This is a genomic window from Rhizobium chutanense (assembly GCF_002531935.1).
Lineage (GTDB): Bacteria > Pseudomonadota > Alphaproteobacteria > Rhizobiales > Rhizobiaceae > Rhizobium > Rhizobium chutanense.
In genome coordinates, this window is sequence record NZ_NWSV01000002.1 from 226,169 (window position 1) to 278,395 (window position 52,227).

Sequence of the window (52,227 nt, forward strand, 5' to 3'; positions counted from 1 at the left end):
CTGCCAGCCTTTAGGTTGACGACAGTGACAAGGCCGGGAACGTGGACGCGGAAGACGAATTGGCAACCCTCCGCCCGCACCGGCCGGCCGGCTCTCATGCTGCCAGCGCGCGACGGCCAGAATTCCTCGATCGTGATCGAGACCCCGAGATTGGCAGCGAGCTGGACAAAGTACGGGATCGACTGCCCGCCTCTTGCGGTCCAGCGCCGATGCGCAAGTCGCTGGCGTTCGGCAACCGGCAGTCCGCCGAGATCCCGACCGCACGGATCGGGACCGAGGCAGCGCTCAAAATCGGCAAGGAAGTTGTTGGCGGCGCGCGGGTCGACCTCGACCATCATAGCCTCGGCGTCGGCCTCGATGTCGGCGACCGGCGTGGCGGCCGCCTCAAGAAGCGCGTCGAGATTGCCGCCTCTGAAGCCAAGCCCGAGACCGGTTGGAAGCTTCGAAATCAAGCTTTGAAGGATCGTTGAAACCAGTCGGGCCATCAAGGAACCTCGAAGGTGATGGGGCCGGCGACCGGATATTCCGTCCGTTCAAGAGAAAACGGCGCCGCCGGCAGATCCAGGTCATGGGCATATTCGCCAGCTGCGGCCGAGATCGCCTCGGAGATCCGCGACGGTTCAATCAGGGCGCCGATCGGGCTGGCGTTCTCGGCGTCATCCTCATCGCCGATCGTCGCGACGAAGCGCTGCCAGGCGTCGGTCACGGCGGCGCGGGTAGCGACCGTGTCGGGCCGCAGGCGAACGGTGGTTGTCAGGGTGCGAAGAACGCCGGCGACGACGATGACACGTGCCGTCACCGGCCGAGTGCCGGTCTGACTGCCGACGCCGCCGAGATAGTCCTGGATAACCTCGATCTCGGCCGAGGACGGCACGCGGGCGGTCCCGTCGTCGTTCTTCATCAAAACGACGACGCCGACCGAACCGCGGCCGATCCAGCCTTCAATGACGCCGACCGCTTTGACCGACGCGACCTTGGAAACCCAAGTCGGATAGTCGGGGGCAGCGCCCCCGTGTGGCGGCTCCCTAATGCGCTGCAAATACGCCGCTTGAAGCTCGGCCGGAGTCTGTTCATCGGCGCCGCCGACAAAGGCTGCTGCAACCGTCGCCTTCGAGATCTCCGGAAACGGCGTGACGACGGTGAGTTGAACGCCGCTTTCGAGATTGCCTGCCGTGCCGGCCGCGACTGCAGCGGCCGGCACGGTCACCGTTCCGCCGACGCCGATCGCGGCGACAGCCGTCGTTTCATAGATGACCGCGTTCGATGCGGAGAACTGCAGGCCGGATGGCAAAGCCGTCCCTGCCAACCCTTCGACCAGGATGCTGCCAACGGCCTTGATGGCGCTACGCTGATCGACACCCCAGATGCCGGCATGCCGAAAAATGAACTCGTCTTCGGCCGTGTCGGGAAAATACTGCCGGCCCCACCAAGCCAGATGGTCATGCGCTTCGCGAAGCTCCAGCGAGAACGCGCGGCTGATCTGTGCGAAGACGCCGCGCGCCGAGCGGACGGCGCGGGAAACGTCAACCGGGTTAGCATCCGGTCGGATGCGCAAGATGGCGGCCTCAAGTGAGCCGGCGATCTTGGCGGCGATAGCCTTTGCTGTCGGGATCGGCCAAACCATTTCAGGCCTCCACACGACGGGAAAGCATTACGCTCGTATCCTGGACCTGGACGCGATAGCCGAGGATCCCGGCGCCCAGCCATGCGACTTCGATTTGGGCAGGCTCGCCGGTCTCGGCCTTGGCCCAGGCGAGGCTCTCCGCCAGCCAGAATTCGCAGAGCTGCCGCGTCGTCTCGGTCTGCTTGGCACGGTCAAGCAACCAGGTGCGCACACCGGTCATATCGCCGTAAGGGTCGAGCGCATCGCCAGCACAGCCGCGACGTTCGGAATAGGACGCCGGCGCTAGAAACTGTGAGCGCCCTTCCGGCAGGGGATCGTCGGACGCTGCGCGCCGATCGAGCCCGACAGACATGAGGATGGCGGGGATGGGGGTTTCGTCGAGCACCAAATCGAAGTCGTCGCCAAGGACCAGGTCACAGCGGCGCGCATCACTGTCATATCTAAGAGCGAGATCGAGAAACATGGCGCGAAGCTATCGCGCGCGCGCGGCTTAGATCATGCCCGCCTCGGCGGGCTGGCATCAGTTCGACGGAACGGCTGTATCGTCTCCACCAGCGATAACGCCGCCATGAACGTGCGTATCGCCGATGTTTTTGCCGTTGTGCTTGACGTGACCGCCGGTGATATCGACGCCCTCGGCCGAGACTACGAAGGTCACGCCTCCGATCTTGACCGAAAGGGATTCGCCGGCCTGCAGCTCAATCGTCCCGTCGTCGTTGATGATCATCCGGTCGTTGTGCTGATTATAGAGCCCGACGTCGCCGGCGCCGAGCTTTCCAAGCCGCTTCGAAGGATTGGCAACGGGCAACACGACGATATCGCCTTCGTCGGAACCGACCGCCAGAACAACAGCCAGGGCGCCGTCCTCGGGAACATGTGAGGCAAATCCGTAAGGCTGCAGGATCTCGACGTCATCACGCCAGACGCCCTCGGCAACCTCTACCGAAGCCGTTTGCGCCTGGCCTTCATCCTTGATGTTTTTCAGCGTAGCGCGCCGGATCATGCCGCGCATCTTGCCTGCTGTCTCGTTGTCCATCAAAGACCCCGCGCCGTGCTGTCGAGATTGGCGGACGCCTTCTTGCGGCGTGTGCGGTTGGTGCGGCGCTTAGCCGTGGGCTCGGCGTCAAAGGCCTCCGGGCTCATCACCGTCAGCATGGTCACATCGCCGCTTTCGTCAGAACGGTTGGACACCCTGACAATGAGCATATCGCGTTCGATGTCCTGGAAGGCATCCGAAACAAAGGTGATCTCGTTGACGCGCCACAGCTGACCATTGACGTCAAAACCCTTGACGGTCTCAGTCACTTCCTCACTCGCCCCACGTGCCGTGCGCATCCGCCAGTCGGCCTCGTCTTGAGCTGCCGTCACATCGGCCTTGCTGCGCGCCAGATACACGACCGGACGATAACGCGTGATCTCGCCATCTGTTGCGATACCCGTCGCGGCAGTGCCCTTGCGCTCGATCTCAGTCGCACCGCTGGAGGCCTCCCGATCGCCGGGAGAGATAGGCTCGGCCGTCTTGTCGAGTGCTGCAGATCCGGAGCGGGTCTTGCCGGCCTTCTCGCCTTGCCCACGCACATAGGTCTTGGAATGTCGCGCCTCGTGGCTATAACTGCCGGACGATCCGAGGACGTTGCCCGGCAGGCTGAGATCAGCCGGCGCCCGCGTCTTGCCGGTCCGGGTGATGACAATATTGCCGACGCCATCGGACAAGATCAAAGCATGACGGGAGCGAGCCCCCTTCTCGATTGCGGAGTGAGCCGTCTCGGCGAGATCCAGCCCATAGCGCGTAAAGGGCTCACCCGTATCGATCTCGCTGCGGACGCCAAGGCCGAACGGCTCAGCGATACGCTTGACCGCCTCTTCAAGCTTGACGTTGCGAAACTCCGAAGGCCCATCGGTCAGGGCTGCGCTGTCGACCAGGTCGCCGGTCTTGTCGCGTCCGGAAATAGTGACGCCGGCGGACTTCTCGCTAATATCCGGGTTCACGACCTCAATGAATCCCTTCAGCACGACTGTGCCATTGATCAGAACTTCGCATTCCGGCCCTGGGCGAATATCGGTGATCGCACCGCCGGTCGCATAGTCGAAGGACTTGAGCGAACGCTTGGTGTCGCGCAGCACGAAATTGAACGAGCCGGAAAAATCCTTCAGGTCGCGAGTGACCTCGGCCGAGGTCCATTGGTCATAGACGACGCCGGCAACACGCAGCGAAATGCCAGACTTCCTCATCAGCGCAGCACCTCGACGCCGCCGGCCGGCAAGGCCGAAGGATGGCGCGGCCGGTTCCTCGCGACGATCTCGCGATAGCCGGCCTCGATCAGTTGCGGCGTATCGCCGAAGACGTGCTGGGCGAGAAGCCAGGCGTCAAGCGGCCGATCGTTCTTGAAGATCACGACTGCCGGCAGCCGGCCGATCGTCTCGTTGATATCGGCGATCAATGCGGCCTGCAGATCGCGCGCCGCGCGCCGCAGCGTGGCGCTCTGGACGTCGAAAGCCGAGCCGGAAAATGTCTCCAGCGTATCGGTCAGCGTGTCGATCGCCACCACCACCCGCGTGCGGAAGGTCTGGGCTTCCTGTCGTGAGGCATAGTCAGCAAACGTCGACTGGCTGGCGGTTGCTGCAAGGAAGTGCGAGGCGGACGAAAGCAAGAGCGCGCGATCGGCGTCTGCAGGCGCATCGGCGACAGCGCCGGCGAGCTGCTCGGCAATGCCGATGCCGAGTTCCATCAAGGCGAGCGAGCTTGTCTCCTCGGTTGCCGCAGCACTTGCGGCCGGCGCGACTGCCGGCGTCTCGGCATATTCGCCTACGACCGAGGCAACGGTTTGCACCAGGCTGTTCAGGGCGCTCGGGTCTGCAGGCGTGGTCGCGGCGATCGTGGCCTTGATGCGCGGCAGCGCCCTGGCCGATCCGGCCGGCGCCGTGATGGCAGCGGCAGTCGAAGTCAGGACGCGATAGGAGCGCGCAACCGCCTTGCTTCGGGTTGCCGACAGGATCGAGGAGACGCCGGCGGCCAAAGCCGTCGCGGCGGCCGAGACCGAGGCGATGGAATCCGACAGGCCGCTGATGCCGGCAAGGATCGAGGAGGCCGAGCCTTCAATGCGCTTGACGGTCGCGGAGAAGCGAAGAACGCGCAGCTCCCGATCGGAGAAGTAGATCTGCGCCGGCTCCTCGGCAATGACAGTCATCGGGCCGAGCCACGGATGAATGAGCGTGGCGGGACCGGCCGTCTCGAAAGCCGCCTGCAGTGCGACGGCCTGAGCGCGGTAGTCATCGCCGACAATCAGGCCGCTGAAGGAGATCACGCCGGGTGCCCGGCCGAAGTCGTCGTAGGCCGCAGCATCGACGCCGGGGAAGAGATATTCGACGACGCGGCGACCAGCATCACTCGACGCGTCCGGAACGTGAAAGGTGATGCCGCGAAAGCTGCCCGGCAGCAGGCCAGGAAGAACCCACGGGATGCTATCGAGCTGCATTAATTTCTCCCGACAGAACGGCCGGTGTTGGCTTTCAGCGGCACGGCTGGATTGTCACTGGTGATACCCGTCACCTGTCCGGGGCCGTCAATCTTGACGGTGACCGTTCCGCCGACGACAGCCTTTGCCTGCGCGGGAGCAACGGCGCCGGCGGGACGATTGCTGTTGGCGGGGACCGGCCCGTTCAAGAAGTCATCCAGCGCCGCGCCACGGCCGCCGTCCGGATCGGTGGCCGAGCCTGCAGCCGTGCCATTCGGCAGAGCTTCGCCCGGCTTAACGACGCCGCCCTGGAAATAGGACATGGCGGATTTCACGGCATTGATCGCGCCGGCCAGCGCGTTCCAGGCATCTGTCACGCCCTGTGGCATCAGCTTCTGCCAGTCGACGCCGGCGTTGACCTGCTCAACCAGGCTAGCGAGGCGATTGACGAGCGTCTCGATATCCTTGCCGATCTGCGCCAGAACGCGGAGGAACTCCCCCGTAATGCTTCCGGCGAGATTGCCAAGCCATTTCGGCAGCCAGTCAAGCTTGCCCGCGTCGAAGCCGATCATCTTGCCGATCGCCGTGCCAAGGCGGTCGAACGCGGAGGCTATGCCTGCGATGGAATTGACCGTGCTGCCGAGCTGCTTACCGATCTCGCCGAGATGCGGTGCAAAGCCGGAGCCGAAATCGCGCAACGCTTCCCAGCCAGCCTTGATCCGTTCAAGCGTGGCATCCAGCAGCCTGAACGCCTGAAGCTTGGCGTCGTCGATCGTCAGGCCGGACAGATCGAGTTTGAAATCGAGGCTCTTGCCGAAGTTCTCAAAGAAGGGCTGAAGGTTCTTCAAGCCGGCCTGGACATCGATCCAGGCGCTTTCGAAACCGCGCCGGACCATCGGTGCATATCGCGTGTAGATCTCGCGGCCGGCATCCATGATCCGGCGGCTGCGATCTCGGACGCCATCGGCGAGCCGGAAAAACCCATCCTTGGCCCGATCCCAAAGCTGGGTCAGCCGTGGCCCGTAGCTCGACCAGTTGCGGTAGATATAGACCGCGCCGGCGGCGATTGCCGCGAGCGCCAAGCCGACAGGCGAGATCAGTGCGGCGACGGCCGACAGACCGGCTGCGATGACCGGCAGGACAACGCCGAGCGCGCCAAGGCCAGCCACCACAAGCACGGCTGCGCCGGCCCAAGCGAGGCTCTGTTTCACCATGCCGCCCGTCGACGCGTCGAGATCTCGAAGCCACTTCAAAGCGGCTTGGAGGCCGCTGTTAATGGGCGGCAACCAAGTGCCGAACGCCAGGCCGACTTCGCGCCATGCCTGCGTTCCGATCTCCCCGAAAATGGTGAGCTGCGTATTCAGGCTCTGCATCTGCGTTGCGAAGTCCGCATCGCTCATTGCGCCCGTCGCCTCGGCCACCCGATCGCGGATGCGCTTGTATTCGTCGATGTTGCCAAGCATCGGGATCAGGAAGCCCATCACCTGCATATCGGAAAAGAGACCGCCGAGCGCGCCGGCGCCGTGAATCGCCTCGAGCTGCGTTCGCACCTGTTCGAGCGCGTCGGCGCCCTTGAGGCCGCCGGCCTCGGCCTTCTTCATCAAGCCGTCGATTTCCTTGCCGGAGATCCCCGTCAGCGTCGAGATCTTCTGGATGACGGCCTCGATCGGATTGATGCCTTTCGTGACCGCGTCCTGCATGACGCCCTGGATATCGACGCCCATCTTCTCGAAGTTGCGAACCGTCTCGGGTGCGGTAATCTTCGACAGGAAATTGTTGAGGTTGTTGGCCGCCTCGGCCGGGTCGGCGGTTCCCTTCTTGGCGATCTGCAGCATGGCGGCAAGCTGTGTCGCCGCCGTTCGGCCGGTGATGCCGAGCTTTGCCATCTGCCCTGTCAGGCCTGGGAAGCTTTTCGCCATGTCCTTTAGTTCGAAGGAACCTTCTTTGCCGGCGACGATGAGGCCGGCCATGGTGGCGTCGAGCTGATCGGCCGGAAGCTTCAGCGTCTGCAGCAGCGAGACTGCGACGCCGGCCATGTCGTCGAATTCGGCATTCGCAGCCTTGGTGGCGCGGCCGATGCTTTTCAGGGAATTGTTGACGAGCTGCTCACCGAGGCCGGCGGCGATCATCTGGCCGGCGCCCTTGGCGACCGTGTCGGACGTCTGTCCGACCGTCAGCGCCAGATCCTCGAATCGTCCCTTCAACTGATCGACCATCAGGAAGGCTTGCGCGCCTGTCTTGTTCGATGTTCCGGCAATGTCGAGGAGCTGCTGTTGGAATGCAGCCGCCTCCTTCATCGGCTGCATGAAGGAGATGGTGGCGATAGCCGTGCCGACCAGGCCGATTTTCTTGGCCGTGTCGACGACGCCCTGGATGCTGCGGCGTAGGCCACGCAATGGCGAAGAAAGCAGATCCTTCAGTCGGACCAGAACGTCCAGCGCCATCGACCTTGCCATGTCAGTCTCCCAGGGTCTTGGCGTAGTTTCGCCACTCCATCACGCCGTTCCACCAGAACAGGAGGGTTTCAAAATCGAAACCATCTATGTCCGACGCCGACAGCGATGTGCTGTCGGCGAGAGCGCCCATCATCAGCCGCCAGTTTTGGGGCCATTGCTGACGAAAAAATTGATCACGCGGCCCGCCCGCGAAATGTCGGAGAGGTCCATTTGGTCGTAGAGCCCGTTCATGGTCGCCTGGTTGAGGCGGGTCGATCGAGCAAAGGTGACGGCGACTTCATGTTCCTTGCTTGCCGCCGAGATGGCCCGCTGGTCCGCGCCATTGAGACGGTGAAAGATCAGCTCTGAGAATTTGCGTTCCCTGATTTCTCCGCCCTTCCTGATGCGCAGGGTGACCGGCACATACAGGGGAAGCGTGACCGAACCATTCGTATTGCGGACGACGTCCTCGGGGAGCTGGTCGAGCGGATTGACGTCTTCGTCGACAACATCCTTGTCGCGCTTACCGTCAAGCGCCAGCGGCCGGTCCTCATCAACGAAGGAGTTCGCCTCGACCCTCTCTTCATCGAGATCGATGACGACGGTGCTTTCCTTCGAAAGTGCGTTGCTCATGCCAGTATCTCCTCGGGCTCTCCGCCGCCCCATTTGAGAGTGATCTTCCCGCCCTCGCCGCCGGTGATATCCGGGCGCTCGGTTAGAAAGGCGTCGTTCCAGACGAAGGTTTGGCCGGTATCGCAAACGGCCTGCAGTTCGCCCTCACCGGTGTCCCAAAGATTGCCGTAGCGCTGCCCCTTTTCGAGGGCAGTGACGGCCTCGATTTCGGATGCCACAAACTCCTCCGCGCGACCGGCCTTTCGGCCATAGGTGACGACAACGTTCTGCATGCCGCCGATCTTGGCCTTGGCGCCTTTTTCGACAGGGATATTTCGTCCGCGCCAGACGATATCCACGACGCCCAATACTTGAGCCATGGTTGGGTTTTCTCCTTACACCTGGAATTCAAGGGAGCCGGCGAGCACCATCAGGTTGCCGACGATCTTGATCTGTTGGCGGCTTTCCAGCCGATTTCTGTCGTCACTGGAGCGCTGGAACACGCTGGCCTTGACGGTTGCCTGGACATTCTCGATCCAGACTTTCTCGCCGTAGAGCTTGCAGCGCGCGCCCCAGGAAGCATGCATGCGGCGTGGCGTGACGACGGCGCTGCCGGCATCCTCGTCATCATCGAAGCGGCTGGCGAAGGCAGCGCTGCTTTCATCATCGACCAGCTTCGAACGGGGATACTGCAGCGAGACGTAGGCCGACCAGTCGTAGCGAATGCGCGACAGGGTCTTCGGCGTCATGATATCCAGCCAGGCGCGATCGAGAATGCCAAGACTCGAGGTCTTGTATGTCGTGATGATGCGCGAGATCACCGTCGAGCCGTCCGACAGATGGTCGAAGGTGCAGATGCCCTTGTTCAAGAGCAGGTTCTGTTCGGAATCGGTGAACTGGTCGGCCGGCGCCGGCGCCTCGACGCCCGGCACGACAAGCGAGCGCAGCTGGCGAGCCGGATCGTTCGTCAGATGGAAAGCGCAGAGACCGGCGACAGCGGCCGACAGAACCCAAGGGCTGGTCGGCGAGCGGTTGAGACCCATGGCGGTCAGGTTCGGCGAATTGGTCAGCATGCCGAAGGTTCCGAGGCCTCCATAGGAACCACGCTTGGCGACATAGCCATGGACATCGAGCTTCGACGTTGCCTGGTACCGGACGCGCAGCCACTCCGCGAGGGCCGCCATGTTAGTGGCATCCGCCCAGGGAGAGATGACATCGGTGAACCACGTATTCGCCAGGACATCGAGGACCGTCTGCAGTACCGGGTTGCCAGCACCACCAGCCATGTCGATGACGGTGACCGTCAGGCCGGACGGGACCGGAGAGGCTGCTGCGTCGACACGCAGATCGATGCCGTTGCCGAGTTCGCCGCCATTGCGGGCGGTGCAGGTGACAACGCCAAGCGCAGACGTCGCTGTGACCACGTTGGCCGTATCGGCTGTGATAGCGGCTGCAAGCGCTGCCGCCATCACCGACACGGTATCGGCCGGATTCGCGGTGAAGCGGATCGGCCGGCCGGCGATCTTGAAATACAGCAAGGTCGCCTGAGGCACGGCGCCGACGAAAGTGATCGTGCCGCTCGCCTTGACCGCGCCGGCGGCGTCGGCCGCTGCCGTCACATAGAGCGGCGACGTCCCGTTGGCCTTGCGGAAGGCAGCGACCTGTTCGGCGCCGATCGAGCCGAGGCCGAAGAGCGCGATGCCTTCCTCTGCGCGGGTGACCTCGACGATATTGCCGGGCTGCAGCGAGCCGGTGGCAAGCTTGTGGCCGACAAGCAGCGCCTTGGTCGGATACGGCAGGATGCCGGTATTGGAATAGTTCGGCTTGACCTCCAAAAGGGTCGCTGGCTCAAGCCAATCATAGGGGATTTCATTGAAGTCCATGGCTTACTTCTCTCCTTTGGACCGGCGCGGGCGCGGCGGTGTTTCGGTTTCGGTGGCGCCGGCGGCCGGATCAATCTCGGGCGTTTCGTCTTCCGGGACGATCGGCGGCTCTACCTCCGGTTCGGGATCCGCCGGTACCACGACGGGGCGCTCGGCCTCGACCAGGTCGCCGCAGGCGATGCGGCGGCGGACGAACAGGGTGTTAGGTGCGTCCATGCCGTTAGCGGGCCAGGGCCTGCCGTCCTCCTGGTCGACCGTCATGCCCTCGGCGGGCTTTAAAAATCCAAGCATGTCCTACTCCTCGGGTAGTTCGGTTTCGTCGGTGGCGACGATGGCTTCCGGATCTTCGTCAAAAGCCCAGGACACGCCGATCCGCTTGAGATCGTCGAGGGTCACCAGGGCGAAGTTTGCAGGGCTGGTGACGAAGGCGACGCTGAAGTCGATCTGAGAAATCACGACGTTATCGTCGGTCCACCCATCGGCGATCAGGCTGTTGGCTCCGGTGACCGTGGCAACGCCGACGTCGGGGATCTCGGCCGCCTGCAGGAGTGCGACAGCAACGTCGAACATGGCATCAAGGCCGATACCGCGCTTGTCGCCTTTGAAGCGGGTTTCAAGACCATTTGAAGCCCTGAAGACGAGCACTAGACGCCACAGCATCTGACCTTTCAAAGCGCGACCGCTGGCGGCGTCGGGCTTCATGCCAGTCCAGGCCAGGCCAATGAAAGGCGCCTGCTTAACGAGGCGCTCGAATTCCTTGATCGTCAGCGTCTGCGGGATGCGCTCGATCGTGAAATCTTTCGCAGGAAAGGCGAGCCGCAACCGCTCGACGATCGCCGGTTCCATCTTGCGGATCGGTGCGTAAGCGAGATCCATTACCAGCCCCGCAACGTGTCTGAGGTCATGGTGCGCGGCCGATCGGACATGCGCGGACCTGAGTTGACGGCCGGGCCGGCAGGCTCTGCAGCGGGCACGTCGAGATTGACCAGCTCCTTGGCGATGTTCTCAAGCCAGGTGATGATATCCTTGCGACCCTTGCCCATCTCTTCGCTCGGGTCGGTGTGCTCGCCCTGGGCGAGATCGTAGCGGGCAAGGATGCAGGTGGCGCGAACGATCTCCGCCGGCGGCGCCGCGATCGGCGCGAAATACCGGCCACGGATATAGCCGTCGATCAGCGCTCCAGCGTCAGCGAGCGCGATATTGACCTTGTCTTCGTCAACCGTTTCGGCCGTGCGGTCTTCCGGCCGGGAAAGCCGGATGATCTGCGTTTCACCGAAGCGGGCGATCATGTCGGAAACGGTTGCGTACATAAGGGCGTCTCTCAGTTCGGTTGGGGAAGAGGCCGGCCGCGAAGCCGGCCTCCATGTCAGTCAGTGTCGAGAAGTCCGGCTAGCATCGCCGTCGCACGTCGATGAAGTTGAGGCCGTGGGTCTGGTAGCTCTCGGCATATTCCGGCTTCAGCGGATGAAGTGCGGCAAAGGCTGTCAGCGATTGGGCGCCGGGATGATCGGCGAGCCTATTGACCTCCTCGACCTGCAGCACGTCGAACACAACGGTGGCGAAATCACTGCTGGTCATATTGACCTTGAGGTAAATGCCCGCATCGAGCGGAACCACCTCGGCCGACGCCGGGACGCTCACCAGGAACAAGCTTGAGAGGCTTGCAATGATGATGGCGGCGCCGACGCCGATACTTCGAAAACTGTAGAACGAACGCATCTAAGTCCTTTCTGGGTTGCAGGCTTCACGTTTGCCGCTGTTCCGCTCGCGTCCGTGCGAGCCAGGGCTTCGACGCCGAGTGCAGGATCAAGCCCGCATGTGCGTCTTCGCGGCGCTCCCGCTCTGGATGGGATGCCCGGACGGCAGGTTCTCGCTTCCCCGCCGCCCGGTCGGCCCGCCTTGGGATTACTTGTCGCCGCCGTCGTCGCCGGCCTTGGCTGCCTTCTTGCCGTCTGCGATCTGCTTTTCGAGCTTGGCGACCTTGTCATTGGCCGCTGCCAGCTCCTTGCCAGCCTTGTCCATTGCGTTGTCGTGGTCGGCCTTCAGCTCCGCCGTCTTGTCCTCGACTGCGTTCTTCACAGCCTGGTCGAACTTGGCCTGCAGCTCCTCAGCCTTGGCCTTCATCTGGCGGCCGACTTCGGCATCGACGCGGAGCTGGAAATCCGTTTCCGTCAGCGTGTTCTCAGCTTTTTCATCGACCTCGCGGACGGTGAAGGCCGGGTCGGCGCGGAAGCGCTCAAGCTCCTTTTCGCTCCACCGATCGGCCGGGTAGAATTCGCTCGCCGGGTGCTGGACGCCATTCCGCCACATGCCGGGCGAGCTGCAGATGATCTGGATCTTCAAGAGGTTTCTCCTTCGGGTTTCGGGCAAACGGCCCGCATCGGCCGCTTGTCGAAAACCCGTCGCCGGCGGGAGGAGGTGCCGGCGACGGTTTGGCGGGCGAGAGTGCCCGCCGCCCGGATTACGCGAGGTAAGGAATGTCGATGACCTCGATGCTCTTCGCGAGCACGTTGCTCTCACCGCCGTTCACCAGCTCAGCTTCGAGCAGCTTCTTGGCGGTCATCCGAAGCGCCGGCGGCACGAGGATCTTCTTCGGCCGGATGTTGAGAACCGAGCCATCACGACGACGGATCGTCGTCATGGCCGTGTACGCGGCAGTGAAATTCGCCTCGTTCAGCGTTGCCTTGGACTTGTAGGCGAGCTGCCAGAGGCCGAGGCCGGCATTGCAGCGACCGTCGACGCCCCAGACGAACTTGCCCTGGTAGAAGACGTTCGGATCGTCCGGGTTCTGCATCGGCGTCAGCGTGAACTTCTTCCGCGGCTGATAGACGAACGGCTTCATGAACTGGCTGTCGTCGATCAGGTACCAAGCCGGGCCGGCGCCATCGGCGAAGTTCGAAGCGATATTGGCGCCGCCGTTCTCGTCATAGCCGGGATGGTCGCCGTCGAAGAAATACTGACCGTCGTAGCACTTCACCGTCTCCGCCTTCTTCATCAGCGGGAAGACGAGCTGGTCGGGGAACTCGGCTGCATCCTGCCCCATCTGGGCCGCAACCGGCGCGAAGATGCCGATCTGATCGTCTTCGATCTGCGACCGCTTGATCGAGATCGTTTTTTCGAACTCGCGGTTGCGGATGATGTAGGTCTGGGCCGAAAGGTCATGAACGACACGATCGCCGAACCATTCGCGGAAGCCCGGCAGATCGTCCAGGCGCGGATATTCGTTCATCGCCGTGGTCGAAGGCACCGTCATGGCGACGGTGGAATAGTAGGTCTGCACTGAATCGAACCGGCCGTTATAAGCCGTCGAAAGGCCGGTATAGATGCCGCGCAGTGTGTTGGCATTGATATCCAAGGCTTGCTCCTTAAAGGGTTTTCAGCCAGACGCCGTCCGCGTCGATGGCGTCGATGGTGCCGATCTGAAGCAGCGCGCCGGCTGTCAGGGTGAAGGTGTCGTCGGCGCTGGCGTAGACAGCCGCACCGATGTTGGCGACGGTGGCGCCGGCAAGCGGAATGATGCGCACATCCTTCTCGATCTTGACGTACTGGTCGCCGGTGGCCCCGGTGGTGTTGTCGATCCGCTCTTCGGCAAAACCGATGAGCTTGACGGCGCTGACGTGCCCGGCCGGGACCGCTTCCTTGTTGGCGGTGATACCAACGGCCGCGCCGCCATAGATCACGACGCCGGCAAGAACCGGGTAGCCATAGGCGCGGCCGAGGCCGGGTTTCTTCTTTGCGCGAATATCATTCGTCGCCGTCATGTCAGTTGCCCTTTCCGTGCAGGGCCTTGGCCGTGTCGGCGTAGGCCTTGGGGTCGATGCCCATCATCGCCATGACGTTATTGTCTTCGGCGGTGAGCGCGCTGTCGTCGGCGCCGGGCTGTTTGCGATTGCCGAGGCCGCCGGCGTTCAGCGACGGCAGCAGCTTGATTTCGGCTTCGACCTCGGCCGGGTTCTTCATGTGCCGGGAGATCATGTGATCGCGCAGCGCCGGCACGATCTTGCCGGCCTGAATGGCGCCGTCGATCGCGGTCTCGGCCTTATCCTTGGCCGTCGTGGTCGCAATCGCCGTGAGCTGCTTCTGCATCGAGGCAAGCTGCGTTTTCAGATCGGCGTTTTCCGCCTCGGTGGCGGTAACCTTGCCGCGCGACTGGATCGCGGTAACAAGAGCGTCAGGCGCCGTGTCCGTGGCGAGGCCGGCGGCCTCGGCAACGCGGGACATCAGAGCGGCGGCGCCGGCCTGGGCGGTATGAGCTGCCGCGACAGCCGCCAGAATGGTGGCCTCATCGGCAGTCTCGGGAAGGCCGAGCGCCTTCCGCAACTGTTCAAGCATTGCATTCTCCTCTTGAGAGTGAAGTGATTTCAGATCGGCAAGATTGGGGTCGTTGGTCAGCGAGACGCGCAGCAGCTTCGCGACCTTGAACGGCTTGGCGGCGCTGTGCAGGAAGACCGGCGAAAGGAAACCGTATTCCTTCGCGGCGACCATGCGCTCTCCCTCGGGCGTCCACTCGACGCGGCCATAGAGACCATCGTCACGCTTCTGCAGCTCAACAATCCAGCCACGCGCCGGCGCGGCGTGACCCTGCTTGGCAGCAAGATCGGTGGAATGGTTTTCGTCGACGGCGAGCTTGTGACCTTCCTGATTGAAGGTGGCGATCAGCGCATCCATGTCAGGCGCGGCATAGGGGCCGCGTCCGTCGACGCCTTTGAACTCGGCTGCCGGAAGCAGATGGAGCCATTCCGGCGCGGTGGCGTCGGCCTGGTTCAAGGCGCGGATGATTGAGTTGATCGCTTTTTCCATGGCACGGATATGCCATGGCGCCAAACGGCACATCATGCCCGCCGAGGCGGGCGGGTAGGAGTGTCAGAAAATCTGAGGGGGAGTTAAAGCCGGGACGAATAGCGGTCGACGAAATCGAAGACGATCTCCGCGATCGACGTCTCGTCTTCGTCCGATATACCGAGGAAGGGACGCGCGGGCAAGGTCACGCTGTCGACCATGATCATGTTGCCTCCGATCCGGAAAAAAAGATGGCTTGCTGTCTTCGGCTTGATCTCGGCGCCGAACTGGTGAGCGGCGGCATAGATCGTGTTCGTCCCGACGCGAACTTCATCATTCGAAGCCTGGGAGTTGATGCTGTCGCGCAGCCGGCCGCTCTCGGTCAAGATTCGGGAATTGCGCTTGGTGGCGGCATATCCGGTGTTCAACGTCTGCCATGCCTGCCCCTCCGGATCGGCTTGCGTGACGAAGCGCATGTGCGTCGATCCTACAAGCTCGACGCCGATCGCGGCCATGACCGGCCGCGTATTGTCCATCAGATGCTCCAGGCGCTCGAAGGCGCGGCGCACCTGCTTGTCCATCACTTCAGTCGTGATCGAGAGAGCTGCGCCCGCCATGTTTGCCTTTCCGCCCGACCGGGCCTATATTGTGGATGACGCGCCGAGCAGGAAGCGCACCCTTCAGGGTGAGTGGGATTGGCATTTCCGGCCCCCCGGCGCGTCAAAGATCCCCAAATCGCCGCTTGATCTCATTCGCATTCGCCCGCCTGAGCGAGACGAGATAGATTTCTTCGCGATCGGCCTTTTTCACAACCTTGACCGCCGCCTGGTAGAGTTGCCCGTCATATTCGCCGACGAACGCCCAGCGGCCGTTCGCGTCCTTCACCAGCCGGCCGGCCGAAGCGAGCTGGCGCGGGATCACGCCATACGCCGCCGGCGTGGCGATCGTGTGCTTGACGTGGCTGCGGATCGTGTCGGCCGAGAGGCGAATTTCAGTTCCTGCCTTGATCTCAAGCGTGGTGGCAACTTCCTTCGACGCGATACCGACCGGCGTCCAGGAACCATCGGGCCATTTGCCACGCAAAGCCGAGAAGACGAACGCGGCAACATTCGCCTCGTCTGCAGAGACCGCCTTCGGACCAGGTGCAGTCTGTTCTAACCAGGCGCGGCCGGGATTGTACGCAAAGGATGGATCGACGCCGAGCGGCTGATCGGTGCCGAGTTGGTCGAGATCCGGAGCGCGATCGGGACCGGCCTTGCCGAGCCGACGAAGACCAGGACGCGAAACCGGCGTGACGAAGCAGCCGCAGCCAAAGCCGTTCGGCGGATAGGCCGTTTTCCAGAACGGATCGTCTGCGGCAAGGCAGAGCCCGTTCCAGTTCTTGTGCTGCAGGCGCGGATGCACGGCGCCCGAATGGTGGTATTGCCAGTAAGGAAACGTGGCCAGGGTATCCGGCTCGCTCATCTGGGCATAGCGGCCGGCGGCATAGGCCGTGCGCAGATTGGTTTCGAAGATCGTCTTCGTTCGCCAGCCGCGCTCGCCCCTGTAGCTCCAGCCGTGCTTCTTTACGATCTGGTCGAAATCCTTGCGGAAGTCATCGAGCGTGGTGCCCTGTTCAAGCGCCTTGCCGATCGCTTGCTTGAAGTCGTCGACGATCGCCGTGGTGTTGGCGCCGGCGACCATGAACATCTTCGAATGCGCCGCATCCCAGACGTCGCGCCAGCTTTCGGTCGGGGTGCTGACCTTTTGCCGGAAAAAGGCTATTGCTTCGTCAAATGGCAGATCGATGGCCGAGAGCGTCGAAGCCATCCTGGCAATGACACTCCGCATCGTTTTCAAAGGGTTTTCAAAGCCCGTAGACGCGTTTCCAAGGTTTTTTCGGATGACGGCAGCGCCAAGGCCGTCCACGCGCGTCTGTGGGCCTCTAATCATGATTAGCCCTTTAGGTCGTCTAACAGGCTTGCTTGCCCGGCCAATTGGGCTAGTGCCATACCTCTTGCCATAGCCTCCGCCAATTCGTCTGGCGCCAGCTCAAGCCGCGACAGGCGCTCGGCCGCATCCCTCAAATCGGAAGCCTGCATAAGCGCCGCCTTCACCTCGTCAACCATACCGGCCATGGCGCCGGCCGCGTCACGCTCCAGCCGATCAGCAAGCCGGTCGACCACGTCGTCACCCTCCGATTGAGCATGGGCCGACCGTTGGAAGAGATGTTTGAAACTGCTGTGAACGGGCTTTGCCGGCTGGTCTTTTGCAACCGCTGGCGTGGCCGGATCGCCACCAGGAGCAGGCTCGGGTTTGCGGCCGCCTATCAGCACGGCGCCCTTTTTTGGCGCAGGTATGCCCATGCGGTCCTGAAGGAAGCTTTCGTCAGCCGTCAGCCCGTGTTTCGCCAGCTTATCGAAAGCCTCGGCGAAATCCTTGATCGGCAGTTCGTCCGGACGTCCGATCTTCACCTGCGGATAATGATCCTGCGGCCCGAAGTTGAAGGCGATGATATTTGGGATGAGCTGCAGGTTGACCGTGCCGCTGAGGCACATGGCATCCGATCGCTCAATGTCCTCCTGTACCAGCCGGTGCTCCTGGCTGACGGCATGTCCACCCGATATCGCGTCGGTTGTCGTCGTTTGCCCAAGAACCAGCTTTGAGATCTGGCGATCGAGCCAGTCTGCTCGCCGCTCATACATGTCGGTTGAACTCGCCTTCGAACCGACGTCGATGAACTCGATCAGCATGTCGCGCGGAATGATCGCCGCGCAATCGCCGGCAATGCTGCTAACCGCGCGCCAGAGAACATCCTTCTGCGCCTCAGTAGCTCCGGGACCGTAGCGACCGACGCGGATCGGCTGGCCGTAGTTCTGGGCAAAGATTGCCCAATCCTTGATCGTGAAGCTTTTGAACATCCACGCCCAGCAGGCGACGCGGGCAATTCCGGAACGGATCGTCAGGCCAGATTTCGTCTTGTGGCGATGGACGATGAACTTATGCGGTGCGAGCGGGGCGCCGGCGACGCCCTCACGAAGCAAGACGGTCTCGCCATCTGCCTGGTCGAATGTGAACCAGCGCTGGGTTCGCCACGTCAGATCACGAGGCAGCATGCTCCCGAGCCGATACTGCCAATCGATCTCGGTAATGGACAAGCCCTTGCCCACGGCGTCGAGCATATCGAAAAGCGAACTCTGCAAAACGCCGTCGTCGATCCAGGACTGAACCAGGGCGGCATGCTTCTTGTGCTCGGCGGAATCTGATGCGGCCTTGACGGTGATCGGTAGCTGCGAGACCGATCGCTTCCGGGTGGCGAGCACGGCCGCGTAATGCAGGTCGCGCTCTTCGATGTCCTCGGCCAGCTCAAAATAGGCCTCAGGTTCACCGTTGGCGGCCGAGCGAAGAATACTGGCGAGCCGCTGCGGCGTCATCCCGTCTGCGGGATGGCCGGAGAATGGATTGCGCATGCTGCCGACGCGCGCGTCGGCCACTTGGTCCATCAGCTCTTTCCCGAGGACGATCCGGCCCAGCCAGTCCCGAAACGATGCCATTACAGTGATCCCCTCAAATGAACGTTGACGCTTCTGCGACGATCGTCATCAAGCGGCGGGCCGCCGTTGTGACCGACCTGAGAGGCGGCTGTTTTCCGGTTGGTCTCATACTCGTACGAGATCGACTCCTGCCGGCTTGCGAAGAACGCCAGCGCGCCCGCCGGCGCCGTGTCGCCGTGGCGCTCGTATCCGTCCGCGCCCTTGCTCGTGTGATTGTCCGGAACCTTGATGATGCCGTTGACATAGGCGAGCGCCTGGTGGTCGGCGAGCACATCAGCATCGCGCGGAAGCAGGATCGTCTTGTCCGAGAAGGCCTCGATATAAGGAAGCATGTTCGTGCTGTACCAGGATTGGTTCAGCTTCACCTCGACGATGGTGTCGCCGTATCGCTGCCGGGCCTTTTCGGCGAGGTATTCACCGTTGCCGGTCGCGTCCAAGGCGCCGCCCATCAATCGCGGCAACGCGTCGACGACATAGAAGAGAATGTCGCGCTGCTGGTCATACGGGATGTTCTTCAGCTCCAGGACGAAGGGGGCACGCCGAACCAGGTCCTGCCCGATCTCGATCGGAATGATGGCAGTCTTGTCGCCGCTGCGGGCGAAGTCCTCGCCGAACGCATGTTCCCGATCGGGATTGAGGCGACTTAAAAGCGGCTTCAATTGCGTCTTGCAGAACGCGTCGGCCTGGCGTGCTCGCTCTTCGTCCGAAAGGTTTTTGAAGTCGTCATTGCGATCCCAGCGGATGACGGGGATATCTGCCGACATGCAGCTCTCAATGAGAACACGCGTCAGTGCCGCCCCTTCGCCCTCGGCCGGGATGGCGTCCAGCTCCTGTTTCATCTTGGCGGTGCGCGAACCATAGGCACCGCGGATCTGCTTTTCCCAAGCGTCCTGCTTCTCCTGGGTCCACTCCTCGCCCTTCTGCTCGCAGACCTTGCGAAACAGCCCGTTGTCGATTGCGGCCTGAAACGGAATGTAGTGATAGCTGAAGGGAATTTTCTTGGCCTGCGCATCCAGGCAGAGCTGGTTGAACGCATTGAGAAAACCGTTGTGCGAGGAGATGACGCGGATCTTGCCGCCCCAGATCAGCAGCGCGTTAACGGCATCGAGCACTTCGTGGACGTTCTTGTGGAATGCCGCCTCGTCAATGACGACGGTGCCCTGCAGACCGCGAATGTTCTCCGGTCGGGACGACAGAGCCTCGACGCGGAAGCCCGAGGCAAAGGAAATCCGATAGCCCGAGATGAAGGCGGTTGTGCCGTCTGCGCGCTCGTCAACGAAGATACTGTCCTCGATCGCGGCAACTTCCTTGGCGACGGTATAGGCGAAGTGTTTCACATAGCCGATGAATTCGCGGCCCTTGTCCTTCGTGTCGCCGATATAGAACACGTTCTGCCCGCCGGCCGATCGGGCGGCCGAGGCGATCAGCGTATCGTCCAGCGCCTCGGCAAAGGTGATCCCGGTACGGCGGCCCTTGGCGCAGACCTTCAGGTCACTATCGTCCTCAAGCCACTCGGCCTGGTGGCGCATCAAGACGCCATCGGCGAGCGGATCGAGATCCTCGGGAATGTTGGCGCCGCGCAGCAGCTCCTCCGGCAACTTCGCCGGATCACGCGTCAGGACAACGTCTTCCGAGACGGCCTCGGTCATTTCGTCCTCTTCATCAGCATGAAGGTGACGGCGACGGACCAGATCGCAGCGCCTCCGATCAGGAAGCAGGCGAACACCAGCAGCGGCGAGACGAACAGCGCTGCGGCCAGGCCAGTGACTAGAAGCAGCAAGAGGATGGCCAGAACATTGGACAGGACCGCGAAAGCAACGAACAGCGCCATCGCGATCGCGATGCCCTTGGCGATTTTCAGGGCTGATGAAGGAACGAAGATCTGCACGTCGTCACCTACACGATCTGCACGTGGGCGATGACGAACCAGATAGCGAAGCCAAGGCCGCCCAGGACGGCAAGCACCCCGCAGATCATGCCGAAGATGACGAAATAATAGAGCGCCGTGAGATCAGGAATCATTGCTGTCTCCTTTGCGTTCACCGGGAGCATTCACACCCGAGCCGCGGCAAAGATCGCACCCTGCCTTGGTGTCGTAGACGATGCTGGAAACGGTCCCGTTCGGCCGATAGGTCACCCGCTTGACCTTCTGGCCGATGCCTTTGCAATGCGGGCAGATCGTGGCCTCGCTCATGCGGCATCCTTTTTCTTCGGTTTGACGCCGAGGAAATCACGGCGCAACTGCGCGATTGTCTCGGCCGACATGCCCTTTTCCTTCGACACCTTCTCGATCGCCTTCTCGGCCTGGGCCTTGAACTTGGCTTCGATCTTGTCGCGGCGGGCCGTCGATACCGACTGCGCATGCGTCGCCGATCGGAGCGCGTCGGCGAGCTGCTTGGCATCCTTCGAATCGATCTTGCCGCGCCCTGTCCGCAGAAGCGTAAAGATCAGCGCCTTGATCGCCTCGGCCGCGACCAGCGTGAGATCGTCGCTTTCCTCGGGATCGAAGGTGTCGGAGATCGCCGCTGCCATCTCGCGCGTCTCATTGAGGTCACGCGTCATGGCGTCGAGGTTGATCGAATAGCGATTGAAGGCCGAGAAGCTCGGGATCTTGAACTCCAGCTCGCCACGGCTTTCACGCTGCAGCTCTTCGAGCTTGTCGGAAAACTCCTGGTAGATTTCGAGCTGGGTACGGCTGCTGTCCTGCAGCTCGGCCGCCGCCCACATGACGATCTGGTTAGCCTCCTGCGGCAGGAGCTGGATCGACGATAACCGGCCGCGACCTTTTCTCGCCATGGTCAGGCTCCTGGCCTGGACGGCCGCTTCACGCCCTCAATGGCGACATGCCGATCGACGTGCCGCTTGCCGAGCGCCGTGAGGGTGATGATCTTCACCGAACCGGCCGGCAGGACCGTCACGGCGCCCATGTTGCGGAGATACTCGACCTCGCCGTGGATCCACGGCCGCTCCTGGTGAATGGCGAAGCGGGCAAGCACCGGCTCCAGCATCGAGCTGCTCAAGCTTTCGTTGGTTTGCTCGGCAAGCGCCTTCAGGATAATGAGGCGCGCTTCCTCGCGCATGATCTTGTCGAAGTCGACGCCGATATCGTCTGTCACTTAGCTCTCTCCAAAAGCAGTTCCTGCAGGCGCTCGCCGATCGCTTCGACCGGCTTTAGCCTTTCCGTCATTGTGTTGAGTTGTCCGGTCAGCTCCGTCATCCTCATCTCCAGACGATGGAAGCCCTCGCGATCGGGGAGATGCCGAAGCTCGCCCTCGATGCTCAAGATGCGCGTTGCATGCGACTCGAGCCGATCTTCCACCGCCTTGATCCTGCCTTCGGTGGCCTTGACCTTGTCCGCCAGGCTCTTCTCGCCGGAATTGATCCAGCCCTTCAGATGGCCGAGGAGCGCAATGACGCCGAGCGCCAACGAGATCCAGATGGCGTATTCTTTCGGGTCCATCAGCGGGCTCCGGCGTTGTGTGCATCGACAGCGGCGACACAGGCGGCACGGCGGTACTCGCCGACATTCCGGGCGATACGATCTGAGGACCAGTCAATAAGGACTTGGTCCGGCAACCGATCCCGATCGACGGGCGCCGTAAGCTTCGGCGCTTCCTTGCGGGCTTCGGGCGGCAGGGAAACCGGTACGGTCTTGCTGATCACCACAGGCAAGGCCGGCTTGTCGTCACTTTGGCAAGAGGCGACTACGAGCGGCATCAAGGCCAACGCCAGTAGCCGGAGGCAGTTTCTCATTCCGTTTCCTCACTTCTTCGAGCTGTTGAGACGCGGCGTTGACGCGGTCGGTGGCATCGGCCTGGATATCGATGACGGCACGGGCCTGCGCCGCCTCGGCTTGCGCGACCTTCGTGTTGGCCTTCTGGATTTCGAGCTGCCAATACGCGTCACGCTCCTGGCGCTCCTGCTGGACCGCCCGGATGATCATCGTGTCGATCTTGTCGAGCGCGAGATAGGCGACGATCGCAGCCGCGAGCATAAGAGCCGCAGCAGCTATCGCGGCCAGTGCCGCGCCCCCGATCTTGAAGCCGAACAGGTTCATTGCGAATCCTCCGGGCGTTGGTCGCGCTGCATCAGCTCCATGTCGCGTGAGCCATAGTGGCGATGAATGCCGAGTGTCCCGGCGATCAGAAGGACGAGCGAAGGAACGGCGACAGTCGCGAACCCGAGGGCCTGGCCCTGCATGATGGAACCGACGGCGAGGATCAGAATGACCAACCAGGCCATGAACGAATTCAGCCAGAGCGAGCGCTTCGACGTGGAATAGGCGGGCTTTTGCATGGTCAGCCCTTCAGGTATGGCGCAAGCGCGGCGGAGGTCTCTCGGCCGGCAATGCCGTCGACAGTCAGGCCGCGTTCGCGTTGGAAGACTTTCAGGGCGCCTTCGGTGGCAGCGCCGAACTGGCCGTCGATCGCCTGCAGATAGAAACCGGCTGCGGCGAGAGCCCGCTGAAGATCCTCGACGGCCTTGCCAGACATGCCGCGATTGATGACGGGAAAGACCTGCCGGCCGGACATCCCGTCGCCCTGGAGACCGGCGATGACGGTCTTTGCCTTGGCGAGCAGCTCCGCACGGTGGTCGAGGCCGTTCCGGCCGCCATTGATAACCCTCGTTTCGCCCACTAGGTCATCGCGGTCGGCATAGGCATTGAGCTTCTTCTCCGACCAAAAATAGAAGACGGCCCAGCCCGCCCAAGGGAAGAGTTCGACCAAATCGGGGTTCGCTTCGAAATCCGGGCAATCCGGATTGATCTTGCGCAGCCAGGCGGTGAAGAGCCTGTAATTGGCCCGTCCGGTCAACTGGATCGGGCCGCGCCCCTTGTAGCGCTTGCCGTCACCCGGCTGCGTATTGCCGAGGTCGGTGCGGGCCTCATAAGCGGCGCCGCTCGCATATTCTTCGGTCGTGACGAACAGATCGCTTTCGTGGGCGGTTTGCGCCAGAAGATGCGCGATACGCAGCGGCGTATCGACCTCGAAGCGATCGAGCAGCGGCGGCAACATGTCGCCGAATTGCTCGATGATGGAGCGCTGCTGCGCCAGCTTGTTGGAAACGGGAGGAACGATCGCCTTAAGCGTGCTGGCGTCGATACGCGCGGTCAAGCGCTGCTGAAGAGATGACATGAAAAAGCCCCAAGGTCGAAACGTTGGGGCGACAATACGCGCGCAGGCGGGTGGTCGTTCATGCCCGCCTTGGCGGGCGGGCTAGAACATTTCGATCTGTCGAGGATCTTTTTTAGCCGCCACCCGCTCTTTTGGGGCGCGGCGGAAGAGCTTTTCCACACCGGTCTCGGTCAAGCCGAGGCGTCTGGCAATCATAGCATTGCTCTCGCCATGGGCACGATAGTGGTGAGCGCGAAACTCACGGGCAACCGGCACTCGTATATAGCCGCCAGAAAACATTTTGGAAAGCCGGGCCGTATTGTCAACGCCGATCTCGCTCGCCAGTGCGGAACCCTGGGCGACCTTCGGGACATAGACGCGGATACCACCATGAATATCCGTCAGCTTGAGAAAGCCCTCGTCACCTAGCAGCTCGTGCAGTTCAGCAGTCAGATCGCTCACTGGCGTGCTCCAAGCCCGAGCTGCACCTCAAGCCGCATCTGCTCGGCCCGCAACTGGCGGAGCCGCTGCTCGCGACGGAGGCGCGTCTGGGCGTCAACGCCGCCCCTTTGAAGCTTCTTCAAAAGCTCTTCACACTGAGCGGTAACGGACGCCAACTCGGAACTTTCGAACAGGGGCATGGCATTGCGCATGATCATGTTCCTTCCAGGAGGGACAGCTGAGATTGTTTAGCTGCGTCCGCTGTGGCCTTTTTAGCCAGTCGGCGGCGCTCGGCCTCGCCTGGTGTGGCAAGGTCCATATCAGGGAGGCGCGTGTAACGATCCTGCATGCCGGGCGGCAGATGCCACACGGTCGATCGAGGCCGAACCACTTCCGAGGGGAAATGATCCTTGATCCAGATGTACCAGGCGTAATCGGTCGCGCTCGATGCTTCCGGGTCCCAGGCGCCCTGGATCAAGGCAACCCGCTCCGAAAACGGGCAGACATAGGCCGGCGCATTCCACCCGAAGAGGCGGTCGTAGCGCGATTGGCTGGTCAGCCAGCCGAGGCGGCAAAAGACGGCCACGCCTTCCGTGGCGATTTCGAGAGCCCGCAGAACGAAGTTCACAGCCTGCTCGAAGGGCGGGTTGATGAAGATCCAGTCCGGCAGCTCATGACCGTCCTCGAGGAGACGTTGTGGCGTCTCCTCGAGGAAGTCGCGGATCTCCGGATTGATCCCCCAATCGGCAACGTCGGCGACGTCCACGGCCGCGAAGGTTTCGCGCAGCGGCACGGCCATGTGACCGCCGCCGGCGCAAGGGTCGCGCACGCGCTTTGAACGCAGATCGAACCAGAGCCCGCCCTGCAGAACTTCCTTGATGACGGCGCGGGTCGCCCAGGGCGGCGTCGGAAAATATTCCAGCGATCCCTTTTCGAGGAAGCGGGACTCCATGACGTTCTTCATCGGCTGCCCGCCCGGATCTGCTCGCCGAAACGGTTCATGACCGCCTGCCAGCCCTTGGCCGTGACCGCCTGAAGCATGGCGGTGCCAGTGAGACGCAAGACTTCATCGTCAAAGCCCTTGCGGACGACGAGGCCGGCGCCGGGCGTTAGGATCTTCCACTGCGCCCAGGCGACCTTGGCGCCGTCCTGCGACAGCCAGTCGTAGCCGTTGGTATTGCCATAGGGGACGCCGGCTTCGCGGTTGATCCAGCCTTTGAGCGCCTCAATCGCGCGGTTGGCATCGTCGGGGTAGACAAGGAAGCGCGTGTGATCGAGACCGGTCTGACGCTTGACGAATGCGATCAGGGCCTTGTCGTCGCGGTCGCGGACGATGCCGAGGTTCCAGCCGGCTATCCAGAGCGCCTGCAGCTTCTTGGCATATTTGCCCGTCAGCTTCTGCCGGCCGTCAGCGCGGCGAGCCGTTGGCGCCGGCGCGAAACCTTCATTGCGGAAGACCGCGAGGACATGCTGCCGCTCGGCCTCGGTCATCTCCTTTGCGGAAGACTTGCCCGTAATCCGGGCAAGCTTGGCGCGATAGGTATCTTCATCGAGGCCGAGCTGCTTCTTGGCGACGTGGATTGCGGCGATGGAGGTAGTCATGCGATGACGCCCGTTACCAACTCTCGGATGAAAGTCTTATGATGCGATACATGAAATGGGCCGGTATCGGCGCGGCGCTTGGCGCGCTGGTCGGAATTGCTATTTTTCCGGTCTGGCAGGCATGGGTGAACCAATTTCAGACATTGATTACTGGCATCGCGGCGGTGCTGGCCGCCACGATTACAATTCGCACGATGGAAAGGACGGATCGCGAAAGCGAGAGACGACATCGCGAACTGGTGAGCATCCAAACCCGGCCCGACAGGTTGAAGGTCAGCCGCGCCCTTTTCCCTCAAATCCAGGACTTGAGAGATATCCACTTTGAACTCAGCGATCTCTACGATGGCAAAATTGAGCCTCCGCCGGGGGATGATACGCGGGAGTGGTCGTGGGTCACAGAAGTGAGCAGGCGTTACCTTCCCCGTTTTGACGAGATAGATCGCGTCTTGTCGCGTCATCAGTTTCAACAAGGTATTGTCTTGTTCGACGGCCCGACGACCCGATATCTCGATGAACTGATGGAACAAAACCAAGTCGTTCGGTATACGCTCCACCGCCACTTGGAGATCGTCGACGCCTTCGATCCCACTAGCAACGACCACTACCACTACCATGATGGGTTCGCGGATGTCTTTGAGACCGCCTTTGTTGCCATCATGCTCACGGTGCAGCTGCTTAAGCGCCTCATTGCGAGCTTGGAATTCACCGACCGGTCCTACGCGGTCCAGGGGAACTGAGGTCTTGCTCATGACGCCACCCTCGCCGTCCCGCGAGCAACCACCCGCAGCATCATGATCTTGCGGCGAGCCGCCATTTCCCAGTTCCGGAAAAGTCCAGAATAGCCCGCGGTGCAGGTGGCGCCGACGCCGGACAGGTACACGTGGTATCCGCCCGAACGGAAAGAGAAGCTCGCGCCGAACTCACGGGTGAGTTCCATCTTGACGCGCTTTTCGGCGGCCTGGACGCTGATGTCACCAGCGTCCTCGATCGACGGAATGGAGGCGATCTTGCCGCGAACGATCGCAATCATCCGCTCAACATTGGCGATCTTGTCGATGGTGGTCACGGAAGCGCTCATGACAGATGTTTCTCCAAGCCTTCGGCGAAGCGCGTGATGTTGACCTTGGAAAAGACCTCCTCGCCCGAAGGCGAGAAGGAGCGAATGACAAAGAAGACAACGCCGTCGATCGTTTCGACCTTGAAGCCCTCTTGGCGGGCGATATCGGCGATCATTCGCTCGTAATCGTCAGCGGCGTGTGCAAAGCGGCGGCTCATGGTGCTGCCCTCAAACCTTCGCGAGATCGATGGTGATGGCTTGCCAGCCATCGCTGATCGACGCGCGTTTGTAGAAGCGGACATATTCCTTTGAGCCGGTAATCCGCATCGCCTCGCGGATCGCACGCATGGCATCCTGCCAGCGCGGGTCATCGATATCGAGCCGCAGAAGCATGAAGATCTCCGACCGGTTGACCTGCCCTTCTTTCTCTGTCTGGAAGGCCTTGGTAATGACGGCGCGGATCTCCGGCCGACTGTCGGCCGACCACTCCATCAGGCATTCGTCGAGCAGCTTCTTGGCGATCTGCAGTTGGGGCCCGAAGTCGATGAAATCCGCGACCTGCACCTGGACTTTCATGAGGCCGTCGTAGGTCTGATAGGTGCGGTTGCCCTTGGCGCCGCCGATTTTGGCGCCGTATTCCTGGGCGAGTAGAGCGTCCAGGTCGCCGAGATCGGTCATGGTGTGACCACGGAACCGAGCGATTTGTGCAGACAGCCCCTCGGCAAAGCCGCTGATCTTTCGCACAACTTCGTCTTCCAGCTTGTGTTCCGGCTTGACGTTTTCGGCGGGCACCAGGTTGCCCTTGGCATCGGTCATGTAAGGCCGGCCGGTGACCATGGTGATGCCGGCTGCCTCTTCGGCTGCGCTCTGCTGCTCGATAAGAACTGCTTTCATTTACCTGTTCCTCTGTTTGACGGCGGTAGCGCGCAGATTGCGGACAGCCTGCATGAGCTTCCGGTGCGCACTCGGTTCTCCGACCGTATGGGTGACTGTTTCCAGATGGCCGAGCGCGCTCACAACGCGATCGACGGCGGTTCGAAGGGTCTCGGCCGGACGGCGTTTGGCCGGCGGGGCGGAGATCGGGCGATTCACGCGCGGCTGCCCCCGGTCGGCGCATGGCCTCGGAAGGCCACGACATTGGGGCCAACAATCGCTGGGCCGAGTTGGCGACCGCCAGCGAGACGTTCCCGCCGCTCCAACATGCTTTTCTCTTCCTCGACCTCCTCGGCGAGAGAGATTGCCGTGTTGAGACGGCGGACCAGGTTGCCGACGTCTTCGCTGGTAAAGAACTTCCCGCCATGAACATGCGGTTTCAGCTCCTCGCGGATGGCGACCAGGCATTGCGATGTGAGTTCCGAGCAGCTCATGCTTTCCTCCCGAAATCAGGCCGGATGACATTGTCGTCGCGGTTCAAGACGAAGGTGGCGGCAGCCTCGGTGGCGAGCTGCTCAACGACGTCGCGGCCCTGCTTCGCGGCTTCCATCAGCCGGTAAATCTGGACCTCGCTCTCCAGATTGCGCGCGAGCTTGCAAAGCAGAAGCAGCCGCTGTCGGAGGGCAACGATATCGCGATCGTTCGATTGGCCTGCCGGTATTACCCGGTCAAAGTCCTTCACGGCCACCGCCAGTTCAGTGCTGAGGGTGAGGATGGCGCTCATCCCAGATCCTCCACGTCGCGGGCCTTCCAGGCGTCCTGGACGTCCTGGACAGTGACGGGGCGATCCTCGCCAAGCGCGATCATGCTGGCGAGTTTCATGGTCTTATCGATCTGCCCGAGCGCGCCGCCCTTCGTACCGATCCCGGTCAACAAACGAACGGTATCGCGATCAGTGACGCCCCAAGCTTCGATATAGGCGGCAACATCTTCGGCGTACGGCTTCTGGCGCTTCAGGTTCTTACCGACGCGCCGCTTCAACTGCGCATAGGAGCGGCCGTTCGACTGCTTGACGAAGCGGGTATAGACCTCCTCGTTGCCGACGAGGGCGATGCCGCACTCATAGATGTCTGAGAAATGCCGGAGTTGGTTGATCGCGTCGTCGACCAGGTTCTGAGCCTCGTCAATCACGAGCAGCGATCCCCCGCCGATACGTTGCAGCCGCCCACCGATCGCGCGAGTGAGCTTGGCGGGATTGTGCTCGTGAATGTCCAGTTCCGCCGCCAGTTCGACCAGCATGCCGTGGACTGTCTTGGTGTGCGGGCTGACCGTCGCGTGAAAGACATGCGGATTGGTGGCCTTATAATGCCGCACGGTCGCTGTCTTGCCGTTGCCCGCGCAGGCCGTGATCATTACGAGATCGGCCGTCATCTGCGCCCAGCGAAGGGTTTCGATGATCTCCCTGGACATCCGCGTTTTGACGAAGGCCGGCGAGACGGGGATCGTGGGCATTGCGGCCGCTTCCAGCAGCGCGTCGATCCACTGCCGCATCTGCCGGGTCATGTTCTCCAGACGGCCGGAATAGCTGCCGGAGAACCACTGGCTGAAGGTGCTTTCCTTCATGCCGCTGCGGCGCGCGACTTCCGCCTTGCTCCATGAATTGGAGATGGCGATTTCGGCCGTTTGCTCACGAACCTTCCGCCATTCGTCGATTTCGTCACTGTGCTTGGCAACGAAGTTCGCTTCCGGTTCCGGTTGCTCCCAGCCCGTAAAACGACTTGTGTCGATGTGCTTATTCATACTAAGGTTCCTTCGCATTGCCCCTTGGGGGGCCGATTGTTGGGCGGGGGTGACCTCGCCCTATTTTTTTGTGGGAACCGGACTCACTACATTTCGGCTCTGCTTATGACGGTCCGACGCACTACTCTCTGGACCGATCCCCTCTCGGGAATTCCAGGATCGCGCCCTCACCCGAAACGCGGGACAAAGCGCGGGAAAATCTTTCTTCAAACGTGTTCTCTTCAGCAGCCGGCGCCGGCTTCAAAGCGAGATTGCCGGTCACCAGGCGCGTAACCTTCGGGCGCACCGGCTCCGGCGCAGGCTGGCTTGCCGCTTCGCCCTTGGCGAGAATTTCGGCGAGTTGGGCTGCAGTAAGCGCGGCAAGTGCCGACTTCTCGGCGGCGATGGCCTTCTGATAGTCGCGGCGCTTGCGGGCATGCTGGCGGGCCGCTTCCTGATCGTCGAAACCGGCGTCGGCGATGCAGGGCGCTTCGCAGATCAGGACGTTTTTCAGGTCGTAGACGCGGATAGAGCCGTGCAGATTGTCTGGGTCGAAACGGATTGTGACCTTCTGCCCGGCATATTGGTTCAGCTCCCGGCTCCAGTAGCGGTTGCCGTGGTAATGGATTTCGCCACTGCCCTTTTGAGCGCGGATCGCCTCGGAGGCGAGAAGCCAGAGCGAGCGTTGCGCGGCAGTCGGCCAGCGGACGATCGTGCCGGGATGGGCAAGGCTTTCCTCGAAGGTCGCGTCGAAGCTACGGCCCTTGCAGGTCTGAGCTTTGCGGCCAACCCGTGAGTTATGCTCCGCCACTTCCCGCGCCACATGCTCGCGCAAGGCGTCCAGGGGCACTGCCCGCGATCCATAATTCTCCGGCTTGGCCGCAGGCGTATTGCCCGTATAGGCACCGGCGCAAAACGGATGCTTCGAAATGTTCTCCGCCAGATCGCCCCAGGCGCGCTCGATCGGCTTCGACTGGCCGGAGTAAGGATTGGTCCAACGAGGCTCAATGCCAAGGGTGACGAGCAGGCCTTCCGGATCTTCTTGCCTAACCTTGAACCGGTATCGGGTGGCAGCACCGCCAGAGATCCACTTCGATGCAAAAGAGCGGCCGTTGTCGAGATAGATGCGATCGGGAATGCCGTAGCGCTCGACCATGTCGCCGATGACGAGGCGCACCGTTTCCTTGTTTTCGCTATCGGAAATGCGCCATGCGAGCACCTTGCCCGAATAGAGATCCTGGATGCCGAGCAAGAAGACGCGAACCGGCTGCTCTGACCATGGCACACGCACGAAGATATCGAGCTTGTGACCGTCCATGTTGACCATCTGCATGGCGTGAAGATGTGACCGGGTACGCCGTTGGGCCGGATAGAGAGCCTTCGCCTTTTCCTTGCCCTTCCGGGCCAACCTCTGGACCGCCCCCGAAACCTCGGCTTCAAGCCTTCGGCGAAGCGAGCGCTCATGCGGGATCGGGCTCCAGTCCTTCTTTTTGGCAGCAACGAGAAGGCGGCGGTAGCAAGCGGAGAACTTCGGAGCTTCCGCCCGCAAATAGTCCGACTTGATGAATTCCCAAGCGTCTGGATGGCATTCCGAGCGGGCGCGCTCGCTCTTGTAGCTGGGCGCGAGAGCGGCAAGCCAGTCCTGCCGGTCAACACCGCTGACCATCTCCCGCCACTGATAAAGCGTCGACTTCTCGACGCCGCCCCTGCGGCAGGCCATCATGACCGCTGCCTTGGCGGAAAGCCCGCCTCGCTCCAGCTCATCGGCCGTTTGAATGACCTTCAAGCGCTGTTCACAGATGCCTTTATGCTCGCTCGAAAGAGCCTCGTACCGCTGCCACAAGGCGCGTCTCTGCTCGGCCTTCGCGTCCCTGTCGTCGTTCGCCGGCGCCGAGTGGATGACCAGCAGTCGGGTTTGCGCGGCCTGCGGCAGCAGGGAATAATGATACTCCCATACCGGCTTGGTCTTGCCCGACGTCTGGCGGGCCTTGCCGCTGTCACCGCGCCAATTGTCACTGGCGAAGCGGTTCAGCTTCGAAGGATCGCGCGGCAACTCCGGCAGGTTCGCCGCGATCAGCTCAGCGATGGTGAAGAACTGCTTCACGACCGCGCCCTCCTTTTGATGACGATCGGTGTCGAGCGAAGCGCCTTCAATTCTAGCGCGAGGGCGCGTTGCTCCTGCTGCAGCCGCGCGATCTCGGCGAGGCGCGCTTCGTCGCCTTCAAGCATCGTGAGGCCGTCTTCGGAGACGATCATATCCCAAAGCCAGAGCGCCCCCGTTGCCCGGATGAAGGCCTTGAAGCGAACGACGCTGATATCATGGGTGTTCTTGCTCTCTGCCGTGTAGGCGTCGAGCGTGGTCTTGGAGAGGTTCGGCAGGCCGAGATATTGCGCCATTCGGGCGGCGATGACTTCGCGGCTATGCGGGCATTCGCGGATGGCCCGTGCCATCGCACGCTTCAGCTTCGCGCGGAACCGCTCGATATCGATGCTGGCGGCGGCATGGCGAACCGGAAATAGGGGTTCTAGGAAGAAGTCGAGTTGGGCGGGATGCTTAGTCACTGTCGGCCTCGCTGTGGATTGCGGCCATCAGCGGATCGCCGGCTTCGCCAAGACCGATGTGTTCCAGGAACTCGTTGCGGGTCTTTTCGCTGGCTTCTTCCCATGCCGTCACGAGGCGCGAGAGCAAGACGCCCTGCTCTACCTGCTTGCTCGACAGCGCCGGCGCGGGGTCGACGAGTGCAAGCGCCTTCTTCAGGTCTGGCTCCGTCCGGAATGCGACCGCCGCTTGGCGCTGCTTCAGCGGCTCCATCTTGGCGATCTTGAGGAGCGCCGACTGGTTGTCCGCGATGGGCGTACCGCGCACGGCCGATCGAACTTCGGGGTGAAGATTCTGGGCGATACGATCAAGGCGCTCGACAGCGCTTTTCGATATGCCCATGCGGCTGGCGACATGCTGGGAGAACCCACCAGCCTCTGCTTCCGCCGCCAACAATTCCGTCAAGTTGACGCGATTTCCGGGGCGACCGGCTTCGATCTTGCCGTACTTTTGCTCCCAAATGTCGCGGTAGCTTTTGACGAAGATGGCCCGATCGATCACCGACAGATCGTTACGGAAGAGATTTTCTGTGATCTCGATGAGCTGAGCCTCGGCCTTGTCGCCCTCCACGACCATGGCCTCAATGTCGGGTTCATCGTTGATCTCAACCGCCCGAAGGCGGTGAGCGCCAGCCACAAGCGTCCAGTTCCCGCCTTTTGCAGCCGGGGTTGACCTGACGGTGATCGGGTTAATGAGGCCATGCTCGACGATGCTTTGTGCAATCGCGAGCGCGTGCTCTTCCTCGACCGCCCGGAGGCGCTCTGGAACAACGATTTCGGATATGAGGATGCGTTTGAACTCGGCCATTATGCGGCGTCTTCTTCTGCTGTGGTCTGAAGGGAGATGAACGTGCGGGCTCGCTGCGCCATCGTTTGGTAGTGGGCCCGGAACCGGGGGCTCTCCAGCCGGCCATTGACTGTCCGGAGAGCGCGATTGATGGCCTCGCGTGACCGGTCTTCGACCTCGACGACACGGCGTTTCGGCCACTTAAGCTCGACGATCATGAGATGCATCACGATCTGGCGGGCCAGAGCCGCATCGAACCATTCATGCGGAGGTTCGACGATCTCGTGAACCGCGAGATGCGGGAATCCTTCGCGGACCGCAGCGAAGCAGGCATGCAAGTGCGCTTGGTAGAGCGCGTTCTGATCAAAGGCATTGAAGATCATCGAGCCACCTGCACGAGGAACGCAGCGACGGCTGCGACGAGGCCAGAGGCGACGACGCTGAAGATCATGAAAAGATTTGCCAGTTCACAGACGCGAGAATGGGAGGGAATAAAGGGGTTGCGCATGTCTACGCCGCCGCGTCGTTTTGGCGTTGCCGCATGGTCGGCGGACGCTCATAGTTAGCGGGCGGTTGAGGAGATTTACGCAGACCGGAGGCGTGGTAACGCGTCCGCCACAACAGATGTGGCCTTGTGCCGAGAGCTGCGGCGATCGCCCTCTCCCCTGCCTTGTTCGGCTCCCGGAGTGTCGTTCCGGCGGTACCGCGAGGCAGCTTATACTCCTCGTCGATCTGGGTGAGGGTTATGCCGGCGATCAGGAGCTTAGCCTTGATCGCCGCCATTTCCTGAATTCTGTCGACGGGGCTGCGGGTCTTCTTGTCCGCCTTTTGGGGCCGGTGCATAGTGGATCCTCGTTGTGATGAGGGAGACCCTGGCCGGCCTCCCTTTTCATTGGTGATTTGGTCCGTATTCATGGAGAAGAATACGCGATTGCGCATTTTAGTCAACCATTGCGCAGTCTAAGAATGAGCAATCGCGTATCGTATTGTGGATGACATTTTCCGATCGGTTGAAGGAACTGCAGGGCACCCTGCGGGACTCTGATTTTTCTAGAAAAACCGGCGTCAGCGTCCAAACGCTGAAGCGCTATGAAGACGGGTCGTCGCCGAGCATCGATATCGCGCGAAAGATCGCCGATGCATGCAATGTGTCCCTCGACTGGCTCGCGGATAGGTCGGAACTACGCAATAGTTCAGTTTCCTTGCAAGCGAAGGCGGAGGGTGACTTCGTCAATCTCCCCCGATTCGATGCCCGAGCGTCGGCGGGCCAAGGGCTGGTTGCGATCAATCAGATGCCGGTCGGCGAGGTCGCTTTCGCGCGGGACTTCCTCCGCAATCTCGGAGCAAACCCGGATTATTGCTACATCCTCGAAGCACGTGGCGACTCGATGTGGCCAACCATACCGGATGGAGCGCTTCTTATCGCCGACGCCTCAAAGACGGACGTAGACGATGGCCGCATCTACCATTTCAACGTGATGGATCGCGTCCTCGTGAAGCGCGCTCGCTGGTCGATGGATGGAAAGCTCCATCTTACGTCGGACAATATGGCGGCGGGTTTTCCTCCTGAGATCATCACTGCCGATCGCATCGACGAATTGAAGGTCGGCGGACGAATAATGTTCACCGGCCACGCGCCGATGCCAGTACGATAGGGATCATGACATGGTTGATTTTAATCGCGATCCGATACGGCCGGATCGCTGGGAAGGAACCCCGGAGACTCTTTACCATTACTGCTCGTCCTCGACGTTTCAGCTCATCATATCGAACCGTAAGGTGAGGCTTTCAGATCTGACGCAAAGCAATGATAGCGCAGAAGGTGAATGGTATTGGGAGATCTTAAAAGGTCTCTATGACGGGGAGGAGTTGCCTGCTTGGATCGCCACCGCCCGCTCGCATCACGCAGCCCGCAATTTCCGGTTTGCAACGTTGGGGCTATGCCTATCGGAGGAACATGACCTCTTGAGTCAATGGCGCGGCTACGCCGACAATGGGAGCGGGTTCTGCATTGAATTCAACCCTACAGAATTGATAGGAGGGGCACCGAACGGTCCAGCTATTCACAAAGCGATCTACTCACCGGACGAGCAACATGAAGTTGTCCAGTGGGTTCGGCAGAAGCAGCAATATCGTAAACCTACTGACAACATACTGGAGAATAGCGCCTTTTTTCAATTCGTGTTCAAAAATCACGGATTTCAGGAAGAGAAGGAGTGGCGCCTGATTTCAATCGAGGATCGTTGCGATTGTGACTATGGTGCTCGCGGCAACCGGATAGTACCTTATCGCGATATGGACATCACCCCAAACGCTATCAGGAGTGTCCGGCTTGGTCCGCGTCACAGCACTCCCCGTCCTGTGATCGAGAGGATGCTAGATAGATATGGCTTTACAGACGTCGAGGTAAACTCTGCCACCGCGACCTACCGGTAATCAGAGGCTATCCACAAGTTGTCCACAGGCGCCAAGCACGTTGATTCGCCCGTTCGCGAAGGCACGGCGGCCCGTCTGTCCACCCCTGCAATTTGCCGTCAACAGAATCCCGATTGACTCAATCCAAAATTGGAACAAAATAAGAACATTGATTGAGCACGAAAGGAGTTGCCAATGTCACTTTCCGAGAAATTCATTGTCCTGCCATTCAAGAGAGTACGAGGAAACCTGGCGCCCGGCGAAATGCGCCAGGCTTCTAACTCCGCCTCTGCTGAGCGGATCGCGACTGCCATGGCCGACCGCTTCGTCGGCGTTGCCGCCTATGCTGTGATGGTAGACATGGAGACCGGCGACATGAGCAATCCGCGCGTCCTCTGCCATTTCGGCGAGACTGCCGATATCGCCGCCTGACGGTGATGGCAGCGTCCGTTGCGGTCAGCCAATCCACCTCGCCGATCGCAACGGCTCCAGCAAAACGCGGCCAAAATCTCTTGAACGCCGCGGCTGCAATCAAGACATTGAAATCACTACAAAAACGAACAAATGTCGGGATTTTGGCGATAAGGCCAATATCTATTTTGATTTTCCAGCCAAACTACCGGCTTTCCCGCGCCGCCGACGCCGAGCGCCTGCAGATGCAGGTATAACAATTTCAATAGTTTGAAGACGCCTCAAAGGCCGCTCCGGGCTTTTTCAAAGACCGCGCAAAGAAGCGGCCACGAAATGCTATGGTTCTCCGTCACCGCGCGATTCTTGCCGCGCCTGGTGTCAAATTCCCGAGGCCCGCAATCCCGGCTGAAATATCGAAAACCCTTGTATTGCGGGGCTTTCCCGCTCCATCCCACCAAATCCCGGATATTCCCGTTAATTCCAAGATCAAGTGTCAGACAACAGCCGGACGCGAAAAAACGGAATTTTGACACCAGGTGCCGGAATTCTTGAAAACCTTTCAAAGCTTCCTCAAAGCCGGCTCGGCGCATCCTCGACCCTCTATCCAACCAGTGAAGTTGGGGATTAATCCCGAATAAGCGCGCAAATAAGAGACCGGCTTGCGTGGACACCACTAAATGTCGAGATTGTGTTTCGACGGTGGAGGCGATCATCACGAAAAGCGGTCTCCCTTGACGCCTCCCCCAGCAAAAGTCCGCCAATTCGGCAATCAAAACTATCACAGAGAGTTCACGATGACATTGATCGCAAGTTTCATGTGGAAAGGGTTTTACTTTGCGTTCGGCGACACCTTGATTACGACCCCGACAAGAATCCACGAAGATATCCCGATACCAACCCAGAACCTCCCTAATGAGACAGAACAAATTGAAGGCAGCGGAATCCGAGTTGCAGGCCTGACAAGGAAAATTTTCACGATCGGCCCTCATCTTGTGTTCGGATGGAGCGGGCCGATGGCAAACTTTGAAAATGGGCTTCGACATCTATACTCAGCCCCACTTGATGAACCTTTATCGCTGCAGGTTTTGCAAGCTATCTTGAACGAATCGGGACTTCCGAAAGATCGGGCGTCAGCTTGGTTCATCGACGCATTCACGCGTGATAGAGGGATGGTGGGATTCAGCCACAACATGCGGAAAATTGCCCGGGAGAAGGACGGTGCAATTTCTGTTGCTGGTTCGGGAGCGGAGTCGTTCCTAGAGAGACTAGAAATAGACAGTGCCGACAACAGAGACGGGGTATCCTTTTTCAACCACACACTGGCCGCTCAAGCTCGTTATCTGATCGAACAACATCGCCAGGGCCGTCATCTCGACCAAGGATTTGGAGGCGCATTCGAATTCATTTCAACTGAAAATGGCTCTTTTGTCAGTTTTGATCGAGTGATGATCGTCTTTCGTGATTATTGGGACGTCGAGGAGCAAAACGACGTCCGCAAGGATGCGCAAAACGTTTCCCGTGTCGGCAATACTTTCAGCAAAATTGATGCTGTCTACTATACAACCCATTTTGATCATGCACTGATAGTGGGTCGGTGGTTTCCCGGTTCACACAAGATGTTTGGGGCAGTTCCCCCGTTTTCCGAGGGACAAGCGCTGGCTGGCACCCCGCGGTTTGGGGTAGATCATGTATTTGAGGTGATGTCGCACCATAGCGGCCGGCGGTCCACGGTGTTTGATCGAGTGCCGGACGAATACGATTTCGAGGTGATCGGGGAAGACACTCGACTGACCCTCCCAATGACGCTCCCTGTGGACTTGGAGATCGCACTTCGCAAAGAACTGACCTGAAGCATCCGGTTCGCGCAGCGCTTTACGAATTGATACGCGCGTGATCGGCGCGGGTGCCGAGCCACCTGCCTTTCGATCGAAGTTGTGGTACTGTTTAATGAATGTCGTTGTTCTCGGGAGGGGGTAGCAATTCATGGTCGTGCACAGGGATATGACTAGCGACGAATGGAAGTGGCTTGTGCGCCTTTGCCAACACGAAGCGGATAGAATTCCCAAGGAAATCGAAGCGCGGTTTACCGAACTTGGTCTGTTGGGGCCGAATGGTCTTTCGGACAATGCCAGGCATCTAGTTCAAAACGAGCTGCTGGCGGAGCGGCGGAACAGACTGCAAGGACTTCACTGAGTGATAACCTAGACGCCAAGCAGGAGTCCAAAGCGGTGATGTTTATTGCGGCACGGCCCACGCCTTGGCGAGGGCGTTCAGTGTTTTACTTAATCCCCAACTCCACACCTTTCGTCGCCTTGGATCGACCGATCGTGTCCTTGAGCCAGCATTCGGATTTTTTCGGAACATAGGAAAATGCCTTGCAAGCGTTGTCACTGATACACGCCGTGAAACACTGCAAATAGTTGCTGCCTCTCAGACGCTTGTAGTCACCGCCGGGAAGATCGACGCCGGAATAGCTTGTGAAATCAGACACGATCACATCGGCTGCCTTTGACGATGTATATGCGGCGATCGCATCCGAATTCCGTATCAGGGCAACAATATTATTCTTCAGAAAGCAAACGCCGTGCTTGGTGTTGTAGGTAATCGCCCTACATTGGCCGTCGCCTTCGCAAATCTCGTGGCACCCTGAATAAGTGACATCCTTAACGGCTCGGTAGTCGAAGCCGATCGCGTCGTAGCCGCGCGCATCGATGAACGAGGCGGTTGGCTGTGCGGGTAGATTAGTCGTGGCGCTCGGCATGTTGGTCGACGCCTGTTCCTGTTTCTCGCCGTAGCAGAGTATCTGGAAAACCGAGGGCGTGATCTTGTCCGCCAAGTCAGCGGTCGAGATCGGCTGCTGATCCGCTGCGCGGTCTCCAGATTGCCCGGTAATGTTTTGGGACTGGAGGAAAAGGTCGGCAACCGAGGCACGGATAGCGAAATTCACGTTTTGCGCCGTGATGCCGATCTCGTCCGCGAGTCCCTTGGACAGCGTCGCGCTGGTGATGCCCATGAGAAAGCCATCGCGGTCAACGACCGGCCCGCCGGAATTGCCGGGCTGGATCGGTGTCGAAATCTGGATGTAGCGGGTGTCGTTTCGAAGCCCCCGCAAGCGCGTTGACGTTGCCTGTGGTGACCTTAACCGAATCCGACAGCAACGTCGCCAGGGGAAAGCCTATGGCTAGGATGTCCTCGCCGAGGCGCGTTGGTGCGCGACGGAACACAAGAGGCTTCAAAGGCTCGGCAGCGTTGACCCTCACCAAAGCCAGATCGTTCGTCGCGTCGATCCGCGGGTCGGCGGCGTCACCCTTGCCCTTCACGTCGATGCGCGTGCATCCCTGGACAACGTGCGCATTGGTCAGCAGCCATCCATCGGTGGTTACTGCGAAGCCGGTCCCCGATGACGTCGGGCCGTCGGCAAGACATATGGAAGCAAAAACAGCCGAAAAGAAACTGCTCCAAAAGACGCGAGACAAGGTTGCCATCTGAATATCCCCAGCCAGCCCGAGATTAGAACGTCCGGCGGATGCTTTTCAACCATCTCTTGCAGTCAAGCTTAATGGAGTTGTAGTTGAGTGATCTAAGCTGCCGCCGGATGAAAGCACTCAGAGCGGCTTCGCTTAACCTTGCCGGCTAACCATTTTTGGTGGTTTCGACGCCATTGCTGCATCGCACGATTTACGCGAAATTTGCAACCTGATACCCCGGCCCTTGGGTTGAGGATATAGGGCACAAAATGCAATCTCCGCAGACGATTGAAGAACTCCTTCGCGCCGTCGCCGCCGAGGGCGGGAAACTTGACGGCCTTGGGTTCGCCGACGATGAAATCGTCAAGCAAGCACGCTCCCTGGGCCTTATCGATGTCGATCCTGGCAATGCCTGGACATTGGTCGACACCGTCAGGCTCACTCCCACACAGCGAATGGTGATGGGCCTGCCTCCCATCGTTCAAAAGCCTTCCGTTCTCACACTGACGCTACATGCCGTTGCCACGGCATTTGCCAGGATTTTTGGAAACCGCCGAGTTCTGCCTTGATTTTCCAGGCAGCGGGAACGCCGCTATCCACCCAGCCGGCTTAAATTAATAGCTACAAGAACGGCCATCACTCGGCCTGAATCCACCGCCACAGGCGGGATTGAGCGGCTGGCTCTCGTAATGATAATAACCGCCGCCGATCGATGACGTCTGGTCGGGGTTTGTGGATGTGCAGGCCGAAGTGATCGTTGCAAGGCTGATCAGCGTTCCGGTCGCGATAAAGGCGAAAAATCGGTTCATCTGAGCGTCTCCTCGGGGGCGTGGCTTTGCCCCGGCCGAGCAATCTACCATGCCATGGCGAGTGCAGGCATTGATTGACGGCAATCGACTGCCCTCGGCCGCCTCTCGTCACGCTAAAGTGATCGCCTTTCAGCCCATCTTTTCAAGCTCATGCACCGTCACATAACTGTCATGCAAAATTGCCCATTGTTATGGCAGCCTGGGCAAAATATATGCCGCCAGCTAACAAAAAGAAGAATGAGTGAACTGCCATGAGTGCCATACAGAAACTTTTCAACCGCAATCTCCTGACCCGTTTCGTCACCGGTCTCGGTGCGGTTCCCCAGCGTTTTCGTGACGCCCGCGAAGAGCGCAAGCCGGCGATCCATCCGTCTTTCATGGATGATTTCGGCGCCTGACCATACAATGCGTCCGCCGGCCGCCGGGTGAGGTAAACGACCTTATCCCGGCTGGCGCGCCCGCCGCTCTTTCAGCCTTTTTGATGAAACGAGAGTACGGGGCCCACGGAGGCGCCTTATAGATCCGCGCGGATAGAAAAGACGTAGTTGTAAGGCGTGCCGGAAGAGCCTTTCCGGGCATCGTCGATCGACAGGGGACGAAGTTTCCGATCTTTCAGGCAATAGACGGAATATCCAAAGGGCCTGAGATAGTCGATCACACTGGCAACAGCGTCGGGTCGATGTCGCTCTTCCGCTTCGATGAGCAGGTTCGGTCGATCGCGGTTCAACAGAGCTTCCGCGCCTTTCAGAACTTTTAGTTCGTGCCCTTCAACGTCGATCTTGATGAAGCCTACCGGGCCGAACTGATAGCTGTCCAGGCGCCGGGTCGGGACGGAGATTTCTTCGACATTTTGCGTCGAGAGCCTATTCTGCTCCTCAATCGTGGCGCAGCCATCCATGAGTTGATCACGGGGAATCCGCATCGTTGCAACGCCGGCGCTGTCGGAAAGTGCGACCTGCTCGACCCGAACCGACGAACCAAGCGCAGCCTCCAGGAAAGCGACCATGTGCGGCTGTGGTTCGAAGGCGACGACATCGCGCGCATACTTGGTCAAGAACCAGGAATAAACACCGTAGTTCGCGCCGATATCGATCGCAGTCTGGCTTCGACGGCATAATTTATCGAGGATCCGGAGCTCGGGTTCACCACGACGCCATTCCCGTGAAGCGCGCGTCCACAGCCTGAACCGAGGTGGCGCCATATTAGCGATATGAAGCATGTCGGCTCCCAGTAACTCCAACGCGTGCGCCATCCGCCCGTCGAGCGGCTTGCCCACCTGTTTCTGCATCTTCGGTGAATTGGCAACCCGTGGCTAGATCACCGATAGTGGATGCCTTGCGCGGGCCATTTCGCCACGCCTAGTTCTTTAGGTGAAGCCGACGTGATTGGTTCTGCGTTCCCGACGCGGGGTTTGCGAAACTCCTCGCCTCGGCAATCCGCGGCGCGCGAAGAGCGCAAGCCTGCGATCCATTTTCCTGCGAGCTCAGTTCACCACGGGCGCTGCCGGTTCACCCCAGCTTGATATGGGCTGGCCGGCCTTGGTCGACACCCTGGCATCATAGAGCGCAAGCGACGCCTGCAGCTGGCGCATGTCGTTGCAGCGGTTGATGACGCCGCCGATATATTGCACGCAGTCGCTGGCGCTGCCCTGCACCGAACCGGTCGCCCAATCCTTGACGGTCCCGTCGGCGCCAACCAGGAAATAGGAAAGCCGGTTATTCTCGGACACGGTGGAGCTACCGACCAGGCCGACGAAATTCGTGCCGGTCTCGGTCCTGGCGGCGGGCGCCATATGCCGGTAGATCGTCATGCCGTTCTTCAACGGTGTTGCGCCGATCATCGGTCCGAAGGTCGCGTCGGAGCCGGAAAGCCGTGCCATCGGCGACTGGCCAAGATTGGCGATCTCCGCATAGGGTTTGCCCAGCGCATAGCTGGTGAACGAGCGGTTGGCTGCATTCTCCGCCTTTTCCGCCACTTGAGTACAGCCCGCCAAGCCGATGGCGAGACCAATCGAAAGAACTGCCATGAAACGCATGCTGCCCCCTTGCCGGGCACGAAGTACCCGGAAGCCCCTTTTTCTTAACCCGCCGTCATTGCTAGCAGCTTTGGGGGATTTGGGAAGGTGGCGGATGGCGCCGGCGTTTCGCATACGGGCTCTGCGATGGTGAACACCCAGGAATGGAGACGCTGTGCCGTGACCTTCCCCGCTCTTCCCTGCCTCCACGCAGCTAAAATGCACCGCCTTCACCGGCGACTGATAAGAGCGTCACCCTCAACCTCCCTCATTCCTGTGCTCGTCACAGGAATCCAGCCACCGCGCGTCTGCGCGGTGAATGACTCTGTGGCGACTGACGAGAGTCTCCCGCGCCCAAGGACTTGGGCGCACTGGATTCCTGTGACGAGCACAGGAATGAGGAGAAAGAGGAGGCCTTCACCCCAGCCAACCTCCCCATGAGAAGCCCAATGACGGGGCGACCCCCGGGCTCTAGCAAGGGGCTGTCGCGGCACACCCTCGCCGTTCCGCGCTGTCGAACCGCATTCGAGTCCATCCGCACTCCACATTTTTCCCCCGATCCGCATCCGCCCTTCCCTTCCGCCGCAATAGCTTCACAATCAACCGACAGAAAGTTCATCCGGGACACGACAACTAGGGAATGAAACATGGCGCCGATTCTCTCCAAGACTCTTCTGATGACTGCTCTTCTGGCCCTGCCGGTCGCGGCCGCAGCGCCCGCCTTGGCGCAGGAGGCAAAGCCGCGCGAGGCGGTGATTTCGGTGACGGGCGATGGCGAATCGGCCGTAGCTCCGGATATGGCGATCGTCAATCTCTCCGTCGTCAAGCAGGCCAAAACCGCCCGCGAAGCGCTCGACGAAAACAACAAGGCGATGAATGAGGTGCTGACGGCGCTGAAAGACGGCGGCATCGCCGAGCGCGACCTGCAGACCTCCGGCTTTTCCATCCAGCCGCAATATAATTATCCGCAGCCGGTCGACGGCCAACAGCAGCCGCCGCAGTTGATCGGCTACCAGACGATCAATTCGGTCACCGTCAGGCTGCGCGATCTGGCCAAGCTCGGCCAGGTGATCGACCAGTCGGTCACGCTCGGCATCAACCAGGGCGGCGACATCCAGTTCACCAACGCCAAGCCGGAAGCGGCAATCGAAGAGGCGCGCAAGAACGCCGTCGCCGAGGCCCTGAAGAAGGCAAAGACGCTGAGCGAAGCCGCCGGCGTCAAGCTCGGCCGTATCCTCGAGATCAACGAGAATGTGCCGCGCGCAATGCCGCAGCCCGCCTATCGCGCCACGATGATGAAGGAAGCGGATTCTGCCGTTCCGGTCCAGGGCGGCGAGACCAATTACAGTGTCAGCGTCACCGTGACTTTTGCGATCGAGCAGTAGAAATGAAGGTGCCGCGTGTCGATGCTGTTCGCGCCGGCAGCCACCGATGAAGACCCCTCCCCAACCCCTCCCCACAAGGGGGAGGGGCTAACGTGCCGCACCGCTTCGCATAACCTCGATCGTAGCAAGCCGCAGCCGGCAAAACCTCTGCTTTTAATCGCCGCCGAGTGCCACAGCTTAGCCCCTCCCCCTTGTGGGGAGGGGTTGGGGAGGGGTCTTGCGATGGATACAAAGGCCCGCGATGATGCCGGAGGAAAGAGCACAGTCAAACAGAGCGCAAAAGAAAACCGCCCTTGCCGATCCGGGGAGATTGGCAAAGGCGGCTTTTGCAGCGCCGCACGTCGTTTAGACGTGCAGCCGGTATTTATTGATATCCGCGACGGATCGCCGGGCAGCCGCGGACGTTGGCGAAGCTCATTTCGCCGGGGCCGCGACGGGTCCAGCCCTGAACGATGACGCGGCGCGGGGTGATATCGACGACGCGGGCGCGGCGGAAGCCGTAATCGCGGGCCATATCTTCGGCGAGACGCGGATCGCAGCCGCGCGGCCGGCGGTCGAAGCCCGGACGCTCATAATCCGGAGGCGGACGGCGATAATCGCGCGGCGCACGGTCCTGATCGCCGATAATGATATTCAACTGGGCGGCAGCAGGTACCACCGTGCCGGCAAGGGTGCCGGCTGTCAGCATGACGGCAAGACCCGCCTTTGCCAAAAACTGCTTCATCGAAAAACCTTTCGTTTTATAGTCGGTGCGGCCGAGCCGCCCTCCTCCACATCACGCCGAAGCGTCATTTAGAATCACTCATACGGATTAGAGAAAAGACGGCGGAAAGTGGCGCGGTCAAGGCAAAACGGCGGCAAGGACTCGTCGGCGCTTGCCGCCTCATTGCACAAATGCGCGTCGTGATCGAAAAACCGCTGCACAGTTTTGCGCGATATGCACTAGCGGCGGATCAGCGGGCAACCACGGACATTGGCGAAGACCATTCTGTCCCAGCCGCGACGGTCGCGCCCGGCAACGACGACGACGCGCGGCGACATGCGGGTGATATGGGCTCTGCGCAGGCCGAAATCACGCGCCTTGTTCACGGCATGGATCGGCGAGCAGCCACGGATCGGCCGATGATATTGCGCCTCGACGATGAAATTCGTCTGCGGTCCTGCGGCGGCGGCCGTGGAGAAAGTGGCCGGAACGGCGCCGAGGGCGAGGACTGCGGCGAGGCAAGCCTTGGTGAGAAAATGCGTCATGGGATGTCTCCGTCGTTAGCACTGTCCAAGCTCTCCCTTCAGGGATTGTCTCGACAGTAGACCCCGCAAACTGAATGCTGTTCGAACCGGGCATTCACCCCCCATTCAGAAGGATTAATCCCTCAGGGGCCGAGATGCAGCACGATTTCGCGCCGGTGCGGGCGATCGCGGTGTTCGAAGAGGTAAAGGCCCTGCCAGGTGCCGAGCATCAACCGGCCGCGCGCAACGGGAATGCCGATCGAGACCTGCGTCAGCGCCGCCTTGATATGAGCCGGCATATCATCCGGCCCCTCGGCCCGATGCACGACCCAGCCCATCGACGGATCGGAGGCCGGCGGCACGAGGCGGCGGAAGAAGGAGAGAAGGTCGGTGCGCACGTCGGGATCAGCATTCTCCTGGATCAGCAGCGAACAGGAGGTGTGGCGCACAAAGAGGGTCAGAAGCCCCTCCTCGCGCCCGGCGGCTCTGACGAAGGCCTCCGCCTGGTCGGTGAATTCGTAAAGGCCCTGTCCGCGTGTGGACAGGGTAAGGATCGTCTGGGGCAAGGCGCTCTCCCATCTCGGAATCGTATCGCCGCGAGGTGGCGCGCCGTGACCGAGAAGTCAACGCCGAATACCGCGTCAGAGTTTGATCAGGGTCTCGAAGCCGCCATAGATCATCCGCTTGCCGTCGAACGGCATCTGCCATTGGTCGTCCTTCAGCCTCGGATCGGCCATCACCTTGGCATTGACATCGTCGCGCTGCTGCCGGGAGCGGTAGGTAATCCAGGCAAACACCACCACCTCATCCTCCCTCGCCTGCACGGCGCGGGGAAAGGAGGTCAACTCGCCATAGGGCACGTCGTCGCCGATGCATTCGACATATTCGAGCGCGCCATATTCCTTCCAGATCGTGCCGGCCAAGGTCGAAAATTCCTTGTAGGCTTCGACATTCTCCTTCGGCACCGCCACGATGAAACCGTCAACATAGGACATGGCACCTCTCCTCCACAGCTCCGCGCTGACCGGAGAGATAGGAGGCTATGTCGGCAGGTCCAGGGATGACGCGCTTACAGATTTTCGCGGTCAATCGTACGAAATCGCGAAGCAAGAAATTGCGCAGACACCAATGCGGCGTATAAGTAGAAACATTCAGGTTCTACCCGTCATTTCATCCGCCGGTTTCCCATGCGTCGTGTTATTTCTGCATCCGCTTTTTGTTTAACTCTGATCCAAATCGCAACCGCTCACGGCGCGGAAGATCGTCGCTCTTCTTATCTGCAAGCATTCAATGGGGAGGATAAATCCTGCTATGCCGTCAACCGTGCATACGAAAACATGCATAATAGCGGGCGCTACAGCTATAGGATATCGGAGTTGCAAGAAGATGGTCACGTCAGGCCTTACGTGGAGCTGCGAGTGATAGACAATGTCGTCTATTCCAGAAGGGAAAATGGCGTCTGGGATGAAAAAAAGCGACTGCCTATTCGTACCCCGCTCGATGCAGATTCGGGGCTGCCGGTCTTCACGTCTTGTAAAGAGCTCGGCGACTCGCAAACCGAAGAAGGTCTTGCTTTTCACTACTCCGCACACTGGCACCGATCCAAATGGAGTGCGGCGATAGACATCTGGATATCGAAGACTTCAGGGAAATTCATCAAGACAATCAGCCGCTATGATCAGGGCGCGGGAGAGATGCCATTTCCAGTGGCTGTCCAAATAATGGATTATGACAGAGCCCACGCAATGAAACCGACGGTCCCACCAGCCTGTTGGACCCTTGATCTGGATACTCCGCCAGCCATCTGCATCGATCTCACCTCTCCGACTCCAATTACGGCCCGTTGACCAGCTTGAGGATGAGCTGCTGAATATTGCCGCCATCCCCCATTTCGATCTTGTCGAAGTCGCGGCCGCGCTGGCGCTGTCTTTGGGAGATCTCGCCGAGGCGGCGGGTCAGTTCGATCCTGATCTTCTTGCAATCGGGATCGTCTGCCACCGTGAGGCCGATGCTCATCACCTCGATCTCCTTGACCATCTCCTTAATGGTGTCGCCATGCACCCGCTCATGCGCCGCAACGCCTGCGATGAAGCTCTCCCAGCTGCTTTTGACGGTTGCCGGCAGCGCGGCAGACGGTTTGGGCAGCGTATAGGTGATGATCAGCTTCGGACGATTGGTGGTGATCACGCAGGCGGTACCCTGCGCTTCGTATTTGCGGGTCCAGGTCAGCTTGAACGTCGTATGCGCGATCACCCGGCCTGCGCCGACCTCGGGCCCGCGCGCGCCGATCGATTCATAGAGTTCGGCGCCCGTCCTGCCCGATATCGAATAGGGCCGCACTTCTTCCACCGCCTGCCATTCGGCCCGTACGGCAGCCGGCGCCAAGGCGAAAATCGCCGCGATTGCATAAGTTGGAAAGCTTGTCGTCACGCACGGCCCCGCCGGATAATGGTTCGCGCGGACCCTAGCGGGACCGCCCTCCACTTTCAACGCGCCATGCATGGTTCAGCCCTGCAGCGTCTTGACCTTGGTGAGATCGGGGAAGAGCCGCATCCAGAGAAGCACGACGATGATCGTCCCGAGCCCGCCGACGAGGCCGGTGGCGACCGGCCCGAGGACGGCCGCCATCATGCCGGATTCGAATTCGCCGAGCTGGTTGGAGGTGCCGATGAACAGCGAGTTGACGGCACTGACGCGGCCGCGCATCTCATCCGGCGTCAAGAGCTGCACCAGCGAGCTGCGCACGACGACGCTCACCGTATCGGAGGCGCCGACGACGAGCAGGGCGGCGACCGAAAGCACGATATTGGTGGAAAGCGAGAAGACGATGGTGGCGAGGCCGAAGACCGCGACGGCGACAAGCATCTTGCACCCGACATTGCTTTCGAGCGGCCGGCGGGCAAGCACGATCGACATGGCGAGCGCGCCGATCGCCGGTGCGGCGCGCAGCAGGCCGAGCTCCCAGGGGCCGGCATGCAGGATATCCCTGGCAAACATCGGCAGCAGCGCCGTGGCGCCGCCGAGCAGCACCGCGAAGAGATCGAGCGAGATCGTGCCGAGCTGACGGGCCGGCTGCGGATGAAGGAGACGCCGGCGAAGACGGAAGAGAGTGTCACCGGCTCGCGCTTGGCAGGCGCCCACTGCATGCGGATCGAGATGACGTTGAAGCTCGCAACGGCAAACAGCAGCGCGGCAACGGCGAAGGGCGCGACCGGGTCCAGGCCGTAGAGCAGGCCGCCGAGCGACGGGCCGATGATCAGCGCCGTCTGCATCATCGAGGTGGAAGTGGCGATCGCCTTCTGCAGCATCGAGGCCGGCACGATGTTCGGCAAGAGCGCCGCCATGGTCGGCCGTTCGAAGGCGACGACGGCGCCGAGCACGGTGACGGCGGCCAGGATGCCGGCCGGCGTCAACCATTGCTGCCAGGTGGCAACCGCCAGCACCAGCGCCGTCACCGCCTCGATCAGCTGGCAGATGAGGCCGATGCGCCGCCGGTCGAACCGGTCGGCGACATGGCCGACGACGAAGGTCAGCACCGCCATCGGCAGGAACTGGCAGAGGCCGACAAGGCCGAGCGCAAAGGCGCTGTGCGTCTGGTCGTAAATCATCCATCCCATGGCGATGCCGATGGATTGGAAAGACAGCGAGGAAAAGACGCGGGAGGCGGCGAAGTTCAGATAGCCGGGGTGGCGCAGAACGCTCCGCGGGCCTTGGGATATGTCCATTGCGATGTCACCGGCCGGCTGCGGTCGCGCCGGCCTTTATAAGAGTTTTCAAGAAGATCGCAGCGGTGTTCTGCCCGAATGGGCGAATTGTCAATCGCCATGAGCCGCCGTCACCCAATTGTGTAATGCCTCCGCCTTCCCAGCGCGGTTCCCGGGAGATGCTGAGATAACCGGGATCGAATTCGGTGATTTCCCGCCGGCGCTCCCGGTCGACGAAGGTCAGAAAGCGCCGGCCTCCGGAGAGGCCATTTCCTCGATGCCGTCGACGCGGTCGGGATAGAAGGCGAGATGGCCCTTGATATTGCTGACAGCGACATTCGGCGCCTCATAGGTCCAGACGGCATTCTCGGAACGCGCGCCGCCGGCAATGATGCTGTAATAGGAGGCATCGCCCTTATAGGGGCAATGGCTGCTGTGGTTGGTGCGCTGAAGCAGCGACATGTCCACATCCTTCCGCGGAATATACTGCACCGGCGGATAGGAGGCCTCGCGCAGCGTCAGCGCATCATGAGTATCGGCAATGGTCTTGCCGCCAAGCGTGACGATGACGCGGGAGGGATTGTGCTCGACGGTGATCGGATGGTCCGGCCCCGGGATCTTGATCGATTTGTCTGACTTCTTTTCTGCCATGGGAAGCGTCTCCAGAAGATCGATCCCACAGAGATAGGGCGGGCATGCCGCCGGCCCAAGAGCACGCCGGGACGAAGTTTGGCAAAGAGCTGCCACATCGCATCGGAATGGTTGAACCGAACGGGCTTATCCTCCGCCTGTCGCTTTCATCGCAGCACGCCGCCCGGCAAGAGCCAAACCGAGCACGGCGGCCAGCACGCAGGTGATGCCGGCGATCTGGTGGAGTCCGACCGGCTCGCCAAGGATAAGAGCCGCCAGCATAACGGCGGAAACCGGGGCAAGCGCAGTAAAGAGCGCCGCTTCCGTGCCGCTCACCCTTTCGGCGCCTGCATACCAGAGCAGAAACCCGCCGACGGTCGGCACCAGCGCATAATAGGCGACGGCAACGACAGCACTTCCGGACAGACTATGTGCGAGGGGCGCCTCGAAGACTGCCGGGATGACGGCGACGAAAAAGCCGATGCCGGTCATCAGCGTCGACTGGGCAAGCGGCGCAATCTCCGTCTTCAGTCTTTTGTTGAGCAGGATGAACAATCCCTCGCAGACGACCGCCAGGAAGATCAGCGCATTGCCGGAGAGGGATCCGCCGGCCGCTTCCGGCGTGACGGCGACCGACAGCACGCCTGCCGTTGCCAACGCCACGGCGAAAAGCAGGCCACGCTGCGGCCGTTCGCCAAGCAGCAGGATGGAGATTGCCGCCGACACCACCGGCAGCGTGCCGATGATGACGCCGGCATCCGCCGCCGAGGTCAGGCTGAGGCCGGAGATCAGCAGCGTCGTATAACCGACGCTGCCGGCCCCGGCCTGAATGACGAGGATGAGGCCGTCACGTTTGGAGAGCTTCGGCAGCCGCGCGCCCGTCGCCCGCATCAGCACGAGAAAGACGGGAAAGGCGATGGCAAAGCGCAATGCGGTGGCGCTGAACGGCGGCAGGCCCGATGCGATGAGCTTGCTTGCGATAACAGTGCTTCCCACCGTCAGCATCGCCAGCGCCAGATAGAGATAACCTTGAACCTGTCTCGACATTCCGTGTCTCCTGTTGGTTGCGCCGAGGAAACAGCAGGGATGGATCAGGGTCTTGAACGAAATTGCAGGCAAGCAGCGGCGGCCAGCCTCGTCCTTCGAGGCCCCTTGCGGGGCGCCTCAGCAAGGATGAGGCTGGAGAGAGATAACAGCCCGCGGCACCCACGATCAGCCCTCATCCTTGCTGAGGCGCGCAGGCCGTAGGCCGGAGCCTCGAAGGACGAGGGCGGGTGGTTGAAGGCTCAGAGAAAAGCGCCGGCATAGAGCCGCGGCGACAGACCATATTTTCGCACGAAGACGCGCGTCATGTGGCTCTGATCGGCAAAGCCGCTGGCAAAGGCCGCTTCGGCCAGCGGCATGCCGGCAGCGATCAGCCGCCTTGCGATATGAATGCGGGCCTGGACGAGATAGGCATGCGGCGTCAATCCCGTCGCCTTGGCAAAACCGCGCAGCACCTGGAAGCGGCTGAGCCCGCTTTCCCGGGAGAGATCGGCAAGCGAGATGGCGGCAAGCGGATCGTCATCGATCAGCTCCCGGGCCGCGCGGATGGCCACCGGCACCGGCGGCCGCTCGTCGCTGCCGCCGCGCTCGCGCATGACGTCGGCGACGAGTTGCAGAAGCATCTCCTCTGAGAGCAGTCTGTCGGCGGCTCCGCCGCCGGTCACCGCCCGAAACAGCGTTTCGAAGCGGGCGGCGATCGCGCGGTTGCGGATGACGGGATGCGCGATTTCCGATCGCCCTGCCCTGCCGTCGCCGATCTCCTGCGACAGACCGGTGACGATCGCGGGATCGAAATAGAGGATGCGCCAGGATCGTCCCTTTCCGATCGGCGTGCCGTCATGCACCTCGTTCGGATTGACCGTGATGATGTCGCCGGCCTCTGCCTCCACCATGCCGCGGCCGCTCAGCGACTTCTGCGCCCCTGATGAGACGAGGCCGATACCGAACTGCTCATGCGTGTGCCTGCTGAAGCTGTGATGCGTTTCCGCTTCCACCGCTTCGACGCCCGTCAGCCCCGAGCGCAACATCCTGAACTGGTTTTTCGCCATCGTCTGTCCGCAGGTCCGACCGCCAAGCACTGTGCCAGCGGCGCGGAGAGGACGCAACGCCTAGAAGAACTCGTCGAGCAGCCGATAATAGGCGAGCCTCGCCGGATCCGGCGCCGGCATGCCGTAGCGATTAAGGAAGGGCTGCACCAGCGCCTCGCCGAAATTGGAGGCGAGGCTGCGGCAGGCGAGCGCGATATCCTGGTAGCGGTCGGCGACGCCGAGGCGGCTGCAGTCGATGTAGCCGGAAAATCCCTCTTCGGAGGCGATGAAATTCGGAAGGCAGGCGTCGCCATGGGTAACGACGAGATCCTCGTGGCCCGGCTTTCCGCTTTCGAGTTCGGCAAACAGGGCTTCGGCACTCTTTCCAAGCCGCGCCTGATCGAAATCGGTCTCGTCGACGATCCCGGCCTGCATCCGCGCTTTCGCCGCCGCAATGCGTCTCTCCAACCGGTGATCGAAGGGACAGGAGGCAATCGGCAGGCGATGCAGGTCGAGAAGGGCTGCGGCCAGCAGTTCCACCCTTGCAAGCGGCGTCAGCGCCGATGCGCTGGCAAGGTTGGTTCCCGGCAGGGCGCTGATCAGCAGCCAGTTGCGCTCGCCGTCGCTTTCCCAGGCGATGACATCGGGACAGGGTAGAGCGGCGGCCTTCAGCCAGCCGAGCCGGGCCGCTTCATCGGCAAGCTCGCCGAACGGCCCCGCCTGCTCGACCTTCAGATAGAGAGCCGGCAAGCCCTCGCCTTCCAGCCGAAAGACGCTTGCCGCCGACCGGCCGAGCGCATCCCGCTCCATCCGGTAGCCGGATAGGCGCGCCGCAAGCTCAGCAGGCAATCTCTCGGAGATTATCAATGAAATGTTTCGGCGGGCGCAGCTTCGAGAAGGATCTCGAAAGCTTCTTCCAGAGCCGCCACCAGAATATCGGTCAGCTCGTCGCCTTTGTTCTCCAGGAACAGCGCGCTGATGGCTTCATCCTGACGCTCTAGAAAACGCTCGATCTCGTTCGACATATCATTTGTCCTCTTCTTCACCGGAAACATCACGGCCATGAGAAGAGGCTAGGTGCGGTTCCTTGCGCGTGGCTTGTTCCCGATGAGACGCAATCCGGGATCGGTAGGACTAGTCACGAATGTCATACTTCGCATACTGGCTGCGGGGGATCAATCCACCAACTTCGTGGGCAAACGACACGACTTTCGTGGCTTCCTCATCCAACTCGCAACGGAAGCGAACATGGTACCAGCCTTTGGCTGTGCCAAAGGCTGCATCCGGCACATCAAGGACGGTCCCGCTTCGCAATCCTAAACTAGGCAATGCGGACGGGAAATAACTCGGCGAACCATGAAGGAGTTGGCCCTGAAGCTCGGTAGCGCAAAGCGTGGCCACTCGGCCTTTGCGCGGAAGGCCATCGATCGCAGTCTGCGCCAGCAAATTGCCATCCCCCATGCGAGAGTACAGCGTTTTTGCCTTGGGCAGATCGTTGTTTTTAGAGACCGTTTTCGGCTC

The 52,227-nt window shown here is 61.0% G+C and carries 73 protein-coding genes and 3 pseudogenes (2 of these 76 only partly in view); 11 read left to right on the forward strand and 65 right to left on the reverse strand.

The annotated features are described in order from the left end of the window. The 36 genes from CO666_RS03565 to CO666_RS03735 all read right to left on the reverse strand — a co-directional run. Window positions 1-485 carry the 5' portion of a YmfQ family protein gene (locus CO666_RS03565; RefSeq protein ID WP_097610766.1) on the reverse strand. It extends 112 nt beyond the left edge of the window, so only the first 485 of its 597 coding nucleotides appear in the window; its start codon is at window positions 483-485; its stop codon lies beyond the left edge, outside the window. Next, window positions 485-1,624, reverse strand: coding sequence for a baseplate J/gp47 family protein (locus tag CO666_RS03570; protein WP_097610767.1), 1,140 nt, complete (start codon window positions 1,622-1,624; stop codon window positions 485-487). Before CO666_RS03570 ends, CO666_RS03565 begins: the two co-directional genes overlap by 1 nt. Before the next feature lies 1 nt (window position 1,625). Then, window positions 1,626-2,087: a phage GP46 family protein gene (locus CO666_RS03575; protein WP_097610768.1), complete on the reverse strand. Its 462-nt coding sequence runs from the start codon at window positions 2,085-2,087 to the stop codon at window positions 1,626-1,628. A gap of 57 nt (window positions 2,088-2,144) precedes the next feature. Then, complete coding sequence (locus CO666_RS03580; protein ID WP_097610769.1) at window positions 2,145-2,660, reverse strand: phage baseplate assembly protein domain-containing protein; 516 nt, start codon at window positions 2,658-2,660, stop codon at window positions 2,145-2,147. After that, complete coding sequence (locus CO666_RS03585) at window positions 2,660-3,856, reverse strand: phage baseplate assembly protein (protein WP_245436733.1); 1,197 nt, start codon at window positions 3,854-3,856, stop codon at window positions 2,660-2,662. The genes CO666_RS03580 and CO666_RS03585 overlap by 1 nt, the downstream gene beginning before the upstream one ends. Next, complete coding sequence (locus tag CO666_RS03590; RefSeq protein ID WP_097610770.1) at window positions 3,856-5,100, reverse strand: DNA circularization N-terminal domain-containing protein; 1,245 nt, start codon at window positions 5,098-5,100, stop codon at window positions 3,856-3,858. The genes CO666_RS03585 and CO666_RS03590 overlap by 1 nt, the downstream gene beginning before the upstream one ends. After that, window positions 5,100-7,535 (reverse strand): phage tail tape measure protein, encoded by a 2,436-nt coding sequence (locus CO666_RS03595; RefSeq protein WP_097610771.1) that lies wholly within the window; start codon window positions 7,533-7,535, stop codon window positions 5,100-5,102. Before CO666_RS03595 ends, CO666_RS03590 begins: the two co-directional genes overlap by 1 nt. Before the next feature lies 1 nt (window position 7,536). Next, window positions 7,537-7,665: a hypothetical protein gene (locus tag CO666_RS34835; RefSeq protein ID WP_280951772.1), complete on the reverse strand. Its 129-nt coding sequence runs from the start codon at window positions 7,663-7,665 to the stop codon at window positions 7,537-7,539. A 2-nt stretch (window positions 7,666-7,667) separates the two neighbouring features. Beyond that, the gene (locus CO666_RS03600) at window positions 7,668-8,147 is read right to left on the reverse strand and encodes a hypothetical protein (RefSeq protein WP_097610772.1); all 480 of its coding nucleotides are present in this window, start codon (window positions 8,145-8,147) and stop codon (window positions 7,668-7,670) included. Further along, window positions 8,144-8,506: a phage tail tube protein gene (locus tag CO666_RS03605; protein ID WP_097610773.1), complete on the reverse strand. Its 363-nt coding sequence runs from the start codon at window positions 8,504-8,506 to the stop codon at window positions 8,144-8,146. The genes CO666_RS03600 and CO666_RS03605 overlap by 4 nt, the downstream gene beginning before the upstream one ends. A 15-nt stretch (window positions 8,507-8,521) precedes the next feature. Further along, entirely contained in the window at window positions 8,522-10,009 is a 1,488-nt protein-coding gene (locus CO666_RS03610) for a phage tail sheath subtilisin-like domain-containing protein (protein WP_097610774.1), read from the reverse strand. Window positions 10,010-10,012: 3 nt separating this feature from the next. Beyond that, window positions 10,013-10,300, reverse strand: coding sequence for a DUF2635 domain-containing protein (locus tag CO666_RS03615; RefSeq protein WP_097610775.1), 288 nt, complete (start codon window positions 10,298-10,300; stop codon window positions 10,013-10,015). Window positions 10,301-10,303: 3 nt separating this feature from the next. Next, window positions 10,304-10,855, reverse strand: a complete 552-nt coding sequence (locus CO666_RS03620; RefSeq protein WP_245436734.1) for a hypothetical protein — start codon at window positions 10,853-10,855, stop codon at window positions 10,304-10,306. Between the two features lie 29 nt (window positions 10,856-10,884). Next, on the reverse strand, window positions 10,885-11,319 hold the full coding sequence (locus CO666_RS03625; protein ID WP_097610777.1) for a gp436 family protein: 435 nt from the start codon (window positions 11,317-11,319) through the stop codon (window positions 10,885-10,887). Between the two features lie 79 nt (window positions 11,320-11,398). After that, entirely contained in the window at window positions 11,399-11,728 is a 330-nt protein-coding gene (locus tag CO666_RS03630; RefSeq protein ID WP_097610778.1) for a hypothetical protein, read from the reverse strand. Window positions 11,729-11,914: 186 nt separating this feature from the next. Next, on the reverse strand, window positions 11,915-12,352 hold the full coding sequence (locus CO666_RS03635) for a hypothetical protein (protein WP_097610779.1): 438 nt from the start codon (window positions 12,350-12,352) through the stop codon (window positions 11,915-11,917). A 118-nt stretch (window positions 12,353-12,470) separates the two neighbouring features. Continuing rightward, window positions 12,471-13,364: a Mu-like prophage major head subunit gpT family protein gene (locus tag CO666_RS03640; protein ID WP_097610780.1), complete on the reverse strand. Its 894-nt coding sequence runs from the start codon at window positions 13,362-13,364 to the stop codon at window positions 12,471-12,473. A 10-nt stretch (window positions 13,365-13,374) separates the two neighbouring features. Continuing rightward, window positions 13,375-13,770, reverse strand: a complete 396-nt coding sequence (locus CO666_RS03645) for a hypothetical protein (RefSeq protein WP_097610781.1) — start codon at window positions 13,768-13,770, stop codon at window positions 13,375-13,377. A gap of 1 nt (window position 13,771) precedes the next feature. Continuing rightward, complete coding sequence (locus CO666_RS03650) at window positions 13,772-14,809, reverse strand: phage protease (protein WP_097610782.1); 1,038 nt, start codon at window positions 14,807-14,809, stop codon at window positions 13,772-13,774. 83 nt (window positions 14,810-14,892) lie between these two features. Continuing rightward, window positions 14,893-15,405 (reverse strand): phage virion morphogenesis protein, encoded by a 513-nt coding sequence (locus CO666_RS03655; RefSeq protein WP_097610783.1) that lies wholly within the window; start codon window positions 15,403-15,405, stop codon window positions 14,893-14,895. A 103-nt stretch (window positions 15,406-15,508) separates the two neighbouring features. Then, a complete protein-coding gene (locus tag CO666_RS03660; protein ID WP_245436735.1) occupies window positions 15,509-16,597 on the reverse strand; it encodes a phage head morphogenesis protein in 1,089 nt (362 codons plus the stop codon). 125 nt (window positions 16,598-16,722) lie between these two features. Continuing rightward, window positions 16,723-18,321, reverse strand: a complete 1,599-nt coding sequence (locus CO666_RS03665) for a DUF935 domain-containing protein (RefSeq protein ID WP_097610785.1) — start codon at window positions 18,319-18,321, stop codon at window positions 16,723-16,725. Beyond that, window positions 18,321-19,970: a hypothetical protein gene (locus tag CO666_RS03670; protein ID WP_097610786.1), complete on the reverse strand. Its 1,650-nt coding sequence runs from the start codon at window positions 19,968-19,970 to the stop codon at window positions 18,321-18,323. Before CO666_RS03670 ends, CO666_RS03665 begins: the two co-directional genes overlap by 1 nt. Further along, window positions 19,967-20,209: a hypothetical protein gene (locus CO666_RS03675; protein WP_097610787.1), complete on the reverse strand. Its 243-nt coding sequence runs from the start codon at window positions 20,207-20,209 to the stop codon at window positions 19,967-19,969. Before CO666_RS03675 ends, CO666_RS03670 begins: the two co-directional genes overlap by 4 nt. A gap of 8 nt (window positions 20,210-20,217) precedes the next feature. After that, window positions 20,218-20,343 (reverse strand): hypothetical protein, encoded by a 126-nt coding sequence (locus CO666_RS34840; protein WP_280951773.1) that lies wholly within the window; start codon window positions 20,341-20,343, stop codon window positions 20,218-20,220. Further along, window positions 20,333-20,515, reverse strand: coding sequence for a hypothetical protein (locus CO666_RS03680; protein WP_097610788.1), 183 nt, complete (start codon window positions 20,513-20,515; stop codon window positions 20,333-20,335). Before CO666_RS03680 ends, CO666_RS34840 begins: the two co-directional genes overlap by 11 nt. Further along, window positions 20,512-21,117: a DUF3486 family protein gene (locus CO666_RS03685; RefSeq protein ID WP_097610789.1), complete on the reverse strand. Its 606-nt coding sequence runs from the start codon at window positions 21,115-21,117 to the stop codon at window positions 20,512-20,514. Before CO666_RS03685 ends, CO666_RS03680 begins: the two co-directional genes overlap by 4 nt. Before the next feature lie 2 nt (window positions 21,118-21,119). Then, entirely contained in the window at window positions 21,120-21,437 is a 318-nt protein-coding gene (locus tag CO666_RS03690) for a VpaChn25_0724 family phage protein (RefSeq protein WP_245436736.1), read from the reverse strand. Beyond that, entirely contained in the window at window positions 21,434-21,781 is a 348-nt protein-coding gene (locus CO666_RS03695; protein WP_097610790.1) for a DUF2730 family protein, read from the reverse strand. The genes CO666_RS03690 and CO666_RS03695 overlap by 4 nt, the downstream gene beginning before the upstream one ends. Window positions 21,782-22,006: 225 nt before the next feature. Beyond that, window positions 22,007-22,378, reverse strand: coding sequence for a hypothetical protein (locus tag CO666_RS03705; protein ID WP_097610792.1), 372 nt, complete (start codon window positions 22,376-22,378; stop codon window positions 22,007-22,009). Beyond that, window positions 22,375-22,617 carry an NAD(P)+ transhydrogenase beta chain gene (locus tag CO666_RS03710; RefSeq protein ID WP_097610793.1) on the reverse strand — a complete coding sequence of 81 codons (243 nt, stop codon included), beginning with the start codon at window positions 22,615-22,617 and terminating at the stop codon, window positions 22,375-22,377. Before CO666_RS03710 ends, CO666_RS03705 begins: the two co-directional genes overlap by 4 nt. 2 nt (window positions 22,618-22,619) lie before the next feature. Next, complete coding sequence (locus CO666_RS03715; protein WP_097610794.1) at window positions 22,620-23,456, reverse strand: peptidoglycan-binding protein; 837 nt, start codon at window positions 23,454-23,456, stop codon at window positions 22,620-22,622. Window positions 23,457-23,537: 81 nt separating this feature from the next. Beyond that, window positions 23,538-23,897, reverse strand: coding sequence for a hypothetical protein (locus CO666_RS03720; protein ID WP_097610795.1), 360 nt, complete (start codon window positions 23,895-23,897; stop codon window positions 23,538-23,540). Next, window positions 23,894-24,094, reverse strand: a complete 201-nt coding sequence (locus CO666_RS03725) for a hypothetical protein (RefSeq protein ID WP_097610796.1) — start codon at window positions 24,092-24,094, stop codon at window positions 23,894-23,896. Before CO666_RS03725 ends, CO666_RS03720 begins: the two co-directional genes overlap by 4 nt. Next, window positions 24,091-24,840, reverse strand: a complete 750-nt coding sequence (locus CO666_RS03730; RefSeq protein WP_097610797.1) for a methyltransferase — start codon at window positions 24,838-24,840, stop codon at window positions 24,091-24,093. The genes CO666_RS03725 and CO666_RS03730 overlap by 4 nt, the downstream gene beginning before the upstream one ends. After that, the gene (locus CO666_RS03735) at window positions 24,837-25,478 is read right to left on the reverse strand and encodes a gp16 family protein (protein WP_097610798.1); all 642 of its coding nucleotides are present in this window, start codon (window positions 25,476-25,478) and stop codon (window positions 24,837-24,839) included. Before CO666_RS03735 ends, CO666_RS03730 begins: the two co-directional genes overlap by 4 nt. Before the next feature lie 50 nt (window positions 25,479-25,528). Here CO666_RS03735 and CO666_RS03740 point away from each other — a divergent pair, with 50 nt between their 5' ends. Continuing rightward, window positions 25,529-26,215, forward strand: a complete 687-nt coding sequence (locus CO666_RS03740; RefSeq protein WP_143540231.1) for an MFS transporter — start codon at window positions 25,529-25,531, stop codon at window positions 26,213-26,215. A gap of 8 nt (window positions 26,216-26,223) precedes the next feature. Here CO666_RS03740 and CO666_RS03745 read toward each other — a convergent pair whose 3' ends face one another. The 11 genes from CO666_RS03745 to CO666_RS03800 all read right to left on the reverse strand — a co-directional run bounded on the left by CO666_RS03745 (window position 26,224) and on the right by CO666_RS03800 (window position 33,415). Continuing rightward, window positions 26,224-26,544: a hypothetical protein gene (locus CO666_RS03745; RefSeq protein ID WP_143540233.1), complete on the reverse strand. Its 321-nt coding sequence runs from the start codon at window positions 26,542-26,544 to the stop codon at window positions 26,224-26,226. 8 nt (window positions 26,545-26,552) lie between these two features. Further along, a complete protein-coding gene (locus CO666_RS03750) occupies window positions 26,553-26,753 on the reverse strand; it encodes a hypothetical protein (RefSeq protein WP_097610801.1) in 201 nt (66 codons plus the stop codon). 10 nt (window positions 26,754-26,763) lie between these two features. Beyond that, on the reverse strand, window positions 26,764-27,429 hold the full coding sequence (locus CO666_RS03755; protein ID WP_097610802.1) for a DUF3164 family protein: 666 nt from the start codon (window positions 27,427-27,429) through the stop codon (window positions 26,764-26,766). Window positions 27,430-27,623: 194 nt separating this feature from the next. Then, window positions 27,624-27,902 (reverse strand): hypothetical protein, encoded by a 279-nt coding sequence (locus tag CO666_RS03765; protein ID WP_097610804.1) that lies wholly within the window; start codon window positions 27,900-27,902, stop codon window positions 27,624-27,626. After that, window positions 27,899-28,192 carry a hypothetical protein gene (locus CO666_RS03770; RefSeq protein ID WP_097610805.1) on the reverse strand — a complete coding sequence of 98 codons (294 nt, stop codon included), beginning with the start codon at window positions 28,190-28,192 and terminating at the stop codon, window positions 27,899-27,901. The genes CO666_RS03765 and CO666_RS03770 overlap by 4 nt, the downstream gene beginning before the upstream one ends. Continuing rightward, complete coding sequence (locus CO666_RS03775) at window positions 28,189-29,208, reverse strand: AAA family ATPase (RefSeq protein ID WP_097610806.1); 1,020 nt, start codon at window positions 29,206-29,208, stop codon at window positions 28,189-28,191. The genes CO666_RS03770 and CO666_RS03775 overlap by 4 nt, the downstream gene beginning before the upstream one ends. A gap of 121 nt (window positions 29,209-29,329) precedes the next feature. Continuing rightward, a complete protein-coding gene (locus CO666_RS03780; RefSeq protein ID WP_179869605.1) occupies window positions 29,330-31,291 on the reverse strand; it encodes a transposase domain-containing protein in 1,962 nt (653 codons plus the stop codon). Continuing rightward, window positions 31,288-31,749: an FtsB/FtsL family cell division protein gene (locus CO666_RS03785; protein ID WP_097610807.1), complete on the reverse strand. Its 462-nt coding sequence runs from the start codon at window positions 31,747-31,749 to the stop codon at window positions 31,288-31,290. Before CO666_RS03785 ends, CO666_RS03780 begins: the two co-directional genes overlap by 4 nt. Continuing rightward, a complete protein-coding gene (locus CO666_RS03790; protein ID WP_097610808.1) occupies window positions 31,742-32,593 on the reverse strand; it encodes a ParB N-terminal domain-containing protein in 852 nt (283 codons plus the stop codon). The genes CO666_RS03785 and CO666_RS03790 overlap by 8 nt, the downstream gene beginning before the upstream one ends. Beyond that, window positions 32,593-32,955, reverse strand: a complete 363-nt coding sequence (locus CO666_RS03795) for a hypothetical protein (RefSeq protein WP_179869606.1) — start codon at window positions 32,953-32,955, stop codon at window positions 32,593-32,595. Before CO666_RS03795 ends, CO666_RS03790 begins: the two co-directional genes overlap by 1 nt. A 127-nt stretch (window positions 32,956-33,082) precedes the next feature. Further along, window positions 33,083-33,415 carry a helix-turn-helix domain-containing protein gene (locus CO666_RS03800; protein WP_097610809.1) on the reverse strand — a complete coding sequence of 111 codons (333 nt, stop codon included), beginning with the start codon at window positions 33,413-33,415 and terminating at the stop codon, window positions 33,083-33,085. A 149-nt stretch (window positions 33,416-33,564) separates the two neighbouring features. Here CO666_RS03800 and CO666_RS03805 point away from each other — a divergent pair, with 149 nt between their 5' ends. The 4 genes from CO666_RS03805 to CO666_RS33490 all read left to right on the forward strand — a co-directional run bounded on the left by CO666_RS03805 (window position 33,565) and on the right by CO666_RS33490 (window position 35,655). Further along, entirely contained in the window at window positions 33,565-34,227 is a 663-nt protein-coding gene (locus CO666_RS03805; RefSeq protein WP_097610810.1) for an XRE family transcriptional regulator, read from the forward strand. A 10-nt stretch (window positions 34,228-34,237) separates the two neighbouring features. Beyond that, the gene (locus CO666_RS03810; RefSeq protein WP_097610811.1) at window positions 34,238-35,008 is read left to right on the forward strand and encodes a DUF2971 domain-containing protein; all 771 of its coding nucleotides are present in this window, start codon (window positions 34,238-34,240) and stop codon (window positions 35,006-35,008) included. Window positions 35,009-35,182: 174 nt separating this feature from the next. Continuing rightward, the gene (locus CO666_RS03815) at window positions 35,183-35,419 is read left to right on the forward strand and encodes a hypothetical protein (RefSeq protein ID WP_097610812.1); all 237 of its coding nucleotides are present in this window, start codon (window positions 35,183-35,185) and stop codon (window positions 35,417-35,419) included. 5 nt (window positions 35,420-35,424) lie between these two features. Then, window positions 35,425-35,655 (forward strand): hypothetical protein, encoded by a 231-nt coding sequence (locus tag CO666_RS33490; RefSeq protein ID WP_143540234.1) that lies wholly within the window; start codon window positions 35,425-35,427, stop codon window positions 35,653-35,655. Window positions 35,656-35,679: 24 nt separating this feature from the next. Here the strand turns inward: CO666_RS33490 and CO666_RS03820 are convergent, their stop codons facing one another. Beyond that, window positions 35,680-36,114 carry a hypothetical protein gene (locus CO666_RS03820; RefSeq protein WP_143540236.1) on the reverse strand — a complete coding sequence of 145 codons (435 nt, stop codon included), beginning with the start codon at window positions 36,112-36,114 and terminating at the stop codon, window positions 35,680-35,682. 78 nt (window positions 36,115-36,192) lie between these two features. On the opposite strand from CO666_RS03820, the gene CO666_RS03825 reads away from it, so the two are divergent. Both CO666_RS03825 and CO666_RS34985 read left to right on the forward strand, forming a co-directional pair. Further along, a complete protein-coding gene (locus CO666_RS03825) occupies window positions 36,193-37,248 on the forward strand; it encodes a hypothetical protein (RefSeq protein WP_097610814.1) in 1,056 nt (351 codons plus the stop codon). A gap of 133 nt (window positions 37,249-37,381) precedes the next feature. Further along, window positions 37,382-37,591 (forward strand): hypothetical protein, encoded by a 210-nt coding sequence (locus tag CO666_RS34985; protein WP_097610815.1) that lies wholly within the window; start codon window positions 37,382-37,384, stop codon window positions 37,589-37,591. 85 nt (window positions 37,592-37,676) lie between these two features. Here CO666_RS34985 and CO666_RS03835 read toward each other — a convergent pair. Beyond that, a pseudogene (locus CO666_RS03835) lies at window positions 37,677-38,883 on the reverse strand (trypsin-like peptidase domain-containing protein). Between the two features lie 251 nt (window positions 38,884-39,134). Between CO666_RS03835 and CO666_RS03840 the strand changes: the two are divergent. Then, entirely contained in the window at window positions 39,135-39,434 is a 300-nt protein-coding gene (locus CO666_RS03840) for a hypothetical protein (protein ID WP_097610816.1), read from the forward strand. Window positions 39,435-39,479: 45 nt separating this feature from the next. Here the strand turns inward: CO666_RS03840 and CO666_RS03845 are convergent, their stop codons facing one another. Further along, complete coding sequence (locus CO666_RS03845) at window positions 39,480-39,674, reverse strand: hypothetical protein (protein ID WP_097610817.1); 195 nt, start codon at window positions 39,672-39,674, stop codon at window positions 39,480-39,482. A 251-nt stretch (window positions 39,675-39,925) separates the two neighbouring features. Between CO666_RS03845 and CO666_RS34010 the strand changes: the two genes are divergently transcribed. Then, window positions 39,926-40,072, forward strand: a complete 147-nt coding sequence (locus tag CO666_RS34010) for a hypothetical protein (RefSeq protein ID WP_010068834.1) — start codon at window positions 39,926-39,928, stop codon at window positions 40,070-40,072. Between the two features lie 116 nt (window positions 40,073-40,188). Here the strand turns inward: CO666_RS34010 and CO666_RS03850 are convergent, their stop codons facing one another. Together CO666_RS03850 and CO666_RS03855 are read right to left on the reverse strand one after the other, a co-directional pair. Continuing rightward, window positions 40,189-40,950, reverse strand: a complete 762-nt coding sequence (locus CO666_RS03850) for an FkbM family methyltransferase (RefSeq protein WP_245436737.1) — start codon at window positions 40,948-40,950, stop codon at window positions 40,189-40,191. A 207-nt stretch (window positions 40,951-41,157) separates the two neighbouring features. Further along, on the reverse strand, window positions 41,158-41,709 hold the full coding sequence (locus CO666_RS03855; protein WP_097610818.1) for a hypothetical protein: 552 nt from the start codon (window positions 41,707-41,709) through the stop codon (window positions 41,158-41,160). Window positions 41,710-42,335: 626 nt separating this feature from the next. On the opposite strand from CO666_RS03855, the gene CO666_RS03865 reads away from it, so the two are divergent. Beyond that, window positions 42,336-43,073 carry an SIMPL domain-containing protein gene (locus CO666_RS03865; RefSeq protein WP_097610819.1) on the forward strand — a complete coding sequence of 246 codons (738 nt, stop codon included), beginning with the start codon at window positions 42,336-42,338 and terminating at the stop codon, window positions 43,071-43,073. A 364-nt stretch (window positions 43,074-43,437) separates the two neighbouring features. On the opposite strand, the gene CO666_RS03870 is transcribed toward CO666_RS03865, so the two are convergent. The 4 genes from CO666_RS03870 to CO666_RS03885 form a co-directional block, all read right to left on the reverse strand. Next, on the reverse strand, window positions 43,438-43,797 hold the full coding sequence (locus CO666_RS03870; protein ID WP_097610820.1) for a hypothetical protein: 360 nt from the start codon (window positions 43,795-43,797) through the stop codon (window positions 43,438-43,440). A gap of 218 nt (window positions 43,798-44,015) precedes the next feature. Then, window positions 44,016-44,321 carry a hypothetical protein gene (locus CO666_RS03875; RefSeq protein ID WP_097610821.1) on the reverse strand — a complete coding sequence of 102 codons (306 nt, stop codon included), beginning with the start codon at window positions 44,319-44,321 and terminating at the stop codon, window positions 44,016-44,018. 122 nt (window positions 44,322-44,443) lie between these two features. Then, the gene (locus CO666_RS03880) at window positions 44,444-44,866 is read right to left on the reverse strand and encodes a secondary thiamine-phosphate synthase enzyme YjbQ (protein WP_097610822.1); all 423 of its coding nucleotides are present in this window, start codon (window positions 44,864-44,866) and stop codon (window positions 44,444-44,446) included. Window positions 44,867-44,941: 75 nt separating this feature from the next. After that, complete coding sequence (locus CO666_RS03885; RefSeq protein WP_097610823.1) at window positions 44,942-45,295, reverse strand: DUF1428 domain-containing protein; 354 nt, start codon at window positions 45,293-45,295, stop codon at window positions 44,942-44,944. Between the two features lie 192 nt (window positions 45,296-45,487). Here CO666_RS03885 and CO666_RS33495 point away from each other — a divergent pair, with 192 nt between their 5' ends. Then, the gene (locus CO666_RS33495; RefSeq protein WP_143540237.1) at window positions 45,488-46,147 is read left to right on the forward strand and encodes a hypothetical protein; all 660 of its coding nucleotides are present in this window, start codon (window positions 45,488-45,490) and stop codon (window positions 46,145-46,147) included. On the opposite strand, the gene CO666_RS03895 is transcribed toward CO666_RS33495, so the two are convergent. The 9 genes and pseudogenes from CO666_RS03895 to CO666_RS03930 all read right to left on the reverse strand — a co-directional run. Beyond that, entirely contained in the window at window positions 46,134-46,802 is a 669-nt protein-coding gene (locus CO666_RS03895; protein ID WP_097610825.1) for a DUF922 domain-containing Zn-dependent protease, read from the reverse strand. The two genes, CO666_RS33495 and CO666_RS03895, sit on opposite strands and share 14 nt — an antisense overlap. 3 nt (window positions 46,803-46,805) lie before the next feature. Beyond that, window positions 46,806-48,025, reverse strand: a pseudogene (locus CO666_RS03900) (MFS transporter). 142 nt (window positions 48,026-48,167) lie between these two features. Next, window positions 48,168-48,254, reverse strand: a pseudogene (locus CO666_RS34990) (Crp/Fnr family transcriptional regulator); the annotation flags it as partial. Next, entirely contained in the window at window positions 48,245-48,655 is a 411-nt protein-coding gene (locus tag CO666_RS03905) for a DUF427 domain-containing protein (protein ID WP_097610826.1), read from the reverse strand. The pseudogene CO666_RS34990 and the gene CO666_RS03905, both read right to left, overlap by 10 nt. A 126-nt stretch (window positions 48,656-48,781) precedes the next feature. Beyond that, window positions 48,782-49,681: a DMT family transporter gene (locus CO666_RS03910; protein WP_097610827.1), complete on the reverse strand. Its 900-nt coding sequence runs from the start codon at window positions 49,679-49,681 to the stop codon at window positions 48,782-48,784. A 239-nt stretch (window positions 49,682-49,920) separates the two neighbouring features. Further along, window positions 49,921-50,727, reverse strand: a complete 807-nt coding sequence (locus CO666_RS03915) for an AraC family transcriptional regulator (RefSeq protein WP_097610828.1) — start codon at window positions 50,725-50,727, stop codon at window positions 49,921-49,923. A 60-nt stretch (window positions 50,728-50,787) separates the two neighbouring features. Beyond that, window positions 50,788-51,579, reverse strand: a complete 792-nt coding sequence (locus CO666_RS03920; RefSeq protein ID WP_097610829.1) for an APH(3')-II family aminoglycoside O-phosphotransferase — start codon at window positions 51,577-51,579, stop codon at window positions 50,788-50,790. Then, a complete protein-coding gene (locus tag CO666_RS34015; RefSeq protein ID WP_179869607.1) occupies window positions 51,570-51,731 on the reverse strand; it encodes a hypothetical protein in 162 nt (53 codons plus the stop codon). Before CO666_RS34015 ends, CO666_RS03920 begins: the two co-directional genes overlap by 10 nt. Before the next feature lie 109 nt (window positions 51,732-51,840). After that, on the reverse strand, window positions 51,841-52,227 hold the 3' portion of the coding sequence (locus tag CO666_RS03930; RefSeq protein ID WP_097611026.1) for a DUF930 domain-containing protein. It continues 699 nt past the right edge of the window; the window shows 387 of its 1,086 coding nt (coding positions 700-1,086); its start codon lies off the right edge, out of view; its stop codon occupies window positions 51,841-51,843.

Bases quoted from the DNA above. Each gene is read 5' to 3' on its own strand.
- CO666_RS03570 (WP_097610767.1), bottom strand. From the start codon at position 1,624: ATGGTTTGGCCGATCCCGACAGCAAAGGCTATCGCCGCCAAGATCGCC.
- CO666_RS03575 (WP_097610768.1), bottom strand. From the start codon at position 2,087: ATGTTTCTCGATCTCGCTCTTAGATATGACAGTGATGCGCGCCGCTGT.
- CO666_RS03580 (WP_097610769.1), bottom strand. From the start codon at position 2,660: ATGGACAACGAGACAGCAGGCAAGATGCGCGGCATGATCCGGCGCGCT.
- CO666_RS03585 (WP_245436733.1), bottom strand. From the start codon at position 3,856: ATGAGGAAGTCTGGCATTTCGCTGCGTGTTGCCGGCGTCGTCTATGAC.
- CO666_RS03590 (WP_097610770.1), bottom strand. From the start codon at position 5,100: ATGCAGCTCGATAGCATCCCGTGGGTTCTTCCTGGCCTGCTGCCGGGC.
- CO666_RS03595 (WP_097610771.1), bottom strand. From the start codon at position 7,535: ATGGCAAGGTCGATGGCGCTGGACGTTCTGGTCCGACTGAAGGATCTG.
- CO666_RS34835 (WP_280951772.1), bottom strand. From the start codon at position 7,665: ATGGGCGCTCTCGCCGACAGCACATCGCTGTCGGCGTCGGACATAGAT.
- CO666_RS03600 (WP_097610772.1), bottom strand. From the start codon at position 8,147: ATGAGCAACGCACTTTCGAAGGAAAGCACCGTCGTCATCGATCTCGAT.
- CO666_RS03605 (WP_097610773.1), bottom strand. From the start codon at position 8,506: ATGGCTCAAGTATTGGGCGTCGTGGATATCGTCTGGCGCGGACGAAAT.
- CO666_RS03610 (WP_097610774.1), bottom strand. From the start codon at position 10,009: ATGGACTTCAATGAAATCCCCTATGATTGGCTTGAGCCAGCGACCCTT.
- CO666_RS03615 (WP_097610775.1), bottom strand. From the start codon at position 10,300: ATGCTTGGATTTTTAAAGCCCGCCGAGGGCATGACGGTCGACCAGGAG.
- CO666_RS03620 (WP_245436734.1), bottom strand. From the start codon at position 10,855: ATGGAACCGGCGATCGTCGAGCGGTTGCGGCTCGCCTTTCCTGCGAAA.
- CO666_RS03625 (WP_097610777.1), bottom strand. From the start codon at position 11,319: ATGTACGCAACCGTTTCCGACATGATCGCCCGCTTCGGTGAAACGCAG.
- CO666_RS03630 (WP_097610778.1), bottom strand. From the start codon at position 11,728: ATGCGTTCGTTCTACAGTTTTCGAAGTATCGGCGTCGGCGCCGCCATC.
- CO666_RS03645 (WP_097610781.1), bottom strand. From the start codon at position 13,770: ATGACGGCGACGAATGATATTCGCGCAAAGAAGAAACCCGGCCTCGGC.
- CO666_RS03650 (WP_097610782.1), bottom strand. From the start codon at position 14,809: ATGGAAAAAGCGATCAACTCAATCATCCGCGCCTTGAACCAGGCCGAC.
- CO666_RS03655 (WP_097610783.1), bottom strand. From the start codon at position 15,405: ATGGCGGGCGCAGCTCTCTCGATCACGACTGAAGTGATGGACAAGCAG.
- CO666_RS03660 (WP_245436735.1), bottom strand. From the start codon at position 16,597: ATGGCTTCGACGCTCTCGGCCATCGATCTGCCATTTGACGAAGCAATA.
- CO666_RS03665 (WP_097610785.1), bottom strand. From the start codon at position 18,321: ATGGCATCGTTTCGGGACTGGCTGGGCCGGATCGTCCTCGGGAAAGAG.
- CO666_RS03670 (WP_097610786.1), bottom strand. From the start codon at position 19,970: ATGACCGAGGCCGTCTCGGAAGACGTTGTCCTGACGCGTGATCCGGCG.
- CO666_RS34840 (WP_280951773.1), bottom strand. From the start codon at position 20,343: ATGATTCCTGATCTCACGGCGCTCTATTATTTCGTCATCTTCGGCATG.
- CO666_RS03680 (WP_097610788.1), bottom strand. From the start codon at position 20,515: ATGAGCGAGGCCACGATCTGCCCGCATTGCAAAGGCATCGGCCAGAAG.
- CO666_RS03685 (WP_097610789.1), bottom strand. From the start codon at position 21,117: ATGGCGAGAAAAGGTCGCGGCCGGTTATCGTCGATCCAGCTCCTGCCG.
- CO666_RS03695 (WP_097610790.1), bottom strand. From the start codon at position 21,781: ATGGACCCGAAAGAATACGCCATCTGGATCTCGTTGGCGCTCGGCGTC.
- CO666_RS03705 (WP_097610792.1), bottom strand. From the start codon at position 22,378: ATGAACCTGTTCGGCTTCAAGATCGGGGGCGCGGCACTGGCCGCGATA.
- CO666_RS03710 (WP_097610793.1), bottom strand. From the start codon at position 22,617: ATGCAAAAGCCCGCCTATTCCACGTCGAAGCGCTCGCTCTGGCTGAAT.
- CO666_RS03715 (WP_097610794.1), bottom strand. From the start codon at position 23,456: ATGTCATCTCTTCAGCAGCGCTTGACCGCGCGTATCGACGCCAGCACG.
- CO666_RS03725 (WP_097610796.1), bottom strand. From the start codon at position 24,094: ATGATCATGCGCAATGCCATGCCCCTGTTCGAAAGTTCCGAGTTGGCG.
- CO666_RS03730 (WP_097610797.1), bottom strand. From the start codon at position 24,840: ATGAAGAACGTCATGGAGTCCCGCTTCCTCGAAAAGGGATCGCTGGAA.
- CO666_RS03735 (WP_097610798.1), bottom strand. From the start codon at position 25,478: ATGACTACCTCCATCGCCGCAATCCACGTCGCCAAGAAGCAGCTCGGC.
- CO666_RS03740 (WP_143540231.1), top strand. From the start codon at position 25,529: ATGAAATGGGCCGGTATCGGCGCGGCGCTTGGCGCGCTGGTCGGAATT.
- CO666_RS03750 (WP_097610801.1), bottom strand. From the start codon at position 26,753: ATGAGCCGCCGCTTTGCACACGCCGCTGACGATTACGAGCGAATGATC.
- CO666_RS03755 (WP_097610802.1), bottom strand. From the start codon at position 27,429: ATGAAAGCAGTTCTTATCGAGCAGCAGAGCGCAGCCGAAGAGGCAGCC.
- CO666_RS03765 (WP_097610804.1), bottom strand. From the start codon at position 27,902: ATGAGCTGCTCGGAACTCACATCGCAATGCCTGGTCGCCATCCGCGAG.
- CO666_RS03770 (WP_097610805.1), bottom strand. From the start codon at position 28,192: ATGAGCGCCATCCTCACCCTCAGCACTGAACTGGCGGTGGCCGTGAAG.
- CO666_RS03775 (WP_097610806.1), bottom strand. From the start codon at position 29,208: ATGAATAAGCACATCGACACAAGTCGTTTTACGGGCTGGGAGCAACCG.
- CO666_RS03790 (WP_097610808.1), bottom strand. From the start codon at position 32,593: ATGGCCGAGTTCAAACGCATCCTCATATCCGAAATCGTTGTTCCAGAG.
- CO666_RS03795 (WP_179869606.1), bottom strand. From the start codon at position 32,955: ATGATCTTCAATGCCTTTGATCAGAACGCGCTCTACCAAGCGCACTTG.
- CO666_RS03800 (WP_097610809.1), bottom strand. From the start codon at position 33,415: ATGCACCGGCCCCAAAAGGCGGACAAGAAGACCCGCAGCCCCGTCGAC.
- CO666_RS03805 (WP_097610810.1), top strand. From the start codon at position 33,565: ATGACATTTTCCGATCGGTTGAAGGAACTGCAGGGCACCCTGCGGGAC.
- CO666_RS03810 (WP_097610811.1), top strand. From the start codon at position 34,238: ATGGTTGATTTTAATCGCGATCCGATACGGCCGGATCGCTGGGAAGGA.
- CO666_RS03815 (WP_097610812.1), top strand. From the start codon at position 35,183: ATGTCACTTTCCGAGAAATTCATTGTCCTGCCATTCAAGAGAGTACGA.
- CO666_RS33490 (WP_143540234.1), top strand. From the start codon at position 35,425: ATGGCAGCGTCCGTTGCGGTCAGCCAATCCACCTCGCCGATCGCAACG.
- CO666_RS03825 (WP_097610814.1), top strand. From the start codon at position 36,193: ATGACATTGATCGCAAGTTTCATGTGGAAAGGGTTTTACTTTGCGTTC.
- CO666_RS34985 (WP_097610815.1), top strand. From the start codon at position 37,382: ATGGTCGTGCACAGGGATATGACTAGCGACGAATGGAAGTGGCTTGTG.
- CO666_RS03840 (WP_097610816.1), top strand. From the start codon at position 39,135: ATGCAATCTCCGCAGACGATTGAAGAACTCCTTCGCGCCGTCGCCGCC.
- CO666_RS03845 (WP_097610817.1), bottom strand. From the start codon at position 39,674: ATGAACCGATTTTTCGCCTTTATCGCGACCGGAACGCTGATCAGCCTT.
- CO666_RS34010 (WP_010068834.1), top strand. From the start codon at position 39,926: ATGAGTGCCATACAGAAACTTTTCAACCGCAATCTCCTGACCCGTTTC.
- CO666_RS03855 (WP_097610818.1), bottom strand. From the start codon at position 41,709: ATGCGTTTCATGGCAGTTCTTTCGATTGGTCTCGCCATCGGCTTGGCG.
- CO666_RS03865 (WP_097610819.1), top strand. From the start codon at position 42,336: ATGGCGCCGATTCTCTCCAAGACTCTTCTGATGACTGCTCTTCTGGCC.
- CO666_RS03870 (WP_097610820.1), bottom strand. From the start codon at position 43,797: ATGAAGCAGTTTTTGGCAAAGGCGGGTCTTGCCGTCATGCTGACAGCC.
- CO666_RS03875 (WP_097610821.1), bottom strand. From the start codon at position 44,321: ATGACGCATTTTCTCACCAAGGCTTGCCTCGCCGCAGTCCTCGCCCTC.
- CO666_RS03885 (WP_097610823.1), bottom strand. From the start codon at position 45,295: ATGTCCTATGTTGACGGTTTCATCGTGGCGGTGCCGAAGGAGAATGTC.
- CO666_RS33495 (WP_143540237.1), top strand. From the start codon at position 45,488: ATGCGTCGTGTTATTTCTGCATCCGCTTTTTGTTTAACTCTGATCCAA.
- CO666_RS03895 (WP_097610825.1), bottom strand. From the start codon at position 46,802: ATGCATGGCGCGTTGAAAGTGGAGGGCGGTCCCGCTAGGGTCCGCGCG.
- CO666_RS03905 (WP_097610826.1), bottom strand. From the start codon at position 48,655: ATGGCAGAAAAGAAGTCAGACAAATCGATCAAGATCCCGGGGCCGGAC.
- CO666_RS03910 (WP_097610827.1), bottom strand. From the start codon at position 49,681: ATGTCGAGACAGGTTCAAGGTTATCTCTATCTGGCGCTGGCGATGCTG.
- CO666_RS03915 (WP_097610828.1), bottom strand. From the start codon at position 50,727: ATGGCGAAAAACCAGTTCAGGATGTTGCGCTCGGGGCTGACGGGCGTC.
- CO666_RS34015 (WP_179869607.1), bottom strand. From the start codon at position 51,731: ATGTCGAACGAGATCGAGCGTTTTCTAGAGCGTCAGGATGAAGCCATC.